The sequence below is a fragment of the Spiroplasma endosymbiont of Seladonia tumulorum genome, assembly GCF_964020235.1.
Lineage (GTDB): Bacteria > Bacillota_I > Bacilli_A > Mycoplasmatales > Mycoplasmataceae > Spiroplasma.
Map to the genome: position 1 here is coordinate 1 of NZ_OZ026545.1, position 57,671 is coordinate 57,671.

81 protein-coding genes and 2 pseudogenes are annotated in these 57,671 nt (G+C 24.7%); 31 read left to right on the plus strand and 52 right to left on the minus strand.

Going from position 1 to position 57,671, the window contains the following annotated elements; genetic code table 4:
• The 16 genes from AACL22_RS00005 to AACL22_RS00070 all read left to right on the plus strand — a co-directional run.
• Positions 1-211, plus strand: a 211-nt coding sequence (locus AACL22_RS00005; RefSeq protein WP_338988600.1) for a hypothetical protein, incomplete at its 5' end; no start/stop codon positions are given.
• The gene (locus tag AACL22_RS00010; RefSeq protein WP_338988601.1) at positions 178-1,035 is read left to right on the plus strand and encodes a hypothetical protein; all 858 of its coding nucleotides are present in this window, start codon (positions 178-180) and stop codon (positions 1,033-1,035) included. The genes AACL22_RS00005 and AACL22_RS00010, both read left to right, overlap by 34 nt.
• A gap of 59 nt (positions 1,036-1,094) precedes the next feature.
• Entirely contained in the window at positions 1,095-1,958 is an 864-nt protein-coding gene (locus AACL22_RS00015) for a DEAD/DEAH box helicase family protein (RefSeq protein ID WP_338988603.1), read from the plus strand.
• 56 nt (positions 1,959-2,014) lie between these two features.
• Positions 2,015-3,829, plus strand: a complete 1,815-nt coding sequence (locus tag AACL22_RS00020) for a DEAD/DEAH box helicase (RefSeq protein ID WP_338988604.1) — start codon at positions 2,015-2,017, stop codon at positions 3,827-3,829.
• A 118-nt stretch (positions 3,830-3,947) separates the two neighbouring features.
• Positions 3,948-4,277: an SWIM zinc finger family protein gene (locus AACL22_RS00025; protein WP_338988605.1), complete on the plus strand. Its 330-nt coding sequence runs from the start codon at positions 3,948-3,950 to the stop codon at positions 4,275-4,277.
• Between the two features lie 133 nt (positions 4,278-4,410).
• Positions 4,411-5,949, plus strand: a complete 1,539-nt coding sequence (locus tag AACL22_RS00030) for an SNF2 helicase associated domain-containing protein (protein ID WP_338988606.1) — start codon at positions 4,411-4,413, stop codon at positions 5,947-5,949.
• A complete protein-coding gene (locus tag AACL22_RS13700) occupies positions 5,918-6,031 on the plus strand; it encodes an SNF2-related protein (protein ID WP_422397467.1) in 114 nt (37 codons plus the stop codon). The genes AACL22_RS00030 and AACL22_RS13700 overlap by 32 nt, the downstream gene beginning before the upstream one ends.
• 27 nt (positions 6,032-6,058) lie before the next feature.
• Complete coding sequence (locus AACL22_RS00035) at positions 6,059-6,229, plus strand: hypothetical protein (RefSeq protein ID WP_338988607.1); 171 nt, start codon at positions 6,059-6,061, stop codon at positions 6,227-6,229.
• A gap of 28 nt (positions 6,230-6,257) precedes the next feature.
• Complete coding sequence (locus AACL22_RS00040) at positions 6,258-6,551, plus strand: SNF2-related protein (RefSeq protein ID WP_338988608.1); 294 nt, start codon at positions 6,258-6,260, stop codon at positions 6,549-6,551.
• Positions 6,552-6,690: 139 nt separating this feature from the next.
• Positions 6,691-6,942, plus strand: a complete 252-nt coding sequence (locus AACL22_RS00045) for a C-terminal helicase domain-containing protein (protein ID WP_338988609.1) — start codon at positions 6,691-6,693, stop codon at positions 6,940-6,942.
• A 32-nt stretch (positions 6,943-6,974) separates the two neighbouring features.
• Complete coding sequence (locus AACL22_RS13705; RefSeq protein WP_422397495.1) at positions 6,975-7,241, plus strand: helicase-related protein; 267 nt, start codon at positions 6,975-6,977, stop codon at positions 7,239-7,241.
• Between the two features lie 138 nt (positions 7,242-7,379).
• Positions 7,380-7,943: a hypothetical protein gene (locus AACL22_RS00050; protein ID WP_338988611.1), complete on the plus strand. Its 564-nt coding sequence runs from the start codon at positions 7,380-7,382 to the stop codon at positions 7,941-7,943.
• A gap of 194 nt (positions 7,944-8,137) precedes the next feature.
• Positions 8,138-8,362: a hypothetical protein gene (locus AACL22_RS00055; RefSeq protein WP_338988613.1), complete on the plus strand. Its 225-nt coding sequence runs from the start codon at positions 8,138-8,140 to the stop codon at positions 8,360-8,362.
• Between the two features lie 100 nt (positions 8,363-8,462).
• The gene (locus AACL22_RS00060; RefSeq protein WP_338988615.1) at positions 8,463-8,663 is read left to right on the plus strand and encodes a hypothetical protein; all 201 of its coding nucleotides are present in this window, start codon (positions 8,463-8,465) and stop codon (positions 8,661-8,663) included.
• Between the two features lie 73 nt (positions 8,664-8,736).
• Positions 8,737-9,054, plus strand: coding sequence for a hypothetical protein (locus AACL22_RS00065; RefSeq protein WP_338988616.1), 318 nt, complete (start codon positions 8,737-8,739; stop codon positions 9,052-9,054).
• Positions 9,055-9,107: 53 nt separating this feature from the next.
• Positions 9,108-9,434: a hypothetical protein gene (locus tag AACL22_RS00070; RefSeq protein WP_338988617.1), complete on the plus strand. Its 327-nt coding sequence runs from the start codon at positions 9,108-9,110 to the stop codon at positions 9,432-9,434.
• A 4-nt stretch (positions 9,435-9,438) separates the two neighbouring features.
• Here AACL22_RS00070 and AACL22_RS00075 read toward each other — a convergent pair whose 3' ends face one another.
• The 7 genes from AACL22_RS00075 to AACL22_RS00105 all read right to left on the minus strand — a co-directional run bounded on the left by AACL22_RS00075 (position 9,439) and on the right by AACL22_RS00105 (position 14,705).
• Entirely contained in the window at positions 9,439-10,230 is a 792-nt protein-coding gene (locus AACL22_RS00075; protein ID WP_338988618.1) for a hypothetical protein, read from the minus strand.
• 138 nt (positions 10,231-10,368) lie between these two features.
• Complete coding sequence (locus AACL22_RS00080; protein ID WP_338988620.1) at positions 10,369-11,118, minus strand: hypothetical protein; 750 nt, start codon at positions 11,116-11,118, stop codon at positions 10,369-10,371.
• Positions 11,119-11,329: 211 nt separating this feature from the next.
• Positions 11,330-11,848, minus strand: coding sequence for a hypothetical protein (locus AACL22_RS00085; protein WP_338988622.1), 519 nt, complete (start codon positions 11,846-11,848; stop codon positions 11,330-11,332).
• A complete protein-coding gene (locus AACL22_RS00090; RefSeq protein ID WP_338988624.1) occupies positions 11,829-12,581 on the minus strand; it encodes a hypothetical protein in 753 nt (250 codons plus the stop codon). The genes AACL22_RS00085 and AACL22_RS00090 overlap by 20 nt, the downstream gene beginning before the upstream one ends.
• A 229-nt stretch (positions 12,582-12,810) precedes the next feature.
• Positions 12,811-13,167: a hypothetical protein gene (locus tag AACL22_RS00095; protein WP_338988625.1), complete on the minus strand. Its 357-nt coding sequence runs from the start codon at positions 13,165-13,167 to the stop codon at positions 12,811-12,813.
• Positions 13,168-13,345: 178 nt separating this feature from the next.
• Positions 13,346-13,657: a hypothetical protein gene (locus AACL22_RS00100; RefSeq protein ID WP_338988626.1), complete on the minus strand. Its 312-nt coding sequence runs from the start codon at positions 13,655-13,657 to the stop codon at positions 13,346-13,348.
• Between the two features lie 97 nt (positions 13,658-13,754).
• Entirely contained in the window at positions 13,755-14,705 is a 951-nt protein-coding gene (locus AACL22_RS00105; protein ID WP_338988627.1) for a PBSX family phage terminase large subunit, read from the minus strand.
• A gap of 312 nt (positions 14,706-15,017) precedes the next feature.
• On the opposite strand from AACL22_RS00105, the pseudogene AACL22_RS13710 reads away from it, so the two are divergent.
• Positions 15,018-15,943: pseudogene (locus tag AACL22_RS13710) on the plus strand (IS30 family transposase).
• A 334-nt stretch (positions 15,944-16,277) separates the two neighbouring features.
• Here AACL22_RS13710 and AACL22_RS00120 read toward each other — a convergent pair.
• The 9 genes from AACL22_RS00120 to AACL22_RS00160 all read right to left on the minus strand — a co-directional run bounded on the left by AACL22_RS00120 (position 16,278) and on the right by AACL22_RS00160 (position 24,368).
• Positions 16,278-17,255: an ABC transporter ATP-binding protein gene (locus AACL22_RS00120; RefSeq protein ID WP_338988629.1), complete on the minus strand. Its 978-nt coding sequence runs from the start codon at positions 17,253-17,255 to the stop codon at positions 16,278-16,280.
• 25 nt (positions 17,256-17,280) lie between these two features.
• Complete coding sequence (locus tag AACL22_RS00125) at positions 17,281-19,134, minus strand: ABC transporter permease (RefSeq protein ID WP_338988630.1); 1,854 nt, start codon at positions 19,132-19,134, stop codon at positions 17,281-17,283.
• A gap of 89 nt (positions 19,135-19,223) precedes the next feature.
• Complete coding sequence (locus AACL22_RS00130; protein ID WP_338988631.1) at positions 19,224-19,772, minus strand: hypothetical protein; 549 nt, start codon at positions 19,770-19,772, stop codon at positions 19,224-19,226.
• A gap of 128 nt (positions 19,773-19,900) precedes the next feature.
• Entirely contained in the window at positions 19,901-20,866 is a 966-nt protein-coding gene (locus AACL22_RS00135; protein ID WP_338988632.1) for a hypothetical protein, read from the minus strand.
• A gap of 12 nt (positions 20,867-20,878) precedes the next feature.
• Positions 20,879-22,411, minus strand: coding sequence for an ABC transporter permease (locus tag AACL22_RS00140; protein WP_338988633.1), 1,533 nt, complete (start codon positions 22,409-22,411; stop codon positions 20,879-20,881).
• A 328-nt stretch (positions 22,412-22,739) separates the two neighbouring features.
• Positions 22,740-22,949, minus strand: coding sequence for a hypothetical protein (locus AACL22_RS00145; RefSeq protein WP_338988634.1), 210 nt, complete (start codon positions 22,947-22,949; stop codon positions 22,740-22,742).
• A 99-nt stretch (positions 22,950-23,048) separates the two neighbouring features.
• Entirely contained in the window at positions 23,049-23,171 is a 123-nt protein-coding gene (locus AACL22_RS00150; RefSeq protein WP_338988636.1) for a hypothetical protein, read from the minus strand.
• Positions 23,158-24,150: an Mbov_0401 family ICE element transposase-like protein gene (locus tag AACL22_RS00155; RefSeq protein WP_338992925.1), complete on the minus strand. Its 993-nt coding sequence runs from the start codon at positions 24,148-24,150 to the stop codon at positions 23,158-23,160. Before AACL22_RS00155 ends, AACL22_RS00150 begins: the two co-directional genes overlap by 14 nt.
• Positions 24,123-24,368: a hypothetical protein gene (locus AACL22_RS00160; RefSeq protein ID WP_338988638.1), complete on the minus strand. Its 246-nt coding sequence runs from the start codon at positions 24,366-24,368 to the stop codon at positions 24,123-24,125. Before AACL22_RS00160 ends, AACL22_RS00155 begins: the two co-directional genes overlap by 28 nt.
• 91 nt (positions 24,369-24,459) lie before the next feature.
• Here AACL22_RS00160 and AACL22_RS00165 point away from each other — a divergent pair, with 91 nt between their 5' ends.
• Complete coding sequence (locus tag AACL22_RS00165) at positions 24,460-25,884, plus strand: hypothetical protein (protein WP_338988640.1); 1,425 nt, start codon at positions 24,460-24,462, stop codon at positions 25,882-25,884.
• On the opposite strand, the gene AACL22_RS00170 is transcribed toward AACL22_RS00165, so the two are convergent.
• The 13 genes from AACL22_RS00170 to AACL22_RS00230 form a co-directional block, all read right to left on the minus strand.
• On the minus strand, positions 25,780-26,799 hold the full coding sequence (locus AACL22_RS00170; RefSeq protein ID WP_338988642.1) for a hypothetical protein: 1,020 nt from the start codon (positions 26,797-26,799) through the stop codon (positions 25,780-25,782). The genes AACL22_RS00165 and AACL22_RS00170 overlap by 105 nt on opposite strands.
• A gap of 21 nt (positions 26,800-26,820) precedes the next feature.
• Positions 26,821-27,339, minus strand: coding sequence for a hypothetical protein (locus AACL22_RS00175; RefSeq protein WP_338988643.1), 519 nt, complete (start codon positions 27,337-27,339; stop codon positions 26,821-26,823).
• Positions 27,340-27,486: 147 nt separating this feature from the next.
• On the minus strand, positions 27,487-28,059 hold the full coding sequence (locus AACL22_RS00180; protein ID WP_338988645.1) for a hypothetical protein: 573 nt from the start codon (positions 28,057-28,059) through the stop codon (positions 27,487-27,489).
• A 13-nt stretch (positions 28,060-28,072) separates the two neighbouring features.
• On the minus strand, positions 28,073-28,342 hold the full coding sequence (locus tag AACL22_RS00185) for a hypothetical protein (protein ID WP_338988647.1): 270 nt from the start codon (positions 28,340-28,342) through the stop codon (positions 28,073-28,075).
• Positions 28,343-28,362: 20 nt separating this feature from the next.
• Positions 28,363-29,451 carry a hypothetical protein gene (locus AACL22_RS00190; RefSeq protein WP_338988648.1) on the minus strand — a complete coding sequence of 363 codons (1,089 nt, stop codon included), beginning with the start codon at positions 29,449-29,451 and terminating at the stop codon, positions 28,363-28,365.
• Between the two features lie 170 nt (positions 29,452-29,621).
• Positions 29,622-30,038, minus strand: coding sequence for a hypothetical protein (locus AACL22_RS00195; protein WP_338988650.1), 417 nt, complete (start codon positions 30,036-30,038; stop codon positions 29,622-29,624).
• Positions 30,039-30,124: 86 nt separating this feature from the next.
• Positions 30,125-31,111, minus strand: coding sequence for a hypothetical protein (locus AACL22_RS00200; protein ID WP_338988652.1), 987 nt, complete (start codon positions 31,109-31,111; stop codon positions 30,125-30,127).
• Between the two features lie 95 nt (positions 31,112-31,206).
• The gene (locus AACL22_RS00205; RefSeq protein WP_338988653.1) at positions 31,207-31,893 is read right to left on the minus strand and encodes a hypothetical protein; all 687 of its coding nucleotides are present in this window, start codon (positions 31,891-31,893) and stop codon (positions 31,207-31,209) included.
• A 90-nt stretch (positions 31,894-31,983) separates the two neighbouring features.
• Positions 31,984-32,433 carry a hypothetical protein gene (locus AACL22_RS00210; protein WP_338988655.1) on the minus strand — a complete coding sequence of 150 codons (450 nt, stop codon included), beginning with the start codon at positions 32,431-32,433 and terminating at the stop codon, positions 31,984-31,986.
• Positions 32,434-32,713: 280 nt separating this feature from the next.
• Positions 32,714-32,908: a hypothetical protein gene (locus AACL22_RS00215; RefSeq protein WP_338988658.1), complete on the minus strand. Its 195-nt coding sequence runs from the start codon at positions 32,906-32,908 to the stop codon at positions 32,714-32,716.
• Positions 32,899-33,318 (minus strand): hypothetical protein, encoded by a 420-nt coding sequence (locus AACL22_RS00220; RefSeq protein WP_338988661.1) that lies wholly within the window; start codon positions 33,316-33,318, stop codon positions 32,899-32,901. Before AACL22_RS00220 ends, AACL22_RS00215 begins: the two co-directional genes overlap by 10 nt.
• A 156-nt stretch (positions 33,319-33,474) precedes the next feature.
• Positions 33,475-33,768, minus strand: a complete 294-nt coding sequence (locus AACL22_RS00225) for a hypothetical protein (RefSeq protein ID WP_338988663.1) — start codon at positions 33,766-33,768, stop codon at positions 33,475-33,477.
• The gene (locus tag AACL22_RS00230) at positions 33,723-34,007 is read right to left on the minus strand and encodes a hypothetical protein (protein ID WP_338988664.1); all 285 of its coding nucleotides are present in this window, start codon (positions 34,005-34,007) and stop codon (positions 33,723-33,725) included. The genes AACL22_RS00225 and AACL22_RS00230 overlap by 46 nt, the downstream gene beginning before the upstream one ends.
• Positions 34,008-34,895: 888 nt before the next feature.
• Between AACL22_RS00230 and AACL22_RS00235 the strand changes: the two are divergent.
• A pseudogene (locus AACL22_RS00235) lies at positions 34,896-35,957 on the plus strand (spiroplasma phage ORF1-like family protein); the annotation flags it as partial.
• 20 nt (positions 35,958-35,977) lie between these two features.
• Here the strand turns inward: AACL22_RS00235 and AACL22_RS00240 are convergent.
• From AACL22_RS00240 to AACL22_RS00255, 4 genes are read right to left on the minus strand one after another with little or no spacing between them, the layout of a single operon-like run.
• Positions 35,978-36,172 carry a hypothetical protein gene (locus AACL22_RS00240; protein ID WP_338988665.1) on the minus strand — a complete coding sequence of 65 codons (195 nt, stop codon included), beginning with the start codon at positions 36,170-36,172 and terminating at the stop codon, positions 35,978-35,980.
• The gene (locus AACL22_RS00245) at positions 36,153-36,368 is read right to left on the minus strand and encodes a lipoprotein (protein ID WP_338988667.1); all 216 of its coding nucleotides are present in this window, start codon (positions 36,366-36,368) and stop codon (positions 36,153-36,155) included. Before AACL22_RS00245 ends, AACL22_RS00240 begins: the two co-directional genes overlap by 20 nt.
• Before the next feature lie 5 nt (positions 36,369-36,373).
• Positions 36,374-37,435, minus strand: a complete 1,062-nt coding sequence (locus AACL22_RS00250; RefSeq protein ID WP_338988668.1) for a hypothetical protein — start codon at positions 37,433-37,435, stop codon at positions 36,374-36,376.
• A 46-nt stretch (positions 37,436-37,481) separates the two neighbouring features.
• Positions 37,482-38,555, minus strand: a complete 1,074-nt coding sequence (locus AACL22_RS00255) for a hypothetical protein (protein WP_338988669.1) — start codon at positions 38,553-38,555, stop codon at positions 37,482-37,484.
• A 242-nt stretch (positions 38,556-38,797) separates the two neighbouring features.
• On the opposite strand from AACL22_RS00255, the gene AACL22_RS00260 reads away from it, so the two are divergent.
• Positions 38,798-38,938: a hypothetical protein gene (locus tag AACL22_RS00260; protein WP_338988670.1), complete on the plus strand. Its 141-nt coding sequence runs from the start codon at positions 38,798-38,800 to the stop codon at positions 38,936-38,938.
• A 10-nt stretch (positions 38,939-38,948) separates the two neighbouring features.
• Here the strand turns inward: AACL22_RS00260 and AACL22_RS00265 are convergent, their stop codons facing one another.
• Together AACL22_RS00265 and AACL22_RS00270 are read right to left on the minus strand one after the other, a co-directional pair.
• Positions 38,949-39,836, minus strand: coding sequence for an IS3 family transposase (locus AACL22_RS00265; protein ID WP_338992927.1), 888 nt, complete (start codon positions 39,834-39,836; stop codon positions 38,949-38,951).
• On the minus strand, positions 39,803-40,066 hold the full coding sequence (locus tag AACL22_RS00270; RefSeq protein WP_338988671.1) for a hypothetical protein: 264 nt from the start codon (positions 40,064-40,066) through the stop codon (positions 39,803-39,805). Before AACL22_RS00270 ends, AACL22_RS00265 begins: the two co-directional genes overlap by 34 nt.
• 223 nt (positions 40,067-40,289) lie before the next feature.
• Here AACL22_RS00270 and AACL22_RS00275 point away from each other — a divergent pair, with 223 nt between their 5' ends.
• Positions 40,290-40,889, plus strand: coding sequence for a DDE-type integrase/transposase/recombinase (locus AACL22_RS00275; RefSeq protein ID WP_338988673.1), 600 nt, complete (start codon positions 40,290-40,292; stop codon positions 40,887-40,889).
• Between the two features lie 128 nt (positions 40,890-41,017).
• On the opposite strand, the gene AACL22_RS00280 is transcribed toward AACL22_RS00275, so the two are convergent.
• The 3 genes from AACL22_RS00280 to AACL22_RS00290 all read right to left on the minus strand — a co-directional run bounded on the left by AACL22_RS00280 (position 41,018) and on the right by AACL22_RS00290 (position 42,523).
• On the minus strand, positions 41,018-41,506 hold the full coding sequence (locus AACL22_RS00280) for a hypothetical protein (RefSeq protein WP_338988674.1): 489 nt from the start codon (positions 41,504-41,506) through the stop codon (positions 41,018-41,020).
• A 113-nt stretch (positions 41,507-41,619) separates the two neighbouring features.
• Positions 41,620-42,207 carry a hypothetical protein gene (locus AACL22_RS00285; RefSeq protein WP_338988675.1) on the minus strand — a complete coding sequence of 196 codons (588 nt, stop codon included), beginning with the start codon at positions 42,205-42,207 and terminating at the stop codon, positions 41,620-41,622.
• A gap of 73 nt (positions 42,208-42,280) precedes the next feature.
• Complete coding sequence (locus AACL22_RS00290) at positions 42,281-42,523, minus strand: hypothetical protein (protein ID WP_338988676.1); 243 nt, start codon at positions 42,521-42,523, stop codon at positions 42,281-42,283.
• A gap of 175 nt (positions 42,524-42,698) precedes the next feature.
• Between AACL22_RS00290 and AACL22_RS00295 the strand changes: the two genes are divergently transcribed.
• Complete coding sequence (locus tag AACL22_RS00295; RefSeq protein ID WP_338988678.1) at positions 42,699-42,890, plus strand: hypothetical protein; 192 nt, start codon at positions 42,699-42,701, stop codon at positions 42,888-42,890.
• Between the two features lie 36 nt (positions 42,891-42,926).
• Here AACL22_RS00295 and AACL22_RS00300 read toward each other — a convergent pair whose 3' ends face one another.
• From AACL22_RS00300 to AACL22_RS00335, 8 genes are all read right to left on the minus strand, one after another.
• The gene (locus AACL22_RS00300; RefSeq protein WP_338988679.1) at positions 42,927-43,601 is read right to left on the minus strand and encodes a hypothetical protein; all 675 of its coding nucleotides are present in this window, start codon (positions 43,599-43,601) and stop codon (positions 42,927-42,929) included.
• Positions 43,602-43,607: 6 nt separating this feature from the next.
• Entirely contained in the window at positions 43,608-43,829 is a 222-nt protein-coding gene (xseB, locus tag AACL22_RS00305) for an exodeoxyribonuclease VII small subunit (protein ID WP_338988680.1), read from the minus strand.
• The gene (xseA, locus tag AACL22_RS00310) at positions 43,819-45,111 is read right to left on the minus strand and encodes an exodeoxyribonuclease VII large subunit (RefSeq protein WP_338988681.1); all 1,293 of its coding nucleotides are present in this window, start codon (positions 45,109-45,111) and stop codon (positions 43,819-43,821) included. The genes xseB and xseA overlap by 11 nt, the downstream gene beginning before the upstream one ends.
• A gap of 102 nt (positions 45,112-45,213) precedes the next feature.
• Entirely contained in the window at positions 45,214-46,128 is a 915-nt protein-coding gene (locus AACL22_RS00315; protein WP_338992929.1) for an IS3 family transposase, read from the minus strand.
• Complete coding sequence (locus AACL22_RS00320) at positions 46,095-46,358, minus strand: hypothetical protein (protein WP_338988683.1); 264 nt, start codon at positions 46,356-46,358, stop codon at positions 46,095-46,097. The genes AACL22_RS00315 and AACL22_RS00320 overlap by 34 nt, the downstream gene beginning before the upstream one ends.
• 96 nt (positions 46,359-46,454) lie before the next feature.
• Entirely contained in the window at positions 46,455-47,318 is an 864-nt protein-coding gene (locus AACL22_RS00325; RefSeq protein WP_338988684.1) for a formate/nitrite transporter family protein, read from the minus strand.
• Between the two features lie 300 nt (positions 47,319-47,618).
• A complete protein-coding gene (locus AACL22_RS00330) occupies positions 47,619-47,777 on the minus strand; it encodes a hypothetical protein (RefSeq protein WP_338988687.1) in 159 nt (52 codons plus the stop codon).
• Positions 47,778-47,974: 197 nt separating this feature from the next.
• Positions 47,975-48,100: a hypothetical protein gene (locus AACL22_RS00335; RefSeq protein WP_338988689.1), complete on the minus strand. Its 126-nt coding sequence runs from the start codon at positions 48,098-48,100 to the stop codon at positions 47,975-47,977.
• Between the two features lie 290 nt (positions 48,101-48,390).
• Here AACL22_RS00335 and AACL22_RS00340 point away from each other — a divergent pair, with 290 nt between their 5' ends.
• The 9 genes from AACL22_RS00340 (at position 48,391) to AACL22_RS00380 (ending at position 52,328) form a co-directional block, all read left to right on the plus strand.
• Positions 48,391-48,609, plus strand: a complete 219-nt coding sequence (locus tag AACL22_RS00340) for a hypothetical protein (protein ID WP_338988692.1) — start codon at positions 48,391-48,393, stop codon at positions 48,607-48,609.
• 560 nt (positions 48,610-49,169) lie between these two features.
• Complete coding sequence (locus AACL22_RS00345; RefSeq protein WP_338988694.1) at positions 49,170-49,454, plus strand: hypothetical protein; 285 nt, start codon at positions 49,170-49,172, stop codon at positions 49,452-49,454.
• Between the two features lie 190 nt (positions 49,455-49,644).
• The gene (locus AACL22_RS00350) at positions 49,645-49,818 is read left to right on the plus strand and encodes a hypothetical protein (protein WP_338988696.1); all 174 of its coding nucleotides are present in this window, start codon (positions 49,645-49,647) and stop codon (positions 49,816-49,818) included.
• A 1-nt stretch (position 49,819) separates the two neighbouring features.
• Positions 49,820-49,957, plus strand: coding sequence for a hypothetical protein (locus AACL22_RS00355; protein ID WP_338988699.1), 138 nt, complete (start codon positions 49,820-49,822; stop codon positions 49,955-49,957).
• 2 nt (positions 49,958-49,959) lie between these two features.
• Positions 49,960-50,376, plus strand: a complete 417-nt coding sequence (locus AACL22_RS00360) for a single-stranded DNA-binding protein (RefSeq protein ID WP_338988701.1) — start codon at positions 49,960-49,962, stop codon at positions 50,374-50,376.
• Positions 50,367-51,020 (plus strand): hypothetical protein, encoded by a 654-nt coding sequence (locus AACL22_RS00365; RefSeq protein ID WP_338988702.1) that lies wholly within the window; start codon positions 50,367-50,369, stop codon positions 51,018-51,020. Before AACL22_RS00360 ends, AACL22_RS00365 begins: the two co-directional genes overlap by 10 nt.
• A gap of 76 nt (positions 51,021-51,096) precedes the next feature.
• Positions 51,097-51,672: an ERF family protein gene (locus tag AACL22_RS00370; RefSeq protein WP_338988703.1), complete on the plus strand. Its 576-nt coding sequence runs from the start codon at positions 51,097-51,099 to the stop codon at positions 51,670-51,672.
• Positions 51,672-52,145, plus strand: coding sequence for a hypothetical protein (locus AACL22_RS00375; RefSeq protein ID WP_338988706.1), 474 nt, complete (start codon positions 51,672-51,674; stop codon positions 52,143-52,145). Before AACL22_RS00370 ends, AACL22_RS00375 begins: the two co-directional genes overlap by 1 nt.
• A 6-nt stretch (positions 52,146-52,151) precedes the next feature.
• On the plus strand, positions 52,152-52,328 hold the full coding sequence (locus tag AACL22_RS00380; RefSeq protein ID WP_338988709.1) for a hypothetical protein: 177 nt from the start codon (positions 52,152-52,154) through the stop codon (positions 52,326-52,328).
• A gap of 25 nt (positions 52,329-52,353) precedes the next feature.
• Here AACL22_RS00380 and AACL22_RS00385 read toward each other — a convergent pair whose 3' ends face one another.
• From AACL22_RS00385 to AACL22_RS00410, 6 genes are all read right to left on the minus strand, one after another.
• Positions 52,354-52,644 (minus strand): hypothetical protein, encoded by a 291-nt coding sequence (locus tag AACL22_RS00385; protein WP_338988712.1) that lies wholly within the window; start codon positions 52,642-52,644, stop codon positions 52,354-52,356.
• A gap of 139 nt (positions 52,645-52,783) precedes the next feature.
• Entirely contained in the window at positions 52,784-53,419 is a 636-nt protein-coding gene (locus AACL22_RS00390) for a hypothetical protein (RefSeq protein ID WP_338988713.1), read from the minus strand.
• Positions 53,420-53,442: 23 nt separating this feature from the next.
• Positions 53,443-54,903, minus strand: a complete 1,461-nt coding sequence (locus tag AACL22_RS00395; protein ID WP_338988714.1) for a hypothetical protein — start codon at positions 54,901-54,903, stop codon at positions 53,443-53,445.
• Positions 54,893-55,831, minus strand: a complete 939-nt coding sequence (locus AACL22_RS00400) for a hypothetical protein (protein WP_338988716.1) — start codon at positions 55,829-55,831, stop codon at positions 54,893-54,895. Before AACL22_RS00400 ends, AACL22_RS00395 begins: the two co-directional genes overlap by 11 nt.
• Before the next feature lie 6 nt (positions 55,832-55,837).
• Positions 55,838-56,938, minus strand: a complete 1,101-nt coding sequence (locus AACL22_RS00405) for a hypothetical protein (protein WP_338988719.1) — start codon at positions 56,936-56,938, stop codon at positions 55,838-55,840.
• A gap of 17 nt (positions 56,939-56,955) precedes the next feature.
• On the minus strand, positions 56,956-57,417 hold the full coding sequence (locus tag AACL22_RS00410) for a hypothetical protein (RefSeq protein ID WP_338988721.1): 462 nt from the start codon (positions 57,415-57,417) through the stop codon (positions 56,956-56,958).
• Positions 57,418-57,671 lie beyond the last annotated feature (254 nt).

A 57,671-nucleotide genomic window follows, 5' to 3' on the forward strand; every position in this document is an offset into this window, starting at 1 on the left:
AGAGGAAACTAAAATGATTGAAAAGTTAAGAAATAATGATTGAAAAATAGTAAGTCGAAAAATTATTAATGATCAATTGCAAGAATATTACCATAATAATATTTCCTTTCAACCATCAAAGAAACGATTCCAATTAATTATTCGTTGAATGATGTTTTTAGGACCCTTTTTAGTATTATGGGAATTTTTATTATTATTTTATTTGTCGTAAAAAATATTAAAATAACTTTAATATGAATTCCTATTTTAATGTTTTTAATTGGCCTTGCGCTGATTATCACAGTTTGCTATTATATTGTTAAATGGACACGATTATTAAAATTATCAGATCAGATTATGGATAAAATTGATTTAGTGACAATTTATAATTTAGCATTAGGAGAATATTTTACTTCTGAATTAACATTATTAGGAATTACTAAAATATTTAAACCATTACCAACGCGTTTAATTAATTTTAATAATAACACTAAAATTGATTTTGTGTTTAATTTAACTCATGCTAGTGGAAATATTTCCTTTGGAACAATTACACATAAAGTTTCAACTAAAATTAACAATAAGGTTGATAAAGAAGAATTTTATCGTATCCCAATTTTCACAATTCAACCGTATCATAAATTAACAGGACAATTTATAATGCAACCACGCGGGATAACAACTAAATTTTTTAATCCATTAAATTATATTAATTTACAAGATAATTTATTTGAAGAAAAATTTTTAGTTGGTGGTACATCTGAACGAGCAATTAAAACAATTTTAACGCCACAAGTTCGAAAGAATTTATTTATTTTAGCAGGAAAAGTGCCAACCATTCCAGCAGATGATGTTGCTGATGGGGTTTTAACATTCTTATTTCATTTTTATTTAGTTAAAAGTTGAAATGATAAAACAATGGCATTAACAACAGTAGAATTTTCCGGAAAATTTGATAATATTATTCAAGATATTCTTGCAAAAATTGAAATTGATATTATTTGATTAAAAGAATGTTTTACATGGTTAAATCAATTTGACATTATGATTGTCTAGTAAATAATTTTATAATTACTTATTTTATTTAATAATTACCAGAAGAGAGATGATAATAAATGGGAGAAAAGTTTTTTACAAATCAAAATCAGCAAAAATTATTAGTTGAATTAAATAATGAAATGTGTACTGCTGATGAAGTATGCTTTGTTTTTCCTTTTATTTCAAAGGCAATTATTAATAAAATTGAAGCATCAATTAAACATTGCTGAATGCAAAAAATTTCAATTCGAATTATTACAACAACTTTTGATGATTTAGCAGAATACAATAATTTATTAGAATTGACCCGTTTAGTAACAACTTATGATAATATCCAAGTCAAAGTTGAAGATAATTTAGAAAAACGAAGTGAACGAATTCATATTAAAGCTTCCCTTTTTAAACGATTCCATGGTATTTCAACCGTAATTCTTGGTTCTTCAAATTTAACTTATAAAGGAATGGTTACTGGGCGAGAATGAAATATTAAGTTAACAATAAAAAATAATCCTAATTTAGTTACGGAAATAATTGATGAATTTGAGCATTTATGAAATGAAGTTTTAGTTGATTTTAATGATGAAATCGCACGTAATCATTTATTAGAACGTATTAGTCAAAATCAATCAATGCGAATTGCAACAATGTTTAATCATACTGCAACTGAAATTTTAACCATTCGAAAATACTTATATGATTTTCAAAAAGCAATTGTGGCAAAATTACAGTATCGTCGTCTTTGTAGTAAACAAGCACATTTAGTAATTATGGCAACGGGAACGGGGAAAACTGTTGTTGCTGCGTTTGATTATTTACACCAATTACAAGAAAATAATCATCAACCCTTGAAGTTGTTGTTTTTGGCTCATCAGAAAGAAATTTTAGACCAAGCCTTACAAACTTTTCGCAATGTTTTAATGGATCAAACTTTTGAGAAGTAATGTATGAGGGCAAAGTAATACAGAATCAAACGCATATCTTTGCAACTATTCAAACCATGGCAAGTCGGTTACCACAGTTTGCGACAAATCATTTTGATGTGGTTATTTTTGATGAAGCACACCATATTGCTGCTACAACCTTTGACCAAGTTTTTAATTATTTTCAACCACAACAAGTACTTGGATTAACAGCAACACCAGAACGAGAAGATGGTAAGTCCATTAAAAAATATTTTCTTAATGAATATGCCGAAGAATTACGACTATGAGATGCAGTTAATCAACGTTTATTATGTCCATTTGATTATTATTGTATTGATGATAATACGGCTGATTTAACTGGTGTTGATTTAAATGCTGATAATGAACTTTTTAAAAAGTTAAATACGAATGCTCGAAATGAGTTATTATTAAAAATGATTGATAAATATATTGGCTTATATGCAAAACCAATTGCCTTAATTTTTTGTGTTACAACTGAACATGCTAAATTGGTAGCAACATTTTTACGAACAAACCATTTACGAGCAGATTACTTAACATCTGAAAATCGTAACCACCGCGCGCGGATTTTACATGAATTTAAAACAGGGCGAATTAATTATTTATGTGTTGTTAATATGTTTAATGAAGGAATTGATGTACCAGAAATTAATACTATTATTTTATTACGACCAACAAATTCAAAAACAGTTTATTTACAACAGCTTGGGCGAGGGCTTCGTAAAACAGAATTAAAAAGTCGCTTAGAAGTTTATGATTTAATTAGTAATATTGATAGCAAATATGATATTACTGTTGGGATTAAAAACTTATATGATCCGAAATTAACATCAATAATGGGACTGTTAGCTAATGAAGGACTGCCTTATAATTGTACAATTACCTTAGAACAACGCTCACAAAAAATTATTTTAAATAACTTACGAAAATGATATGATAATCGAGCTCGAATTAAAACCCATATTCGTGAATATTATCAAAAATATCAAGAGGCAGGATTAAAACATTTACTATCTGATTATGATTTATCCTTATACCAATTTTATAATTATGTTAATGATTTTTATGTTAAAATTGGCCGAAATATTACGCATTATCATCAAAATGACAATAATACTAATCGTAATAAAAATATTTTAAAACAATTTTTATTTTTAGATAGTTATCCAATTATTAATTATTTTATTTTACGTTTAAGTCAAACTATTACTGCTGATGCAATTAACCTTGAATATGATAATTTATTAATAACATCATTATTATATGAAGTAACAAGTATGAATGTTTTTACGCAATTATTTCCAAATTATTTAACGATTCCTGATTTAGTAACTTATTTTATTGACCAGCATCAAGTGATTGTGGCTGAATTATTGTTACTTTTACAATATAAATTAGAACATGAAACATTAAAAATGTATTCTAGTGCAGCAACACCATTATTACCCGGGACAACTTATACTGTAAAACAAGTCTTATCCGTAATTGGCCGAACTAATTTTTTATTATCACGAGGTGAATTACGAATTATTGCTTTTCAAGCAGGATATCTAACATTTGATCAAACAAAACAAGTTATTTTGGCGGATGAAGATGGTACTGGTTATGGAAAATTAACCAAATATTTACCTGATCAAAAGATATTTTATTGGTCAATTCCAGAAGTGATGACAATGGCTAATAAATTAGTGCGAGATATGCAAAATAGTGCAATAACCAAATACTTATTTTTACAAAATAAAATTAATTTAAAATGACCAAATTTAGGATTAAAATTATATTTTTTTGTTGGCTTTGGCAAGTATGACACAATGTTAACAGACAATTATTTTACTGCAAAATTTTTTGTTCAACTTGAAGAAGAATAGATGATATTAAAATGTATTTATAATTGTAAGTAAAAAAGATTAATCCATTTCACCAGTTAAGCAAAAATGTATTATAATTAAAGAATAGTATTATTTTATTAAAGAAGCCTATAGTAAAATGGAAAGTTTTAATCTTGAATACATTCGGAGTTTAGCGAGATTAGCAATATTTAATAATGCCGAACAGTTATACCAAACAAAAAAAACATTATTAAAAATTGATGAACAGAAAAGTTCAAGCGATGAAAAAGAATTAATGCTTTATTGCCAAGTAGCGTCAAAACATAGTGGGGATTATTATGATGTTAATGTTGTTTTTACTTTAAGCAATAATTTAACTTTTTTAACACGGCAAAATTGTAGTTGTATTGACTATAATTTTCAACATCAAATTTGTCAGCATATTATTGCGGTTTTACTTTTTTGTATTTTATTAATCAAACAATAATTTAGTTACTTGACGGTTATTTTTTACAGCGACTGATCAACTATTAACAACATTTATTAATAAAAATAAACAAAATTATAGTTTAAAAGAACGAATTATTACTTGTCAATGTAATTTAATTATTGATTCTACTTTGCAACAACCACCAGCAGTACAACTAAAGTTAGGATATGAAGGTGAGCAGTTGTTTGATATTAAAAATATTTATCATTTTTTGAGTTTTTTAACCAAACCTGCCCTTGATCCAGATTATTTAAAAGGTTATGAAATTTCACAAAAATTTACTTTTTATCCTAATAAAAGTACTTTTGCACCATTTGCTGAAAAAGTAATTATGTTTTTACAACAAGAATTTATTAATGTTAATAGTTTTTTACAAACACAAAAAATGGATTTTTATGGGGTATCAATTACGAAAAGTTTTAGGTTTTCAGCATTTCAAACAGAACGATTTTTAAAACACATTAAAGGGGAAACAATTAAACTAATAATTGATGGCGAAGAATATTCTGATGTTAAAATTAGTGTTGATCAATATCAACCAGCCTTATCTATTCAACAAGAAGATAATGTTATTCAAATTATTAATAAAAAAGAAAATCCAATTATTTTAACAGCAACGCAACAAAGTCTCTTTGATACTAAACAAATTTTTTTATTAAACGATAAAGATACTTTTTTATTAGGACCAATTTATCAAACAATGGCATTAACAAAACACAACAAAATTTTCTTTAATCCACAGCAAACTAATGATGTTATTAAAGAAATTGTTTCCTTATTAGATTATCCAGATAATGCAGTTCAAATTGACCCTATAATTTTAAATTCATTAGAAAAAACACCATTAGTTATTGAAAGTTATTTTGATTTTAAAAACAAAGAAATTATGTTACGACCTCTTTTTCGCTATGGAAAAATAACATTTGATTTACTAAATAAATCCAATAATGACAATAAAATTGTTTTACGAAATGTTTATCATGAGCAAGAATATTTAACATTTTGTAAACAAATTGGTTTTGTTCAAAAAGGGAATTATTTTGTCTTAAATGAATTGGAACATGTTTTAAAATTATTATCAAAAGATATTTTAACATTAGAAACGCTTTCACAAATTTTTTATACTGATAATTTTAAAAATGTACGTTTAATTGATTTTAAAGTAACAAGTACTACAATTAATGTTAATCAAAAAAATGACTGGTTAGAATTTGATTTTAAACTTTCAAAACTTAATTATTCAGATTTAGGGGAAATTTTAAATGCAATTAATCGTAACCAGAAATATTATCAGGTAACAAATGGTAGCATTATTGATTTGCAAGAACAAACATTACAAAAATTTGCAACTTTAATTAATCAGTTTAATTTTAAACAAGAACAATTTATGCAAGGAAAATTACAAGTTCCAAAATATCATGCTTTAACAGTGTATAATAACTTAACTTTATGAGCTGAGTTTAATTGCTGTTTTAATGTTGATTTTGTGAATTTAATTACAAAAATTAAGCATTTAGAAGAAAATGAATTTAGTGTTCCAGCATCATTAGCATCTATGATGTGTGATTTTCAAAAAAGGTTATTTTTGATAAAAAACCTTAGCTTCGTTAGGGTTTGGCGGCATTTTAGCAGATGAAATGGGATTAGGAAAAACATTACAAACAATTAGCTTTATTTTAAAGGAATATGAATTAAATCGAGAAATGGCACCGGTTTTAATTATTGTTCCAGCAGCATTAATCTATAATTAAAAAAAGGAAATTGATCGGTTTGCACCAATGTTACAAACATTAGTTATTGCTGGTGAACGAAAAACACGGGAAATGTTATTTACCAAAATTAAGCATGGGCAAGTGGTTATTACCTCTTATCCATTATTACGCCGTGATATTCATTATTATCAACAAATTTTTTTAATATTGTTTTTTAGATGAAGCACAACATATTAAAAACCCACAATCAATTAATGCAAAAGTGGTGAATACTTTAAAAACAGGGATTCGGTTTGCCTTAACAGGAACGCCAATTGAAAATAATTTAACTGAATTATGGTCAATTTTTAATTTTATTTTACCTGGCTTTTTATTACAACATCAACAATTTCAAAAGCGATATGAAATTCCAATTGTTCGTGAACAAAACGAAGCAGTTAAAAAAGAATTATTACAAAAAATTGCACCATTTATTTTGCGACGTTTAAAACAAGGGGTAATGAGTGAATTACCACCAAAAATTGAAAATAAAATTTTAGTGGAAATGACAACACGATAAAAAAATTTATGCTGCATATGCTAATGCTGCTCGAGAAGAAATTAATAAAATTTTAACAGCTGGACAATATCAGCAAAATCGTTTAAAAATTTTTACTACCTTAACTAAGTTACGGCAAATTTGTTGTGACCCAAGTATTTTGGATAAAAAATATCAAAATGAAAGTGTTAAATTAGATGCATTACGTGATATTTTTGGTGATCTTGCTGGTAGTAGTCATAAAATATTAATTTTTTCACAATTTACTACTGTTTTAAAACGAATTAAAGCAATTGTTGAAGAAATCGGTTTACAATACTTTTATTTAGATAAGAAAACTCGTTCGGAAAGTCGTGTGCTAATGACACAAAAGTTTAATGAGGATACAACAGAACAGTTAATGTTTTTTTAATTTCTTTAAAAGCTGGTGGGGTTGGTTTAAATTTAACAGCAGCGGATGTTGTTATCCATTTTGATCCATGATGAAATCCTTCCGTAGAAAACCAAGCAACAGATCGTGCTCATCGTTTTGGACAGCAGAATACTGTTCAAGTAATTAAGTTAATTGCAAAAGGAACTATTGAAGAAAAAATTTTAACAATTCAAGATAATAAACAAGCTGTAATTGATGCTGTTTTAAATAATAATTCAGAAAATGCTAATTTTACAAAATTCTCAGAAGCAGAATTACGAAATATTCTTGAGTTATAAAAATAAAGGAAATAACAAAAAAGTATAATAATTTTTAAAAATATTTTTACATAGCAAAAAAGTTGTTAAAAGCACGAAGGTGCTTTTTTTTTATTCAATATAATGATAAGTATTTTATTGAAGGAAGGTGACATATTAATGAAAAAGTTATTAACGCTTTTTAGTGCTTTTGTGTTAGGTAGTGGTAGTGTGTTTGCGGTGGCTAGTTGTAGAACACGGCCAAAGCACAATATTGATGATGAAGAAGTAAATGATAATAAAGATATTGAAATTTTAAATCAGATCAAAGTCAAAGTACGCCAAACGTTGACAGCATTGTGGGATACAAAGACAACAATTGATATTAATGATTACTCGGATCAAGAAAAACTTAGAAATAGGACACATTGGTGGAATTTTTACTCCCATTTTTTTAATAAGAGAACATCAGATTTACAAGGTACGCTTAAAGGTGCCGACGTTGTGAGCAACAATCTAAAGTATAAAGTTAATTATACTAAGAATGAAAAATCTTTGACTATAAAATTATTACATAAAGGTTGAGTCTACTCATATAATGATATTAGTTTAAGTTACTTCACCTTTATGAATAATGAATTTAACTTTTACTATAGTTTTTTTATCAATGTAATGTGAAAAGATATTAATGTTGATAATAATAAATATTCTTTTTTACAAATAATAGAGTTTCAAGTTATTTAAATATTTAAACTAATTATTTATAGTCTAATCATTACCTTTTTAGAGGTTTTAAAATAATGGCAATTTACAAAAAGGATGTTATCCTATTCTTTGCTTTTTTTAAGATAACAAATAAAGAATATTTGAAAATGTGATATAATAATAAGTGTTTTACAACATAATAGAATATGATTGGACTATAGGAAGTATAAACAATGCAAAATGATATGCGCGCTATATATGATGAAATGTGTGATACTTGTAAAAAAACCTTTAAAAAAATTATTTTAGCAATTCGTAGTGACTGAACAAAAGATGTTAATAATTTACTTCTTTTTGTTTGTAAAATTAATCCAACATTTACTCTTAAAGATGATGCAGGAATAATGCCAATTGCATTAATTGTAAGGATAATAAGTATACCTTTTTTGAAAAACTAATTTTTTAGATGTCTCGGGCAATCCAAAAGTTCCTGTTGTTAACCAAACAATTCAATTATCAAAAGAAACAATTGACAAAATTCTAACTCATCGTCGTTCGTTGCCAATTAAGTCTAAACCACCGATTGAAAAAGTTCCTGTAGTTCAAGAAAAGAAAGTTGAAACATTAAAACCAATTCCTGAAGCAACAACTAAATTAGAATTAGAGGCGGCAAGTAAAATTGAAATGCCAGATATAATGATAAAAAAAAGGATAATAATGATATTAAAGAAAAACCTATTGATTTGCCAACTGAATTAGTGATACCATCACCTTCAATTGACGGTGAAGCAATTGCTTTGGCAAAAAAATGGAACCCGATTCTATGACATCAATGCGTAAAATTTTACATACTATTAACCGAAAAATGCAATTCAAAATTTGAAGTTTAGTTGTTATTTTAGTAATATCACTTGTTGGTTTTGGCATTGGTGGATGACAATTATGACAACACTTTGCAAACACTGCAAATAATGAAAATAGTGGTGGAGGTGTTAGTGAACGAACTAATATTACTTTATTAGGTGGTAATTTAAGTAAACAAGTTATTGAAATTGAAGATTCAAATAATTGGATGGATTTATACGGTGCTTTATTAACCTTAGAAATTGGTTCCAAAAATGATGGGAAATTAGAGCCACAACACTTTTAGTAGTGAACGTTTTCACGAAGATAAAACAGTCTATGCAGCTAAAATTATTATTAATGCAGATAAGGGCAACTAATTTTTATGGTATTACTAATATTGCAATCCAAGCTAAGTCAAAACGAATTAATATTATTAATTTGGGTACAAATTTAGCATATACTCCTGCTGATATTTCAAGTGATATACCTAAAGATATTTTATCAGCTATAATAGCAAATTCAGAAATTTCAAATAAGTTATCACCAGAATCATTAGCGTTGTTACAAACGGCGCAAAAAGATGAAAATTTATTTCTATTAGGAATAAATTTTTCTATTTCTGGTGGTATACATTCAATTTGTAAATTATTAAGATTAAGATTATTAAATTGAATTGATGAATAAGCATTTAAAAATTGCGATAAAGTAGTAATTGTTGAGTCAATTTTTTTAAATCAATTTCAATTTCATAATAGACTTCGTAAAATTTATTGTTAAATAAATTATAAAAATTATTTAATCTAATTATTGAAATAGTATTAGTACATTGCACTGGTGCTGTAATTCTTGTTTTTAATGGTTTAATTGTTTTAGCATCTAATATATTTACAGTATAAGGTAAATAAGTAAATGGGTCTGGTGGTAAAACTGCTTTTGGATAAAAGAAAGTTGTATCTTCTGATAAGTCATAGTCTAAGGCACTTGTTTTAATAATACTATTTCATGCTTGTACATTTCCATTTGGTTTAATAAATTTAGCCATTGTTTGTCATTCACCTTGAAAGTTTTGAAATGCAGTAATATTATCATTTAAAGTAAATGGATTTTCACTATAAGTTGTAATCTTAAAATTAGTTTTACCAATAGTTTGTAAATTAATTAAATCAATAACATAACTTTCTAATGTTCCATCAGCAGTAGGATTAAAATCTAATTTATTATCTAAATTAGTTAATGCGGTATCTTTATCTAATGCTTCAAAATCTTGTGAAAGAATTACAATTTCATCAGTTCCACCATTAACATTAATTCTATTTTGCCCTAAATCAATAGTTGAATAAACTTTGGTACCTAAATTTTGACCAGTTGAAGAATAATAATGGGTTCTAATTTTATCTGTTAGTTTTAACATACAACCAAATGTTAATGAATTACTTCCTAATAAACCACCAACTTGGTCTTCTGTTTCATAACGAAACATATCATATGGAATATTACCTTTTCCTTTTGATGTATTACTTCATAAACTATTTTGAATAATTTCATAACTTAAATAATCAATAAAAGCATTTAGTTGTGCTATTTTGGAATTAATTTAGTATTTTTTTGACTCATTAATTTAACTGGTAAACCTAAATCAAAAAAATGAAATTATTTTACCTACAATAGGCAAGTTATTAATACTAAATTTAGTAAATTCATTAATATCTCATGGTAATAATGAAATTGATGAATGTGTATAACGATTAGCATTTAAAATATCATGAAATGATGATGATTTTAAAGATGAATAATCAAATGAAGCAACACCAAATGGAACCTTTTTATATTCTGGGTCTTGATAAATAAATTTACGAATTTGTCTAGTATCATATACACCTGATGGTTTAAATTGTAATCCACTATCTCAAAAAGGTATTTTATTTGGATTTGTTTTTCTAGTAGCTTCTAAATTACTTCCTAATACTCCCTCAGCATTTTTCTTTGCTAATGGGTCTGCTAAATTATTAAAAACATTAGTTCATTCACCATATGTTGTTTGATTAACTGGTATTAATCCTTGTAGATTATATAAAACATTAGCAGGGTTTGAATTTGTTAATAAAGTATCAGGCATTCCACTTAATTCATCAGAAAATAATAAATCTCGTGGCTGATATACTCTTGTATTAATTTGTCCTGCTTTTACAGGGCGACCAATAATTGTTAAAGATGTAAATGCTGTTAAACCTAATACTTTTAAATCAATTCATTTAACACCAATATCTTTTGCTAATTCAGGATTATAATCAACAACACCATTAATAATTCTTGGGAAAAAATATCCTTCTCCAATTGCTCCATGTTGTATTTTTTGTCATATTGCCATCCCAGATTTAGATAATTGGTCATTAACACTACTAAATGTAATTTCTTGAAATAAAAACTTTTTATTATCAAATGGGTCATAGTAGTCTGTAATATTAGAAATATATAATCATTAAATAGATTGATTATATTCGTAAGTATTAATAGTTTCTCCACCAATATTTTAATTATTACTATTTAAAACAATATATAAATTTAACTCATCATTTTGATTAAATTGTTTTTCAGTAGATAATAAAGTATATTGTCTTTGAGTTGATATGCCTTGAAATACTGGGTCAGGGTGTACCTTGCAATGAAAAATATGCTCCAGTAGTTGAATTTTGTAAATATGCTTCATACATATCACCACGATTAGTAGGATAATTCATTGGATTAATAATTTTAGTATAAAAATTATCAGCATCTTTAAAATTATTTTCTTTTGTTCCTTTATTAACTTGTTTTAATTTAAATGCATTTCTTCATTGAGCAATAATAGTTGCATTACCAGTAATTGCTAATGTAAAATCTGAATAATCTTTGGGAATACTATTAATTGGTTTATATCCACTTGTAGTCATTGGAATAACTCCGTTTGTAATAACAAAAGGAAAGATAAATCATTTATCTAATTCTTGTATTTTTCTTTTAATAACTTTTGAATCAGTAGAGGCCATTCTCATTGCTGTATGTAATACTTGGTTATTAATTTGTATTGCTTCTTTTGAATTATTTTTGTTTAAATTCATCTTTTATGCCTCCTGTATCATTGCTTTCGTTTTGTTCATCTTCATTTTCTAAATCAAATTTAGAATTAGTTTCTAATTGTTCTTTATCGATTTTTTCAACCTCTTTTATAGCAAATGTCATAGGAATACTATCAACAGTATGAATATATTTAGTACGAGACATAGTTGCATTTTCTAATCTTGTGTTATTAATATCTACTAAACGCATTTGGTCAATAATTCCTGCTTGTTTAAATTTTAATGAGTAGGGGCGTTCACTTTTATCTCAATTGTTATTTTCAACTTTTCAATATTTATGAAATATTCATCAACAATCAAATAAACGATATAAATAATCTAATAAGAACTCTTGTCATACTGCTTGCGATTCAATATCTTCTGCTTGCATAATTAATGTTTGATTTTGATTAGTATAAGTTCCTTGTTCATCTGCTTGTCATGATAAACCAATACCACGAAATACAATTTTTAAAATATGGTCAGTATCTAGATTATAATCACTAGAATTATATTGTCCTTGCGTATAATTAACAGTTGCATTACCACTTTTTTCATCATAATTATTATTTACATTTTGAATAACAAAATCACTTTCATAATCATCTCAGGTTTTTTTATCTTTTACATTACTAATTTCAGCAGCAGTTGCTTGAATATATCCTCTTGCTCTTGAAAATCTTCTTGTTTTCTTTCTAATAAATAAATTATCTTGTAAATCTTTAATTAATCACATAGTAGGATAAATATCTGGATAAGAATTTAACATAGTTGAAGATGCTTGACCTTGTTGATCAACACGAATAAAGTTAGGAATTTGTATTAATGGAAAACGACCTAATTTATTAATATATGTTCTTTTTTCAATTTACTGCTCCTGCTTGGGTATTTTCATCATTAGGATATGAATCAATTTGAATATATTTATCATTAATAATTACATGAAATATATAACCAGTATCATCTTAATTAGGTAATATTCAAATATCTGCTGCTTGTTCTTCTTTATTAATTTTAGATACAAAATTAGTAAATAAAGCAGTACCTAACATAATATCTAAATCACCATCGCGTGTTTCATATATAAACATAACAGCAACACCTAATAATGATTTAGATCATGACATTTTAATTAATTTTTCATAAACTTTTCTTTTATGATATCAATTTTGTCAATGTATTAATGCTTGTTCATTTTCACTATCACATAATAATCCACGACCAATTTCCATTCTTACTTTTCTTTGAGCAACAATTAATGGAACATTTAATTTTCAATTACGATTATTAAATTCTAATCATCTATTAATATTTTTATTCATTTTCATTTACTCCTAATCTAGCAAGATGACAAATTAATAACTTACTTTCTTTTTCTACTTTATCCATTTTTAAGACTCTATATTCATTTTTATACTTATAAACAAAAATATTATTTTTAGGAACATTTTTTTATATTTTCCAATAATCTTATCTAAATCAATTAAATATATATACATTTTAAATATACTCCCTTATTAATTTGTTATTTGATGATTGAACAATATCTCTAATATATTCAATAGCACCAATAAATGCATTAACATGGTCAGCAACTAATCACACACTTTTATCAACTTCTTCAAATCTTAATAATTTACCATACCGATATTTTTTTTCACTATTAAGAACATCAATAAATGCTCTACCACCAGCACCATAATCAACATTAATAGTTAAACCACATTCAATAAAGATAGTACTATTTTTTAAACTAGATAAATAAAATTGAATAATATCATTTGCCTGTTCAAAAGCATCTTTATATTCCATTGTTGCATTTGAATGAGTATATTTACCTATTTTATGTACTTTTTAAAAAGTTGAATTATATACCCATAAACTAGCACTTGTTTTATGACCATTAGGACTATCTGCTTGTGCATAATCAACACCAGCCAGTAAATTTGTCAAAACTTCATGTTAATTTAGTAAATTTAAGATATCTAGCAAATACAGCACCTTTTAATTGTCCAGGCAATCCTCAACTTCATACTCTTGATCTAATTGGGTCTAATTTTTCTAACTCTAATTGATTACGAATTACATCATCATCTAAATAAGTATTAAGTCTTCAACTAGAATAATGAATAATAACTGTTTTAGTAAATTTCTTATTCTTTTCATAATAATTAATTTTAAACTTTCCAACTTGATCATATTTTAATCGCATTAATTGTTCATCAAATGGCATTATTTCATTACAATATTTAATAATATATCTTCCTAATGATTCAGGGTTAGATGATTTAATAACAAACTTTCTTTTAGCACCACGAACAGCAAAGGTTAATTCACTAATATCTTCTTTTGTTAACTGGTCTGCTTCTTCTCTTCATTCAATAGCAAATTCATATTTACCTAAATCAGCAAAGGCTTTTAACTTTTCTCTTTTAGTAGCAGAATGTAGTCCTTTACAAATAATATAAGTACCATTATCTAATGTAAAAGAATGTTCTGATAAATTAATTTTATAATTAATATTCATAGCTTTTATCACCTCTTTTATTTTTGGTAAATCAACATTATCAAAATTAACAACAATATTTGCATTATTTATATTTGTATCCTTAACATATTTTTCAACATATATTTTCTTACCCCCGCCATATTGGTCATTTAATAAAATTAATTCCAATTCTATTTCTAATTTATTTATCATATCCTTAATAAAATCAGCACTTTTTGTATCAACTTTATCTTCTCAATCATTAAATGGTAGTCTTAAATAGTATAAATATGCTCTTTTATTACTCAATTTGTCCGCTTTTTGCCGCAAAAACTCCTTAGTTTTACCCGAAATAGTCTTAAAAGTTGCCATTTTTTACTCCTTTTTGCATATTAAAATTGCTATTATTTAATGAATATGATTAAATAAATGAGGAATAAAACATGAAAATATAACAAAAGAACCAACTCGGTTCTTTTTTTACTATTTATATTTTACATCAAAATTAAAAAAAGTAAATTACTTTACTTTTTATTTTTAATATAAACAGTTTTTAAGAGACAGAATTTAACTACTGTTTATTGTGTACATTATATTCCTATAAAAATATTTGTCAATATAATAATTTGAATTTTTTAATTTAATGTTATAAATTAAATTAAAAGATTGGAGACAGAAAAGGCAATGCAAGATTATATACATGTAAAATTTGATGAACGAAATTTATTCAAGGATTTATTTTTATCTGATAGTTGTAAAAAGAAAAATGGCACACTTAATTTATCTGAAATATCAAGGCAAACGGGTCGTGCAGTTAATACTATTAAAAGAGAAATTAATAGATTTACAAATATAAAAGATTATACACCAGTTGAAGCACAAAAAGATTATAAGAAAAAACGAAAAAAATCTATTAAAAAACTGTCTGAATTTACAAAAGAACAAAAAGAATGATTAAATATAAGATTTAATAAATATCATGATACACCATCACAAATTATTAGAAAGTTTAAAAAAAGTTTGGTGTTAAATTTCCAGCATGTAAAAAAACTTTATATAAATGAATTTATTTAAATTTATTAGGATTAAATAAACAAAATTTACGCCATCATGGTAAAAAATACAAAAGAAAAGGAAGATCTGATAATCGTGGAAAATTAGATGAAAGATTTAAATCAATATGAGATATTGAAAATAAAGAATCTGATGTTGGTTGATTTGAAATGGATACGGTAGTTGGTAAAGACCGTCAATCTTCTGTTTTAGTTTTGGCAGAGAAATCAAGTAAAAAATACTTTGCTATGAAATTAGAAAAAAATAATTCAAGTGAAGTTTTAGAAAAACTTGAACATATAGTTAGAATTAATGGTTTAGTTGGAAAAATTAAAGGAATAATAACTGATCAAGGTAAAGAATTTAGTAAGTTTGAGGAAATGGAAAAGATTACTGGTTCTAATATTTATTTTTGTGACCCTGGTAAACCACAACAAAAACCATTAATTGAGTATATGAATGGTGAGTTTAGACATTGATTTAAAAAGGGAACAGATTTTAATCCTATTAGTCAACAAAAAATAGATTGAGTAGTTGATGTTATGAATGAAAAATAAAGGCCTTGTTTAAATTGAAGAACATCTAGGGAAGTATTTTTAGATAATTTTAGCTAGGTTTATTTACAAAATTTAATAAATTATTTTTCAGTGTGCCTAAATATGCTTAAAATAGACTAAAATTACAAATATTTTATTTTTTTTTTTGAAAAAATAGTTGCATTTCTTTAAAAGAGTGTTATTTTCAAAACAACAAGAGGCAGAATTTGCTGCTTGAATTTACACAGTGCAAAAAAAATACTTTAATGCCCATTAAAATATTTTTAAAGATTACTTTCTTTATTTTTGTTACATAATTACACTTAAAACTTATGCTGGTTAATTAACCTTGTTGCTATTTCTTCAATTGTTTTTTTCGTAATTTACGATTAGTAGTCATATTAGGAGGTAGCGTAATATTTAATTTTTGTAATAGAAAATCAAATGAAAATTCAACTTCACTAATTTTAGCAATTTTAATTTGTTTTTTTAATGCATATTGAGTGACATAATATAAATGTAATGGTGAATTTAAAACAAAATTTAACGAATTATTTGCTCGATCATATCAGTTTGGTACTCGGTTTGAATTAAAATAACGAATCATTGCTTGGGGATTATTAGTCACTAGATAATAACTATTTTTAATATTAAAGGCAGCTAATTGCCCCGTATAAATTTGTGTTCCATCCATTACCATTGTAAATTCATCAATATAGTCTTTAATTTCATCTAGTAAATGGGATGAAAAAAAGACAGTTTTACCGCGAAGTGTTAATTGTTTTAAGTAAAAAATAATTTTTTTTCGATTATTAATATCTAATCCCGCTTCTGGTTCATCTAAAATTAAAATTTCAGGATCATGAATAATACCTTGAATAATCATTACTCTTTTTTTCATTCCTGATGAAAATGAATTAACATCTTTATCACGGTGTTCTCAAATTTCTAATGATTTCATTAAATATTCAATGCGGTCACGAAGATATTTCCCTCGTAAACCATTTGTTTTTCCTAAATATTTTAAAAAATTATAAGAACTAATATTTTCAGGAAAAGTAACAAACTCAGGAACATAACCAATCATTTTTTTCATACTAATTTTTGTTGCTTTTTTACCAAAAATTGTAATATCACCATGAAAGCCCTTTAAACCACCAATTAAAGATTTAATGAAAACTGTTTTTCCACTTCCAGAAGCACCTAAAATGGCATGTAATTTTCCACGACTAACATTAAAATTAAATGGACCAACAATACTATTTTTAAACTTTTTGCTAAAATTACGCGAAGCAATTGCCACATCGCCAAGTACTAATGCATTATTGTTCATGTTTTAACATCTCCTTTCCCCTGCCTTAAGTAATATTTTTGCGACGTAAAATTAAATAAGCATTAATTAAAAATAAACCAGATATTCCTAAATAAACATATAACAATAAATTAATATTTAAAAATGGTGGTACATCAAGGTCAACTTTTTTATTTTGTTGTAATGCTATTGGGAAATCTTGATAACTCATTAAATAATTGTTTTGAACACTAAAATCAATATTACTTCGTTGCAATGGTTCAAATCAAAATGGAACATATGATAAAGAACTTGTTCAAATTTGATTTCAATGTTCAATAATATTAATTTTAGAAATTAATTCATAAGTTTGCATTAAATCATCATATTTTTGTCATTCGGTATTTATTTTAATTGGTACACCTTCAAATAATTTATAATCCATTATTTTTTTTAAAATATTAATTTCAATTTCTCTTAAAACATAAAGTGTTTTAATTTCAAAACCATCTTCAATTATATCTTCAGCTCCAAAATAATTAAGAATTCAATCTTGAAACTCAGTACCATTATCATATTCTGAATCAACTGGTAATATCCCAGTTCGAGCAAATTCAGAACGAAAAACATTTACTGGATTAAATCCATTTGGCTCAGATAACTTTCGTTTTTCTGTTCCTACTTTACTATCAGATGATGATAAACTATAATAGGATTTATCTAAATCAAAGTAAAATAATGAATTTCCATTTAAATCATTTGTTCTAAGATACAAGTCTCACGATTTTGCACTTCTTCCAATAAAGTTAATAGCGTCAAGTAATTCTTGATGAATTTCATTATTTGAATCTAATTCTCCTGGTGATTTGAAAAAGAAATTTGTCGCAAAGTTTACTTTTATTTGAAGATTACTTCCGCCAACTTTATTAAAAATTTCAAAAATGGTTTCATCCTTATTATCATATTTATATTTTGTTATTTTATCTCACTTATTAAGTTGGCTAATTGTATAACTATCTTCTTTTGGTTTTGTTAAACCTAATGATTGATAAAATTCTAATCGTTTAATTCGCAAATTAGGATTACTTGTAATATTTTCATAGTCTCGCGTTTTAAAAACTTTATCTAAATCATCATAATCTCACGAATTATAAAAATTTCAAATTTTGCTAGTTAAATTATCATATTTAATTAATTTTTTTTCTAAATTTCTTTTAAAATTAATTGTACTTTTAATAATATGCACAGGATAAGGCTGCTTAGTCATATTAGTGTCAACAAATGATAAATCAATTGTATTAGCTAAACTCATAATTAACGAATATGGCATCCCACCAACTAAAAATAAACTACAGAAAATAACAACAATTAATAAAACTACTTGTGAATTTAAAAAAGTTACCGCAAATAAAATACCACTTGATGCAAAAAAAGATAATGATAAAGAATATAAAAATAATTTCAATAATAAATTTTGATAAACTTGTAAATACTCTGGATCATTATTAATTAAATAACCAATATAACCAATTCCTAAAGCAAATAAAATAATTGTTCCTAAGAAAAAGATAATCAAAATTCAAAGTGAAATTAATTTTAAGAAAAATAAAGTAAATCGAGAATATGGTTTGGAAATTAAAAGTAAATATGTCCCATCTTCAAATTCTCGACCAAAAATTTTAATAATAACTAACAACACAAACAATAATAATAAAATATTATTAAAAATAAACACTCCGTATTGAAAATTTTTTAAAAAATCATAAATATTTGTTGAAGATAAAAAAAGAGTAATCGCAATTGCACCAAATAAAACAAGTGACAACAACACTAAAACTCAAACTGCCATTGAACGGCGGATTTTAAAAATTGAAAATGATATTATTGAATATCATGAATTTGATTTACCTTTTTTAAGCATTTTATTCTCCATCTATTTTCTTAAATTACTCAATTTATGTCTTTTAATTTTATAGCAAGGTATTTATACAATATGTATTTTATCATTTTTTAATTTGTTTTACTAGTATAACTAATTTTTAAATTATATTTAAAATTACCTTGTAAGTGAAATTGATCAAACACTTGTTCATGAACATATGGCATAATATTAATAATTTTTTCATTATTTTTTAAATCAACAAATTTTCAACTAATTTTTAAGTGTTTGACATCACCGTTTTGATAAATATTTGTAACTTCAAGTTTTGGTAGATATTGTTTATTTAGTACCGATGCTAAATTATTTTTTTGGGCTTGAGAAATTTCAATTCTTGTCCCTAATGCTGGTAAATAAGCTTGTCATGCATCAATAGTAAAGACCATTGAGTTATCATATAATTTTAAAAGAGAATTAAAATGTTTTGTAAAATCTGTTCTCTCATATTTCCCCACTATACCACCGTTTAAATCAACAACACCATTGATATTAATAACACCAGAAGCAACTACTGGTTTGACCTTAACACCAAGATGTAAAACTGCTTGCCCAGTATATCCTTTAATATTTACTGCATCTAATTGCAGCAGAATAATATATTTAACATTATCATTTATCATTTCTGGTTCTTGCAGTAATGTAATTTTTAGTTTGTTATTTTCTAATAATGTTTGTAATGGGTCGGAAACCTCTGATAATTTTAATAATTCTGGTTTAATTAAAGCAATATCTAATGCCTGTACTTCAATTAAATTCAGTGGATTTTTAGTAAAATCATAACTATATAGTATTCTGATTTATGACAAGCAGTAATTGTTCCACCTTTGTTATCAGGGTTAATTTCTAAATATAAATCATTTAATAAAGCACTTAGTCGATTTAACTGGCTAACAAAATTAACACTAATAAACATCATCATTACTTGCAAAATAGTTACTTTTGGTAATTTACCTAAATTTGTTGTTAACTTCATTTGTCCTAAATCCTCTTTTACTATTGGAGGTTCAGGCGGGGCAACAGAAAAAGACACTTTAACTGAACCATAATAATCTGTTCTTGGGTTATTATCTTCTGACCAATGGTCTTTTCCTGAAATTAAAGTTGCTTCAGTTTGATTAGGTTCAATCATAATTTTATCAACTTTATCAATTTGTCGGTTTCATATTTCTGATGTTTGTGGTCCAATAAAATACTCACCAAACTTATCTAATTCTGAAATAAGTTGCATATTGTTAAAAATAGTGGCAATTAAAATTGTTTTTGGTCGTGCATCAGTAATTTGTCCTAAATCAATACTTTTTACTTTATCAGCTAAATGGTTTGAAGTTGTTACTGTTTTATTAATTTTTATTGTATTTAAATTTGTTCCATCACTAAAGTTCAATTCATATTGACCATTACGATACAAATCAATTTTATCAATTGGTTTTGATTGATTATTAAATTTATAATTTTTTATTAACTGATCAAAGTTTCATTTTGTTCCTTGAAACAATTGCGCTAATTGCTGAAATAATTCAGGAATAGTTTGTTTATTATTTTGTGGATCAATTGTTTTTAAATCAACTCCAACAAAACCAGTTACTTCAACTGGCAAAACTGGTGGATCAACTGGAATATTATTTCAATTATCATTTTTAGTACAACTAACTACAGACATTACTGGTCCTGAAACTAGAATTCCAACAGCAATAGTTGCTAATAATTTTTTCATTTTAATTCCTCCTTAATCCGCATTCATAATTGCAATCAATGGAATCATGACATTCATAAACAGTGGTAAAACTATTCCAATTCGAATTAATATCATATTAGAAATAATTAAGAATAATCATCCAAAGCCAAAACCGGCAATTGTCATTATTACAATAATAGGAATATACATTCCAATAACTAATTTTGTGATATAACGATTTCGATATCCTAATACTTTCATTGTTGCAATAATTGTTTGGTTTTCTGCAATAACAATATTACTTGTTAAAATAATAATCATAAAACTTAATACAAACGAAATTCCAATAATAAAGAAGATAATCCCATTAACTGCTTTTGAAATATTTCCTAAAATTGATTGTGCTTCAGCAATTGGCATTAAACTATCAAAAGTACTATTTGCATATGGTGGATAAGAAATTTCACTTCTAATACCACCATTTAAACCATAAAAACTATAGTCACCAAATAATTGACTTGTTCCTAGTCCTGTTTCAATATCATCAATTTTAGCACTATTAGAAATTTTATAATTAAAAATCGGATATTCATTTTCAAAGACAGCAATTCAATTAACTGCACTTTGATGTACGCTTCAATATTCAACAAACTTATTTCATAAGTTATTAACAGGCGTACTTGAATGATCTTTAATAAATTTTTCTAACAAGTTTAAATTCTCTTTTCTTGATGGTGTTAATTCAGGATTCTTCCTGATAAATGAATTCATTCATTCATTTAAAAACAATTGTAATAAATAATTCCGTGTTTTATCATATCCTAGTAATTGTTGTGCCCTATCTTCATTAATTCAAGCTCGTGGTGAACCATATTGATTAGTAATACCAACAACTGTAAAAGTTTGATTGTTCATTTGATTACTTACTCGATAACTTCCATCAACAATTTTATCGTTTAAAATTGATGGTTTTGTAAAATTTGGGTCAAGTGCATCAATTTTACTTTCTAAAACATATTCATTATTTTCATCTATAACCTTATTTTTATATTTATTATCACCATTAAACATTAATTTACCAACTTGCCCTTGTGCTTGAGCATCATCACCTGTTACATCACTTCCATCTCAACCTTGTAAAATTTGATTAGAAGTAACACCTTGATTACCATCAACTAATGCTTTGCTAATCAAATACGGACTAATTTGATTTTCAACTGTAACATTTAAGCGTTTAGCTAATGATTCATTTAAAACAATATTATTACTTGCTGTAAATAATTTTTCATTTAAATTCGCACCATTTTTATTAGTTAATGCTTGGTTTTTAAATGTACGATTAATTCCGTAAATCTTAAACTCAATACTATTTAATTCAGCATTAATCATTGTTCCCCGATCATCTGTTAATGGAATAAACGGAATTACTCCGAAGGTTAAATTAAAATTACCATTGTTTTGATTAAATGCTTCTTGCATTTTTAACCGAACAGTTTGCGGAGAACGTGAATATACTCCTTGAAAAAAACATTGATTAACATTTTCTACAAAGTAAGCATAAATTCAATTATATAAATCATACATTGGTTTTTAAAAACGTGTATTAAACTCATTTCCTGTTGCTGAATTTAAAACATCATAAAACGATACAGACAATGGTTGTTTTAATGCTGAACGAAAATGATTATTAGCTAATGTAATCGTTGGATTTCCTTCTCCAAAATCTCGTTTATAATCACTTTGGGTAAAAATATTGTTTCTTAAATTATCATTTAAATTTAAATTCCCTCGTGAATCAAAATAATCTGTACGTTTAATGTTTAAACCAACAGTTTCCCGATATTTTCAATAAAATAATCGAGATTTTTCTAAAATATCAATATGTTCGCGAGCTGTTTCTGTTTAAAAAGATTTAGAGCAAAATCATTGTAATCACCTCATAAATTGCTTTGGATAAACCCGGATCACTTGAAGTTAATTTATTACTTTGCAAAAATTCTTTTGAAATATTACGATATAACAATGACCGCATATCATCTGCTTGATAAGTTGGAGCAAAATTTTCAGAATTAATTTGCCTTGTTTCAAAATCAGTAAGATATTGATTAACATCTCTTGTCATATTTGTCTTAGTTAAAAGACTGTTTATAAAATTATGAATTTTGACATACTAAAAAATACTTTTTAAAGTTATTGCTAATTTTAAAAGGTTTTTTATTTTTTATAAAGATAAAAATTGATTTTGAAATTGATTTAAATTAAATATATTAAATTCAATCTTTTCTTTATTTTTATTAGTTTTATCAACTTTCTCATCATTAATTTGATTATTAAGTCTTAACATAGAAGCAATTAACATATTGATAAATGTTTTCTTTACAATATATTTTTGCGCCACGCCCTTTAACAGCCTTAATATAATGCGATACATCACCCTCAACATGACAACCAATATTATATTCTAATGATTGATTTACAATACCTTCTTCATTACTTTTAATTAATTCAATGGTTTCTAATAAAAATATTTTTTTATTACCATTAACATATGGTAAATGACATATTAAAAAATCTAATAATAATTTATAATTTCCAGTAAAGAAATATATTTTTGCTAATTTATATTTTATTCTATGAATTTTGATTCTATTTCGATTTGGGAATAATTGTTTAAATCTATTTGATAAATAAAATTTATCTAAACCATATGATACAGTGTTATTTTTATATTTTGCTTTTACTGCTCTATAAATTTTTTTAATTTGTTTTTCACCATCACTTAATATTAATATTTTAGTATTTTGATTAATATCATAAGTATCCATTGATTTAAAAATTTTATCAATAAAATTATCAATATTAGATTTATTATTTTTATTCTTATGATTTTTATTCATCATTTGAAAAACGCCTTTTTTCTTTTTCATTTTTATTCTGGTTTTTGTTGACTTTTCTTGATCAACACCAACATGCATAGTCGCAAGAAATATTTTATTTTCAATTTTTTTATTTTCTCGCATTGGTTCAAAAGCTCCGTCAATTTGAATATATAAAACATTATTTGGAATTTTAATTTTATTGTTATTTTTATTACTAATGTAATCGGTTTCTTCTAAATCGGCATTTTTAAAAATATTAGATATTGTTCTTTCACTAATATTTGCATTCTCTGTTGTATGTAAAATATCTTTATATCTTTTTCCATCACCTATAAAAGACATATATTTATTTTTTAAATTTATTTCAATTCTTTCGTATTTTTTTAAACCTAATTCTTCATCTAAAGGATAACAATTTATATTTTCTTTTTTTCTTCATCATATTTAACATATAATCTTCTTTTAATAGGAATATCTCCATATTCTGTTTTAATTGTTTTTGGCAATTTTGATATCACCTTATATCCTTGTAATATTTGTCCTTGTTGATATAATTTAAATATCTCATTATCTCTTTCAATCAAAAAATTTTTAGTTTCATTGTTTGTTTCTATTATTTTATCTTTTTTATAATCTTCTAATAAATTTTGTTTTAATTCCATTTTATAATTTCCTTTCATATAAACAAATTATTTTAAAATATGATACTCAATACTTCACATAATCTTTTCAAAAAAAGGAAGCTATTTAAAAATGCAGGATTTTACCAAAATTAATAACAAAAAACGGATTACTAGTTATAAATATTTAAATAAAAAATATGATTTGAATTTTAGTGACTATAATTTTGGTTTTGATTGAGAAGTATTTAAAGACTTTGTTGGTGATAGTTATGCCCGATATTTTATTTCACCAACTTTTTTTAAGTTTGTTTTAGCGGGGCGTGGTACTAATAAGACATGAAATCACATAGCAGAAAAATTATTTTTTGCTTGTAATTTTACTGATGCTTCATCTAACATTTTACGAAGATATGCCAATACCCATGAAGATACTACATTTGGCGATACAATTAATGTATGTAATTATTTATACAATAAATATGGGATTGATATAGGACCCGACAATGAAAATGGCATTGTTTGACCTAAAAATGTTAAAGAAGGTGGCGAAATTGTTTTTCCTAGTGGTGTGAGAATTGCTTTTGCGGGTTATGCTAATGGTAATAAAATTATGGGAAAAGTTGATAAAGGTAGTGGTATTATATCAGCGTGAACAGATGAAATGATACATGCTGAAGAAAAAGAAATTTTAACTGATAAAGAATTAGATAAACGTTATAATAATTTGCGAATTTCCATGTTTAGATCAAAAAGCTTAAAAGTATCTTATGAAAAATATACTGATGAAAATGATAATGAACAATATAATTTAGATAATCCTATTCCAGTAAAAGAATTATCTTGGACATTTCAAGAATGAGACAACATAGCAAAACAATACATAACAGTAATAACATATTTTCATAAAACATATTCTAATCAATTTACTTTTAATCCTTTTGATAAATACCATGTCTTTTATGAAAAATTTGTAACCCCATATTTACCCTTAAATGAAAGAATTAAAAATATTTTAAAAGAACACAATCAAGTATATTCAGAAAACAAACAAGCATTTAATGGTTTGGGTATTTTTAATTTACGATTAACAATGGGTGCTGTTTGAAATAAAATACCTGATATTACTAAAAAACTTGTTTTAACAAACAAACAAGAGCGACCTGATTTATTTGAACTTGAATACTACGGATTTGAATATAACGATAATGACCCCAGTATTTATGTTTTACGAAATTATCGTAAATATATTAAAGAGTATAATTTACAAGATTTTTATAATTCCAATACAAAACAGTATCAATTTGATAGTTATTCAATTGGTGTGGATTATGCTAATGGTAGTAAAGACCACACGGTGTTTTTATTTAGTGGTTATAAAATTAATGAAAATAATGAATATGATAAATATTTAATTGAAGAAAATGTTGTTACACCAAAAAACGCAATGAATTTAAATGAAATAGTTGAACATTACGGACAATGAATAATTAATACATTTGATTTCGTCGTATTTTGCTCCTTGAAATTTACGGTCATAATTATAACGATATGTTAAATAATTCAATAAAACTTTATCTAAACCATTTTTATTTATTAAATCTAAAATATCTTTACCTTGAATATAGTTTTTTGCAATACTTCATGGTAAAAAACTTTCGGTAAATCAATATTGAAATACTCTTAAATTAGGGTTTGTTTCAATTGGCATTGATAATAATGGTACTAAACTAGCATTTTCAATATTTGATGATGAATAAGAATAAACACCATTGATATTGCCTCAACACTTAATATTTCCAAATAACATTGATTTAGGGTATTTAATTTCAATGCCAGTAAATACTGTATCTTCTGGCAATGATTTTTGTAAAGCTAAATGAATACTATTCTGATTTTTTCACTTAAAATCAGTTATTTTAACTAAGTGGGTAGATTTAATAATATCAATGCCATCAGGTGAATAAGGACGCTTATATTCTTCAATAATATAACATTCATTTTTATTGTTTTCAGTAATTGGTTCATTAATAGAAACTATTTTTAAGTCATAGGATTCTAAAAATTCTTTATCTTGTTTTGAAATATTATTGATTAAAATATCTTTTTCATCAATCATTACATAACTTGTGCTATTATCTTGGACTGTGGTGTTTTGTTGAATTTGTAATTTAAAATTAAAATCACTAATTTCATAACCAGTTATTTTAATATATTCATCTTTGTCAATAAAACCTATTTTAACGCTATTTTGAGAATAGTTTAAGGTTGGTTTTTGTTTTGTCTTAACAAAATTATTAATTTTATAAATATATAAGGTTCTTGCACGGGCTTCTGTAAATAATTGTTCTAAATCAGGGTCGCTGTACTGCGATTGACTAGCAAAATCTAACGGAATACTATCAATTGAATAGTCAATTGGTTCATCATTTTCTGCTAATTGTGCTAACATTTTTTCAGATGGTTTTAACATTATTCTTGTTCTCCTTCTTCATTAGGCATATTGATAATAGTTTCGTTTTTTTAATTGTCTGTTTAAAGTAGCATTTACTGGTAAGCGAACATCAACAATTAACTCGTCAATATTTTTAATATTGAATGTTCTACTGTTTAAAATAGCATTATCATATTTAATTAACTTAATAATAAATTCAGTTAATTTAATTTCTCTAATATATATCATTTGTTCGTATAATGCGTTTGTTTGAATATTTACACCAGCAACTTCTGTCTGAGTTTGTTGTGCTCCCTTAGCAATGGTGGGAACATGATGTCGATTTATTTTATAGTAATTAGTTAATAATCAATCATATATTTTAGTTAATTGCTCACCTTTAAAATTACCAGCAATATAGTCTACTGGTTGAAAATTACTATCAGGGTCTCCTTCAACTAATAACAAGTCATTTTTAATAAATGATGCCAGCATTTTACTAATTTCTTGGTCAACCACACCAGTAACTCCATTAGTATTAATAGTAAATTTACCACTATTTAACAATGGATCTAACATTATCTTTTCAGCAATAATATCTAAAATACTAGCAAATTGTTTACCATAACGAGCAAAAGGCTCAAAATTAGGGTTATTAGGAATAATTTGAATTGGAATAAAATTAAGTGGTGATATTTCTTCTCTTTGTAAAGTTGTATAGTTATTTTATTTAGCATCATCAATATATAAGTCGGTAATAGTACTATATAATCGTGTTTTTAACTTTCTAATAACTTTAACTTGTTTAGTTACAGCATCAATATCTAATTTTTCAGTAATAAAAATACTCTGGTCATTTTTAATATAAGGGTCATAATCAAAAGTGCAAGATACTAAATTACCTAATTCATCATACTGGTCATTGTAAAAATCAATAGTAATAAAATTAAGTTTTGAATTATTAGCAAAAATAAAATATGCACCTTTACCATTCTTATTAATTTTATATTCGTTATATCAATTCTTATTGGTAAAGTCCTGCATTTTTAAAAAGCTATTAATTAATTTAGTATCTATTTTTTGATTAGTAAGTGGATTATAAATGCTAATTTTTAAATCTCGCGGATTTAAAAAATTAGCATTATCTTCACAAATTCTTTTTTCTAAAATCTCATTATGTTTTTGAACAGTAACATTTTTACGATTAGTAATCGTTGATGCTAAATTAAGATAATAACTATCAATATCATATTCTTTTTTTAATTTCTTTTTTTTTTTTTTTGCTGGTAACAATCCCATTTATATCACCTCTTTATTTCGTATCTTCTTTTTTAATAACATCTTCAATACTATCTTCTTTTTGTTTTTTGTTATGTGTTTTGATAAATCTAATAGTTTCAATAATTAAAACTATAATTCCTGCTCCAATAAGCATTGCTGAAACAATAACATATGTTGGTCAAGAAATACCCAATGTTTTTTCTCCGATAAAACAAATAATAATTCCGGCAATAAAAAACAATGATGAAACTCCAAAGATTTTCAAAAACATAATCATATCTTTAATAGTTACTTTTGGCATAATACCATCTCCTTCCTAACTTACTTTTTTCTTTCAATATACAATCCTTTAATTTCAACACTATTTGATATTGATGATAATTTAAACTCACCGCCGGAAAATAATTGAATGGTAATTCAACGACTTGGATTATTTCCATATGATATTTCACTTACTAATTGACCTTTAAAGTTTATATGCGTAATTATATATAGTTCTATCTCAAGCGTTGTATAACACCATAAACGATAATAATATTCTGACTTATTAAAATTTTTAATTTTATATCCTTTAGAATCTTGAATAAAATCACTAGTATCAACAACTTTTCAATCATTTGATATTTTAGGTAAATCTTTTTTCTGTAAATAAAATTTATCTAAATATTTAGTAGTACCAAATGTATCATCAGTACTTTCAATTCCCGCAACTGTACTATCAATAATCATATAATCAGCAGTATTTTTACCACCTTCAAAACTAGGGTCTCAAATTCTTAATTCCCCGTTTTCAGCATTAAAATCAGCATTAACACGACCACTACTATTAGGTAATAAAGTTATTTTATTTTGTTTTAAATCTGAAACCATTAATTCATCAGCAGTATTTTTTATAATTGTTTTATTATCAATTTTAATATCACTACCGCCACTTTGTTTTGTTTTTCAGACACCATTTTTTTCATAAATAGTATCATTATCAAAGGGAACATTTATTTCATTATTGTTATTTTTAACAATAGTTTTATTGTCAATCTTAGTTTTTTCTTTTTCTATTAAAGCATCAACTTCTAATTGAGTATAATATGCTTCTAAATCAATCATTGTTAAATCAATACCTTCTTCTTGAAAAGTACGAAACATTTTCTTTAAAGTTGTTAAATTAGCCAATGATTTTGCATAGGTAGGCAATAGACCTTGTCAAGTAATCATAGGGTCATTTTGCGATGAATAATTAATATCACCAACACTCATATTTGCCGAAGTAAAAAACTCAATTGGAATACGGTTAAATGTTCAATGTTCAATCGTAATAAACACCATATTAATACAAATTTTCTTTAATAATGGATCTTTAAATGTTTCAAACTTTAGTTTTGAAAATGGATAGTTTAAGTAAGAATTAATCATATTTTGGGCTCTTAAAGCAAATGTTTTAAATCATAATTCTATACATCACCTTTAAAGAACTTATTATAACGAACTGGAACTTGTGTAATTTTACCTGTCATTGGAATAAAATTATTATAATTTTCCAAAGTAACATTTTGTCATAATTCATTTAACATTTAATCATCTCCTTATCATTTACTTTTTTTAGAATATATTTTCTTTAATATAAATTTTTTACTATTTAGTAATGTTTTTGTTTTAATTGTTTTGTTTAAATCTTGTTTTGTTTTGAGTTGTTTATATGCTTGAAATACTAGTCCATTACCTAACAAACTAGTAACCGCACTATCTTCTAGCGTATTTAACAATTTATCTTTATTAAAGTTATTTTTAAATTGTTCTTGCATTTTTAATATCTTAGCAATTATCCGATATATTTTAAAACTATCTTTTACTACTTGCTGATAAGCAAGTGGGGCAAAAGAAACTAAATTAAACAAACTTGTTTTTTTAAATCCCCAACCAATAAACCACTCACTGTTCATATAGAATTTAAACGGTTCAGGAGCCAAAACAAACTGTTCTGCTTTGATTAAAGTTGTCATAACGACAATAGGGACATATTTAGGATTTTTATAATATATTGTTAAAGCAACTTCACCCGCAACTGATAAAGGAACAATTTTAACTGCTAAAAAACATCAGAACCATAAGCAAAAGGTAATAATTGACCTTTTTTAATAGCCTTAGTTTCAAATTTAGATAATATTTTTTTAGTTTTATCAGTAATTTTACTAATTACTTTTTGTTTAATAGTAATTATTTGTTTTTCAATTTGGGCTAATAATTTTTTAGTTACTTTTTGAATATAAAAATTTGGGTTTAAATGATTTAAAATTTTATTTAATTTAATTGGTGTTTGATGAAAAATATTTAATAATTTATTATTATATATTTTACTGCTTTTTTGAAGATTAGTCATAATGTTATATCACTCATTAGTATTAATTTTACTTATTTTATCAATATTTAATCCATATTCAAACAATCATTTATTAGCATTTTTTTCATTCACGCGTGGTATTTTTTGAACTAATTTAGGACTTATTTTTTGAATATTTTTCTCAATTTTTAATAAATTATTAATTGTTTCTAAATTAGAAACTTTAAAACCTTTATAAAAATCATTTCGGGCTAATTTTCCAATTGTATATAATAAAGTTTCATTATTAGCCTGCTTTGTAAAATCAAATATTAATTTAGAAGATAAAATCTTTTTACCTGTAACTTGCCTTACAACATCTTCTAAATTATTAGCAGTTATTACACCTAATTTTTCAAGTAGTTTAGTTTCTTTTGCTAATTTTAAAATTCTAGTTGTTCGAACAGCACGCGTTAATTTACCAATTCCACCAATTGCTGGTAACAAATTTAAGGCGGTACTTTTTGCTGTTACTTCTGATGTTAATTTATCATATATTTGATTTACGGCAAAATCGGTTGCTGTTTCTACTCCAAACGAGATAAATGCTGCGGCAAAATTAGATAATCCCGCACCAAGACCAACAGCCGAAGCAATACCACCAGTTAAAACTGATAAACCAAGAGCTAAAACTTGAATTCCTAAAAATTCTAATAACTGTAAACCAAAATTTTTTTCTTGTTGTTGGATTGACAATCTAGTTGGATTTTTTTAACAGCATAAATAAGGGCTGTTTTAGATGTTCCAATTGGCATATATATCAAACGAAAAAGTACTATTTTTTAGTACTATTAAGAATTTTTAATTTTAACATCAATCGGATTTGTTTGACCAGTAGCGTTGTTTTTACCTTCAATTTGAACTTCAACAGTTTTATCATTTGTAATATTAATTGGTCAGTCTTCACCTTTACTTTCAATAAAGTAATCAAAATCACTTTCAGTTAAAGAACTATTTACTGCTTTTACTGCTTTTAAAACAACATCTTTAAATTGTGATTTTAACTGTTCGGCTGTTGCTTTTGTTGGGTCTGTAACATGAATATTTGGTTTATCTATTTTATTAATTTTACTAATATCAATTTTTGAAACAATATGTTTAATAATTCCCTTCGGCTCAACTACTGCCCCACCTAAATATAAAACTCTTTCCATAATCAAAGTATTACCCATTCCAGTACCCAATGCAGCTGCACCAACTCTTAATGGAGTATGGTCTTTTTTGCGTAAGATAAGAGGGTCATATTTTTTACTAAATTTAAAGGCAATTGCATTAACACCATCTGGTAATAGAGTAATTGTTCCTTCTGAACCATCTTTATTAATAATTGGTAATTTTTTAGGAACCATATAATATGTTGTTCCTTCAACAGTTTTCATTGCTCCGCTTGTTTCAATTACATTGTTTATTTGGTCATTTGCTCCAAGTTGTAACTGTAATTTATTACGAATTCCACGAATAAAATCAGCCGAACCCAAGACAACTGTTTCTGATGGGGTAAATCCATTTTCATATATTTTATCTATAATTTCATCGTGAATTTGTAAAGCATTAGTATCATCTGCTTTTTAGCCTTGAATGGTTGTAACTACTCCTTTATTAATAATTTCTAAAATTTCATTACGTTTATAAGCAACCTCAGTATCCATTGCTTGTTCAATATCAGCAGCCCAAAGATTAGGGTTAAAATCACTTTCTACAGGGTCTAATTTACGAGCAAAAGTTAAAATTGTATCTAATTCAACAATTTCATCATCAAATTCTACTTCTGAATAATTTAATAATTTATCATCAGTATTAAATACTTTCCCATCTTTACCAGAACCTTCATTATATTTAATATTTTTCTTTCTTTTATATGTTAAACCAAACTTATTTGCTTCTTTTCACGCAAATAATGCTTCTCAACTAAATTTTTGTTGATAAGTTTGTAAATATCATTGTTCAAATGTTTCTCGATCTCGTTTTGTTGCTTGATTAGCAATATCTCCGAAAATTCTTTGTGGGTTTTGTGCCATAATTTACTTCCTTCTTTCTATTTATTAAATACATTGTCTGTATCTAAAATATTGTTTTCTTTGTTTACTACTTTTGGTACGCCCCCAGTATTAACTGTTTGTACCTTAATTAATTCATCATAAACACTTTGCAATTGTGTTTTAATGATTTCAATATCATCAGTAATATCATAAGATTTTAATAAAACATTTTTAAATTCTTCATTATCAGTTAAAGAATTAATAAAGTCAATTACTTCAATTTGCTTTAATTGAATTGTTTGTTGTTCAATTTGTGAAGTTAATTCAGTTTTTTTGTTTGTAGTTCGTTGATTTGCTGATTACTATTTTCTAAATTAATTGCATTAAATTCTTCAACTTTAACAGTATTTTCTAAAATAATTTCAGCAGTTTTAATATCTAAACTACCATCTTTATTTTTAATAGGTTCACTATTTTCATTAATAAGAACATATTTTACATTTTTTAATGCCATTGTTTTTCCTCCTTTTTTTTAATATTTGTATTTGTTCTTTTTCTAATCGCTTTTTGTATAATTTCAAAACTGTCTACTCTAAAAGACAAAAAATAGCGTTTAGTTTTTATATTTAACTGATTAAATACTGAGCCTTTAATTTTTATCTCATCATCTTTTTTTAATTTCAAAAACTCAGTTAAAATAGATGGGTTATATATTGATAATGTTGAGTAATTTAATCCTTCTCACTGACATTTAGCCGAACAAGCATCAACTTCAACACCACCAGCAACCAGTGCCTTAATCTTAGTTTTAATCGGATTTTCATGTAATCTAACAGTTAATTCTAACTTATTAACTTTTTTATTTTTTATTTTAGGTTTATTAGTTATTGTTTTTTTAGGTAAATTACTTTTTGTTTGTGCCATTTTTATCAACTCCTTTTGCTAAAAAATACTGTAAATGTTTTCAAGCATCGTGTTCGTGCTCTGACATTTTAATATTTCCTTTATAAATATAATTTTTCTTAATGACTGGTGATTGTAAAATATATTTTAAATTAAATAGATATTTGCATAAAACTTTTAAACCACCAATAAATTTAGGAGTAGATAATGGATTTGTTGATAATCTTCAATTATTACAATAACTTTATTTAAATAAGAACAAATTTTATTTTTAAACTCATTTAATATTAAATACATATTATTTATTGCTTCTTCTTCATTTTTGGAATTAAAAGTAATATTATTAATTATTTTCTTTTGCAAAACATTATAAATAATAATACCAGTTTGTCCAATTCCAGCAGGGTCAATTGCAATAATATATTTTAATTTATTTGTTTTATTTTTTTGTCAATTTGTAATATTTTTCATCCATCGGATGCTAAATCTAAAATATCGTTAATTTTATAATATTGCATATATGAAACAATAACATCTCACTTGTCTTTAAATAAATTTAAGTACATTTTGGCTCATTCTAAACATTGCAAATCATAATGCTTTTTATGATGTGAAATACGACAATTAATAGGTTGACAATTAACTCAATCAAATGATGTTGTTATTTCATTTCAAGTTTTATTAATATATTTACTTTTATATTCTGTCATTTATCTATACTCCTTAATTCTTTTTATTTGTTGCTCAAATTTCATCATTAATATCATTTACTGTTACCAGATAAGCTTGTATCATTAATTCTTGTAATTTATTTTTAATTTTTTTATTTCATTTTTTCATTAAATATTTTCCTTTCTGTAAAAAAACATAATATTCCTTTATTGGTTAATATTTTGATATTTAGTAAATAATTTATTTTAATATTTAATTACTTCGCCGCTTGCTCCACTTTGAAGGTGAGCGAGGGCGAATAGGATATTTTGATAGAGTTTACCCCCATACGGAAATAAACAAAAAACAGTTTACCCAGTTATTAATTACGCTTCATTCATCCCTACACAACTTTATATAAAGAAAATAACCTTTTGGAGTTCCAACCCTCTTGTTTTTTTTAGTGTCCGATATTGTTTTTTTCGGTTTAACAACACTCTTTTTATGAAAACAAGCCAAAAAACACATGCTCTGACATTTCGCAAGTGATTAATCTTGCCGAGAATTAAAGAAATAAATAGGAGTAGTAAATCCAATCGCTTTCACACTTTCTTTAAGGCTTCGTGCCATAGATGAGTTATCCATCTTTAAGCATCAAAAAATAAAGATTGAATTTTGGATTAATCGTTAGATAGTATCTTTTTTTATCTCATTATCTTTTTTAATTCTTTGTTTATTAAATATATTTTTTAGTAATTATATTTAACAATTAACTAACAACTAAATAAAACAATTATTCAAAATTTTTTAAGAAAAGAAAGGATGGATTTTTCTGAAAAAACATATTTTATTAAGTGTAAAAGATACTATCTAACGATTAATCCAATAAATATAAGTATTTTTTACAAAATAAAAAGCACTTTATTCTTTTTCAATAAAGTGCTACATTTGCATTTACAATTTACAAAGATAAAGAAAATATCTTTAATTTTGTTGGAAATACTAATTCATATTTGGAAAACGGAGATATTAAATATTATGAAAAAAAAAGGACAAATTGATATTAATAAATTTTTAAAAGCCTTTTTTGCATATGCTTTGGTGCCTGTGTTTCAAAATCGTAGTAATTTTATTGAAAGTGGTTATATTAATAATTTACAATATGATACAGTTTTAATTAACTTTTTTGGTTTAAAATTAGTTAATTTTAGAAATGTTTTAATTGATAAAAATAATATTAATAAAGGTCAATTTGAAAAAATATTAAATATTATGTTTACGGTTTCCCAAAATTTTTATAAATATTATTTACGAACAATTTTTGATTTAGAAAATAATACTTATACACAAGGATATAATAAAAAATATGGTTTATTAACAAATAATGGTTTTAAAATTTATCCACGATATTTTTATTTTTCTGATAAATATAAATCATTAGATTTTAAGATGTATTCTGTTTATAAAAATCGGTTTTATAACACACAAATTATAAAGATGTATTTAACTATGATTTTTCAGTCTCAAATGATTATAATATTAATCAAAATGAGGGTTATGTTTTTGAAGGTGCTTTAAAAAATAAATATGGTTTAAAATATAAGAAAATGGAAGAACAAAAAATTGGTTATAATGTTTTTGAATTACAAGCGCAAAAAGAAAATGATATGTATCATTATTATGACTTTAATTTTGGAATTTATAATTGACAAAAAATTAATAACGGTGGATTATTTTTAGATAGTCAATGATGACAAGCACAATATGAAAGCTGTAGTTGATATAATTTAGCGTGTCATATTCGCAATGCTGCAATTTGGATAGTTAATAATATCCCTGGTATAAAACAAGTAAACGAGTTAGCGAGTGGCGTTGGAAAAATATTTCAAATAATATATAGTTTTTTCAGTCAAACATTTGAAGTATGAAAATTTAGTCCTGCATTGTATAATACAATAACTAATTTATTCTTATTAATTATTTTTATGAAATTTGTACGATTACTATAAAAAAGGACTTGTTAGTCCTTTTATTCTTTTCAATCTGTAATTTCACCAGTATTTTTATCAATATCTGGGGTTAATGGAATACTTTCACCGTCTCAACGATAAATATTTTTATATTGATATTTATAATCTATTCATTTCCCAATTCATTTTATAATTTTTCAACCGTTTTCAATTTTTATAACACCAATATAATTTTTATTTTCATTTTTTTTCATTAACAAAACCATTAACTAATTTTCAATTACTTTCAACTGGAGGTTCTTGTGATTTTTCTGGTTTTGGTGTAGGTTCAGGTTTATTTCCCCCGTTTTCGCTATTATTATCTGGTTTAGGTTTATTACAAGCAATTAAAGTTGTTGTACTTATTTCCGTTAATGTAATAGTACCTAAAATGCTTAATATTTTTTTCATTTTTTCTATTTCTCCTCAATTATAAAATAACTGCCCACAGTATTTGAAATAATTTTTCAACCATGGTTAGAGTTAGATAAAAAATGATTATTTATTTCTTCAAAATGATTGTAAATAATATTAATTAAAGTATTAATATCTTCAACATTAATTGATCCTCCCACACCAGAATGATCTTCTTTGTTAAAATTACTAATTTCTAATTTAATTTTATTTTTGAATGCTTCAAAATTATCTTTATTTTCTTCATAAATTTGCTTAATTTTATTTCACTCATTACTACTAATATCTAATTTTATTTGATCATGTGCTAAAAGTTTATAATATTTTTCAATTTCATTATATTGATTATGTGATTCGTGTTTTGTTGCTGTTGTATGGTCACTATTAAGCCATCAAATAATAGAAGTCCCTGCAATTAACATCCCACCAATTACTAATGATAAACCTAGTGTTTCGGGAGCTAAAGCCGCAAAAGTACCAGCTTCTGTTCCAATAACTGCGGTTCCTTCTGCCACTGATAGAGTTTCTGCAGCTGTTAAACCTTCTGCTACAGTACTTTCTGATAAAAGTGGGGTCATTTCTACTGCTTCCCCTGTTTCTGATGAAACAACAGTACGAGTGGTTGATAAATTATTTTTGATATAATTAGCAGTAGTTGATAAGCCTTTTATTGGTGATATTCCGGTCATTTTTGAAATCCCTAAAATTCCAGTACCAGAAATTCCAGTAAAAGTAAGTCCCAAACCAACATCTCTTAATTTATATTTAAATACTTTTTGTTTATTTTCGGGTAATGATTGATAATGTTGATTGATTTCATTTAATTTTTGTTGTTTTTCTTCTTTTGAAAGAGCGTTATATTTATTTATTGCATTATATTGACTATAATTATTTTTATTTAATATAAAATTAATCATAACAGCACCTTCATATTTTGAATTTGAAGTTGGAATTATTGAAGCTCAATTATCAATAACAGTTCCTATTTCTATACTATTTTTTTCAACATTATTATTTAATTTTAATATTTTATTTAAAATAGTTTCTGTTTGATTATTCTGCAATTCTCCTAAATATGTACTTATTAAAATATTAGATAAATTTGTTTTTTTATTTATTGGTTCATAACCCCTGAACTTGGTTTTTTTGTAGTTGTTGATTGTTTATTAATATCATTTTGTTGATTATAATTATATTTTCTTTTTTTAAATTATCTTTATCATTTTTATCATAAAAATTTTGCGACCTTTTATAATAATTAAAATTTCTATCAACAGTAAAATTAACTATTACACTACCAATAAAATTTTCACTAATACTTGTAATTGTTGCCGAATTTGATGTAATGTTTATAGCTCTTAAACTATCAACTCTTAATGAATTATTTCTTGGGTTTGTTAATATAACTTCTCTTAAAATTGTTTCAGGTCTATTATCTAATATTGTCCCTAAATCTGTATTAGTAATAACAGATGATAATGATAAAATAATTTTTTTATTTTTTTGTATATTATTTCTTTCTTCTGGTGAGCTACTTCATGGTTCTCTTTGAAAACTAACAGTTCTTCTTTTTTCTGGTGAATAAAAGTAAATAATATTTAAAGGAACAAACATTACTCTTAATGAAATTATATAATTAACATTTAAACTTTCTATTAATGCTGAAGAATTTGTTATATTTGTAATTCTTAAATCATTAATTGTTAATAAATTATTTAAATTATTTTTTAATATAAATTGTTCTGTAATTAGTCCTAATATTTCATTAAAATTAACAATATTAGAATCAAAATTAATAATAAATCTTATTAAACTTGGTATTGAATAACAATGATTAAAAGGATATAAAATATTTTGTCTAGCACGAATTATTGCTGAATTAGCGGTTATATTTTCAAATTCAATATTTTTTAAAAAATCAGTTCTTGATACAATTGGATGATTAATTTCACTTAATCTTTTTAAAATATTTTTTTGATTTACTTTTTTTATTTTACCAATATTAATTGTTGTAATCAAATCTTGTAAAGATGGAACATCATTTCTTTTAACTCGTTTTAATTTTTTAATGTTACTATTTAATAATTTTTTATTTTCTTTTTGATAAGAACTAGTGGCAATTGTTGTTGGTACAGCCATTACACTAATTGTTAATACATTTAATAAACTTAAAAGTTTTTTCATTTAATATAATTTCCTTTTCTCTCATCTTAAAACTTTTTTCAAGATACATAGAAATTATATATATATAATACAAGTATTTTTGAATATTAATAGTAAAAAAGTGGTAATTTTACAAAAGTTGAGGTTTTATAAAAAATATAAATCACAAATTATGAATAAAAAATGATAAAAAGTTAATTAAATTTTCAAATGTTATAATTAACATAGTTATGTTATATTTTTTAAAAAATGGGGGTAAATTAATGAAATATATTATTAATGATTTTAATTTAAGTGATTTACAAGCTAAATTGCAATATTTTTTAAGTAAAAACTATCAAAATAAATATTATAAAAAAATAAAAAAGAAAATATTAGAGTGCACCCATTTTAGTAAGTACTAATAAAAAGTATTTACTTTTTTTTAATTATATCTTTTTCTTTACGATTTGAATATCATGTATTTCATTTTATAACATCTTGTATATATTCTTCATGTGAATTATATATTTTATTATGGATTGTAGCTTTCTTAAGTAATGAATGAAAACTTTCTATAACAATATTATCTGCACAGTGGTAATTTTTTCCCATTGAAATTGTAATACCGTTAGATAAACATTTATCGTGATAAATAGTGGATGTATATTGATATCCGTGATCTGAGTGAATTATTATTCCATTCAGATCTTTTTTTATTAATTTTATTTTATTAATTGCATCATTTAAATTATCCATTACTAATTTATTGTCATTATATTTAGATCACTTTACATCAACTATTTCTTTAGTATATCCATCAATAATTGTTGATTGATAATATCTTTCTCCTTTTCAAATTAAATATGTTACATCAGTATATAGTACTGAAAACCTTGTTTTTATATCATTGAATTTACGATTAATTAAATCAGGATATTGCAATAAGCTTTTTTCTTTATTCTGTTTATATTTCATTTTTCTTCTCATTTTTCTTACATATTCAGATTGTATTTGATTATCACGCATAATTCTTAAAACTTTTTTTGAATTATATTTTATACCATAATCTTCCTTTAAATATTTAGTAATTCTTCGATAACCAAATTGTTTTAAATTTTCTTCATAGACTTTTACAATATCATTTATTGCTTTTTTATCTTTTTTGCTACTGTCATAATTTTTATATTTATCTCAATAACTACGTTTTAACCCTGTTACTTCTAGTAATAATTTTATTGAATATTCACAAAAATTTTGTTTAATAAAAGAGACAATTCTTAGTTTGCTTAATTGTAAAAGTCATGGAGCTTTTTTAATAATTCATACCTTGTTTTATAATATTCTAAATTTCTTTTGCCAAAAGAAATTTTAGGTCCTTTAGGATTGTTTAATTTTCCTTTTTTATGATTTGCTCATCAAGATTCTACTGTATTTGCATTTATATTATATTGTTTTGCTACTATTCAACAACTTTTTTGTTTAATTTCCTCAATGATTTTTGTTCTAAATTCTGATGTATATTTGTTATATTTTTGTCCTTTTTTTGCCATATAAAAATGCACCCCCTATAAAAATTTAGCAAAATCTTTTTTTATTTTACTTACTTTTTTGGGTGCACTCTATATTTTGCATATATTATAATTTATGTAAGGATTTTTTTCTTGAAACTAAGTTGTTATTAAAAGACTTGATTAAAAAATATTTTAAAAATAAATTTTCAACTTTTTATTAAAATTTAAAAACATTTTTCCGTTGACTTAAAAAAGAAAAGCGTTGATTAAAAATAAAAATAAAATTAAAGAAATTAAAAGACAACATTCAAGATATGAAGTTAAAGAATTATGATTATTACAAATGGATGCAAAATATTTTATGCCAAGTAAATTTCCAGTTGATAAAAAATATTATGTTTATGATTTTATTGATGAAAGAATCAGAGGAGTATTCGGTTATATTTATGATAAATTATGCACTGAGAATTCTATTGATGCCGTTAAAAGAGCAATCAGTGATTTTAAAAAAATATTTGGTATTAAAATAACACGAATTAGAACTGATAACGGTTCTGAATTTATTAATAGTCATCGGAATAATCAAAAAAGTACTGTTAAAGAAACTAATTTTACTCAATTTTTAACAGATAAAAATATTTTACATCAAACAACACCTGTTCGTTCTCCTCAGTCAAATGGTAAAATTGAAAGATTTCATCAAAATTATACTAAGTTATTTGTATTTGATGAAAAAATATTGGATGCAGTTGGTTTACAAAATAAATTAAATGATTACTATTATTTTTATAATTTTGAAAGAGTACATAAATCTTTAAACTTTCAGACACCATTTGAATTTTTAACTAATTTAACTAAATAATTTTAAATTTATAAAGTTTTATTTAAACTATTTTTTAGTGTGTCAATTTTAGAATTTTTATTTATATATGTATCATTTTTAATTATTTTATTATTTTTTCTTGCAATCTCCAAAATGTGTGTGGTATACTACACGGGAACAAAGGAATATCCAAAATTATTATAACCAAAATTTATTTTAATTTGTAAATTCTCAACGTTTTCAACCTTTTTTCTAAATCATTCGATAATAATTGAATTTGATTTTTTAACTAAATTAAATGTATGGAGTTCTGGTAATCATATTGAAAAATGAGTATCAGCAATTATAGTTGCAGTTCTTCTCTTATTGAAATAGTCAAAAATAGAACTAAAAATTAACTCAATATTTGAAAATTCTAATCTTTCTGAAGCAAAAGAATCAATTGTTTGTTTTAACGCATTGAAATTTACTTGTGACATATGAAAAACAAGCTTATCATTGAATGTTTCTAATTTATAATAATGTCAAAAATCCATTATTAATTCAGAAAATTGTGTTAATTTTCGATCAACTGGTTCTTTTTCCATTAAAATCTTAAATGGTTTTTTTAAAACTATTTCAGATTTGTCATTTTGTAAAGGTAAATTTTCAATCATAAAATCGCATGAATTTAAAGATGCTATATTTGCTTTAACATAATATTTTCCTTCAGAAATAAGTCCATTAGGAAATTGTACTCTTTGAAAAAAATACAAGATATTTTGCCATGTTAATTTATCTGGCTATAGCCTTCACCTGCTCATAATAAAACAGATGCATACTGTTTTGAAATATTATCAGTTAACTTATATAAAGACGGTAAATTACCATATGGAACAACTTTAGAAAAAAATGTAATATTAAGGCGATTTAATTCGGTACGAATAATATTTCAAACAGCATCAGGCACATTTGCTACATCATTAAAATCACTATTGTGTCTATCAACCATACTATAATTTTGCTTAGCAAAAAGAATATCAATAAAAGTAATAAAATAATCTTTAAGATCTGCTTGCATATGATTTACAGCTACTAAGTCATTACTTACAACAATTAAACCACTAATTGAATCACGAACTTGCAACTCCTTAAATTTAACTTCATACATAATATTAAATTTAACTGTTAGTGCTAATACATTTTTAGAAGAAAGTGGTATGAATTTTGCTATGTTATCAAAATTAATATTTGTTAAGTTAAAAGAACTATCATTTTCAGATAATACCAATGGTTTTGTGGTATGATAATAATTTGAATATTTGATTCCTAATGAACGATTAAAATTATTAAATTCATTAATAAACTCAGTAAACAATCGTGCCAGAAAACGCCACTCTTGAATTTCTTTGTCAAGTAAAGTTAATTCTTTTTTTCTTTTAATATTGAAACTAATGCATTAAATGATGTTTCTTGTCCACGAACAGCATTAATATCAATCGTTGTATGTTCTTCTCATCAACTATTAAATGTTGTTTTGCTTCCCTTTTTATATCATTCATATGGTCAAGGTCTCTATTAGTATCTAGTTTATTTTTATTATCTTCTTTTATTCGTGGCCTACAACTAGCCATCCCAAACACACTACCACTACCTAACACAAAAGCACTAAAAAGGGTTAATAACTTCTTCATCAATATGCCGCCTTCCTTCAACAAGATACCTATTATTATATTTAAAAAAAGAAAAAGAAAAACAAGCACAGGAGTACTTTTAACAACTTAATTGCTGAGTAAAATATTTAACGATGTGTATTCCTAAATGAGAACAGAAAAAAAGATAAAATACTATTTAGGAGGAATTTACACAATGGCACAAAAAGGACAAAAATTTAATAAATATGATCAAGACTTAAAAAAACAAATTATACAAGATTTCTATCTTAGTCATTATTCATACAAACTAATATCAATAAAATATTCGATTCCAATTGGAACATTAGCAACATGAATTAGTCATTCAAAACGAACAGATGTTTTTAAATTTTTTAAATCAGTATAATGCTGATAATCTTGTAATTTCATCTTTTAACCCCACTTAATACTTTTGTAAAAAATAATTAATTTGTTGAACAAAATTATTGAAATATAATGGTGTAATTTTTCCAATCAAATAATGACAGTAAGCTGTTACATCTAATTTTATTTTATAAATTTCAACATTACTACTATCCTTTAATAACTTTCTCATTACTGTTAAATTAATTAAAAAAACAAGATAATAACCATAATTAAAATATAATTCATGATTTGGAAGGTTAACAAAAGGTTGATAAAAAACATTAGCAATAAAATTATAAAGTAAATTAAAATTATAATACATCTTAATTTTTGAATTTGTAATGTCATTATTTGCAAAAATTGTTTCCTCATAATTATCATCGAGGTAATTAACAAAAATTTTGCTTTTTAATTTCTTAATTACTTTTAAAATTTGTTCTTGTTCACGTTTTACATCGGTATGACGAATATATTGCATATGATAATAAATTAAAACTAATTTAATTAAAATAATACTATCAAAATATTCTTGCTCATCTAAATTATTTAATCGTAATAAATAAACAAAATTTTTAATTAAAATATCTTTTTCATCAAAAGTTTTAAAATCTTTTAAAATCACCCGACTTAATTTTAACTCATGCAATTTTTTCCAAATTTTAATATTATTTTTTTTAACTCAGCCACTACGTTCAAAAATTTGCCCTGCCATAATAAATTATTTTTCATCAACTTTAAAATCAGTTGGGTTATTATCCTTAACAATTTTAGTGACTTTATCTTTAATATCTTGTAATTTAGTTTCCGCTAATTTTGTTAATTTAATGCCCGTTTCAAAAGCATCAATTGCTTGATTTAATGGCAATTGATTATTTTCTAAATCATTAACAATTTGCTTTAATTGTTCTAAAATTTGTTCAAATGATTTATTATTTGTCATTTTTTTCACCATCCTTATTAATTGCTTGTACAATTGATTGAATAATTCCATCTTGCACACGTGTCATTATTATATCATTATTCTGAACATCATTGGTTGCTGATATCACATTTTTATTTTCATTGTAAGTAATACTATAACCACGAATTAATGTTTTTAAAGGACTTAATAAGTCTAATTTACTTATTAAATTATTTTTATTATGTTCAATTGTTAAAATTTGTTGTTGAATTGTTCTTACTAATTTTTGATAATAATTTTGAATCATATTTTTATTTGCTATAAAGAATGTTTCTTGTAAAACATTAAACTGCTTTAATAATAATTGATAAGAATGTTCAGATTGTGTATATAATGCTTGGGGTTTTGTTAAAACATAACTATTTTTTAATTCGTTTAGTTTATCTTGCATCTTATCAACTTTGCCTTTAATAAGATTAATTAAATGACGGCGTTGTTGTTGCAAATAATTAACTAATTCTTTCTGATCAGGTGTTGCTAATTCAGCCGCCGCCGTTGGTGTCGGTGCTCGTAAATCACTAACAAAATCAGCTAAAGTAAAATCAATTTCATGACCAACAGCTGAAATAACTGGGATAGTTGCTTGATAAATTGCTTCAACAACTTCAAGTTCATTAAAAGCTCATAAATCTTCAATACTGCCCCCACCACGACCAACAATTAATGTATCAAGCTGCGGAGTAAATGCCTGTGCTGCCTTAATTTTTGCTCGAATATCATGTTTTGCGTCACTTCCTTGCACTAAACTTGGAAATAAATAAATGTTTGCTTGAGGAAAACGGCGATGAATTGTAGTAATAATATCACGAATGGCAGCACCAGTTGGAGCTGTTATTACACCAATATTATTTGGAAACCGTGGAATTGGTTTTTTAAAAGATTGATCAAACCAACCTTTTTTACTTAATTTTTGTTTTAAGGCTTCATATTTTAAAAACAAAGTACCAACACCTTGTAAAGATAAAGTAACTACTTGTAAACTATATATTCCTTGCGGCTCATATACCTTAATAGAACCTGTTGCAATAATTTTTAAACCTTCTTTTAATTTAAATTGTAAGTTTTTTGCATTAAACGCAAACATAATTGCCCGAATTTGGGCTTTTTCATCTTTGATTGTAAAATAAACATGTCCTGAAGAGTGATTTGTAATATTAGAAATTTCTCCTTGTAGAGAAATATTAATTAAATTTGGTTCTTGTTCAATTATTGTTTTTAAATAATAATTAATTTCACTAACTGTATAAATATTTTTACTCATTTTCCCCTCCATTATTAATATCTTCCAATTAATAATATCATTGAAACAATAAAATAATTAAAAAAGAAATGTTATTAAAGTAACAACTAGAGTGCACCCATTTTAGTAAGTACTAATAAAAAAGTATTTACTATTTTTTTTAATTATATCTTTTTCTTTACGATTTGAATATCATGTATTTCATTTTATAACATCTTGTATATATTCTTCATGTGAATTATATATTTTATTATGGATTGTAGCTTTCTTAAGTAATGAATGAAAACTTTCTATAACAATATTATCTGCACAGTGGTAATTTTTTCCCATTGAAATTGTAATACCGTTAAATAAACATTTATCGTGATAAATAGTGGATGTATATTGATATCCGTGATCTGAGTGAATTATTATTCCATTCAGATCTTTTTTTATTAATTTTATTTTATTAATTGCATCATTTAAATTATCCATTACTAATTTATTGTCATTATATTTAGATCACTTTACATCAACTATTTCTTTAGTATATCCATCAATAATTGTTGATTGATAATATCTTTCTCCTTTTCAAATTAAATATGTTACATCAGTATATAGTACTGAAAACCTTGTTTTTATATCATTGAATTTACGATTAATTAAATCAGGATATTGCAATAAGCTTTTTTCTTTATTCTGTTTATATTTCATTTTTCTTCTCATTTTTCTTACATATTCAGATTGTATTTGATTATCACGCATAATTCTTAAAACTTTTTTTGAATTATATTTTATACCATAATCTTCCTTTAAATATTTAGTAATTCTTCGATAACCAAATTGTTTTAAATTTTCTTCATAGACTTTTACAATATCATTTATTGCTTTTTTATCTTTTTTGCTACTGTCATAATTTTTATATTTATCTCAATAACTACGTTTTAACCCTGTTACTTCTAGTAATAATTTTATTGAATATTCATAAAAATTTTGTTTAATAAAAGAGACAATTCTTAGTTTGCTTAATTGTAAAAGTCATAGAGCTTTTTTAATAATTCATACCTTGTTTTATAATATTCTAAATTTCTTTTGGCAAAAGAAATTTTAGGTCCTTTAGGATTGTTTAATTTTCCTTTTTTATGATTTGCTCATCAAGATTCTACTGTATTTGCATTTATATTATATTGTTTTGCTACTATTCAACAACTTTTTTGTTTAATTTCCTCAATGATTTTTGTTCTAAATTCTGATGTATATTTGTTATATTTTTGTCCTTTTTTTGCCATATAAAAATGCACCCCCTATAAAAATTTAGCAAAATCTTTTTTTATTTTACTTACTTTTTGGGGTGCACTCTAAACTTTTCTTTTTTTCAAAAGCAATTAAAGTGTTAATTTTTCTTTTACATCTTTTCGATAAATAAAATAATATAAAAATGGTAAGAAAATTCCTCCACTTAAGAAATTTCCAATTAAAGTTGGTAATTGAACATTGTAAGCAAATTTTCCAAAATCTGCTCAACCACCACTTGTTCCAAAAATTTTTAAAAATGGTTGTAAAAATCATAAATATGAATTAGCAACTACATGCGAAAATCCAGAAATTGCAAAAGCCATAATAATTAAATTTACAACAAAGAATTTAGCAACGGCTGATTTAGTTGTATGTGCAGCATAAATCGAACCAGCAACTAAAAAGTTACATAAAATGGCACTCCCAAAGTTTTCTCATCATTTGTGTTCTAATTTTCCATTAATTAAGATTACCGCATTATTATAAAAATCAGTTTCAGAACCAGGCGTATGATTTAAAAAACCACCTCACGCTGTTAAACCAGCCATCACTAAACAACCTAGGAAATTACCACTTAAAACAATAAATAAATTACTAACAAATCTTCCAACATTTAATTGTTTTTTAAAAACAACAATCAATGCTTTAGAATTTGATGTAAACATTTCTCCCCCAAGAAAAACAATCATTGTAATTGCAACAGTAAAGACAAGACCAAATACTAAACTTTTTAAACCAATTGGGATATTATCTCAATTTCCCTTTGTTGCCGTAATTGCAGCAATATAACCAAATCCAATAAATAAACCAGCGGCTAAACCCATTAAAAAGGTTTTATAAAATGAACTATTTCCTTTTTTTAACGCATACTTATAAATATTTACAAAACTATCCTCATTGCTATAACTATCGGAATTATCTACTTTTTCTTCTTTTTTAATTTCGTCCCTCATTTTTTCTCCTCTTTTTCACATTTTATTTCTCTAAATTCTTAGGTTTTTAATAAAATTAAGTAATTAAAAACAAATTAAGTTTCGTTTATGACTAAATGATAACAAAATTTATAAAAAATTCAACTTTTTTTAAATTGTATAGTGTAAATGCAATTAGTTATTTCCTACTCTTATTAATTAAAATAATAGCACTTAAAAATAAGTTTGCAAGTATTTTTAAATTATTTTTTTAATTTATTTAAAATTAGTATATTTGGGCACACTAAAAAATAATTTATTAAGTTTTTTTATTTAATAAATTTATTTAATATATTTATTAAATAACTGTGTTGGTGTTTCTCAATTTAAACAAGGTCTTATCTTATCATTAATTGTATTAATTATTCAATCTATTTTATCTTGTTTAATAATTCTAAAATCAGTACTTTTTGGTAATTCTCGCCTTATATCTCTATTCATTCTTTCTACAATTGGTTTTTGTGTAGGACTACCTTTATCACAAAAATATACATTTGTTTTAAGATGTTTTTCAATATCTTTTCAATTTCAAAATTCTTTTCCTTGATCAGTTATAATTCCCTTTAAATGTTTTTTTAAAAGTTTATTTTTAAAAATTTGTTTTAAAGTTTCTAATACTTCTGTTGAATTTTTTTCTTTTAATTTTTTAAAAAGGTAAATTTAGTTAATTCTTCTGTTAATGTTAAACATGCTGATTTCTTATCTTTACCAACAATAGTATCTTTATGGTCGCATGGAAAAAAGAAGGGTTTTAACAAATACATAGAAATTGAATAGAAATAATAAATTAAACCATTTACTAAAATGGTTTTTTTATTTGTTAAACCAAAATTATTAATTGATTCAGAGAAAGGACAGCATCTTAAATTCTTAAAATAGAAACTTTTATTACAACTTTTTGATACCCTCTTTAAGTTGTTTACACATTTATTAAATATCTTAGAAATTTTTACAAAGTGTACCTGTTTTTTCTTCAATTTTAAGGTGTTGTCCTTTCTCTGTTTCAGTTAATTAATTTGCTAATAAAAAAACTTAATAAAGGAAGGAGTAAGTAATGGAAATTAATAATCAACAAACAATATGTGATGTTAGTGATTGCTATAAAGAAATATCATTCATTACCGAAGAATTTGTATCAAATAAAGTTTTATGAACTTGTAAAAAACATAAAGAGTTATTAAATCATACAAAAGATAAAAAAAAGCGGTTTTATCAGAAACTGGAAAATTCAAAAATTATCTTTGATTATGAAACTGGTTTTTTAAAACTTTAATTTAATAAAACAACTTAATGCAGTGTGGGACAGTTATTTTTAACTAAGTGCTTCCATAAGAACATGAGTTTACACTCATTCCCACAGCCAGCCGAGGCAAGTACTGAAATAGTGTATGAGGAAAAAAGTAAATCGGCGCTGGTTTTATAACTAAGCGATAGTCGTGATAAGTGCAAGGTCAACATCAAACGACAATAAACAAAGAGATGGTCACTTTATAAATAAATTTGCGATAGATTTATCCCATAGAGGATGGCAGCGGTTTTAATAACCACAAAGCTAGCATTAGGCTCTTCAAGGTGCGAGTAGATTTATTTTAAAAACTGAACGCTTTGACCTGAAATGGTGCGGATGAAGAGAGAGAAAACTCTCTGGCTTCAAAAAGAAAAAACAACTGTGTATTATTAAACATTCAAACAATTAACATACCGCCACCGCTCACCCCCAGTGAAGCGGATGGCGTAGTAAATAAATAGATAAATACTTATATAACTAATTCTCGCTTGGCACTTTCACTTGGGAGTGAGTGCCAGCGAGTTAAAACTAGGAGGAAAAAATAAATGACAGAATATAAAAGTAAATATATTAATAAAACTTGAAATGAAATAACAACATCATTTTATTGAGTTAATTGTCAACCTATTAATTGTCGTATTTCACATCATAAAAAACATTATGATTTGCAATGTTTAGAATGAGCCAAAATGTACTTAAATTTATTTAAAGATAAATGAGATGTTATTGCTTCTTATATGCAATATTACAAAATTAACGATATTTTAGATTTAGCTTCTGATGGTTGAAAAATATTGCAATTTGAGAAAAAAAACAAAGGAATAATTTAGGAGGTATATATGAAAAAGTTAAATAAAACTTGTATTAAAAAAAGATATTGAGGTTATTGTTTTCATAAAGAATGCAATTAAGAAAATAAATTAAGTGAATTAATGCTTAAAAGTTATTCAGTATCATTTGAAGATATTACAGATGAACATTGAGCATTAAATACTAAAAAGAATTAGGAGGAATTAAATTATGAATAAAAGATACTTACTGGTAATGAAAAGTAAATATAGTGATTTTAAAACGAGCTGTTTTTATACATTAGAAGAAGCAAAAACTACTGTTAATGTTGAAAATCAACAAGAATGATTAACAACTATTATTGATTTAGAAAATGAAAATATTAAATGACAAGGATGTGAATAATATGTGAAAAGATGAAAATGGCAAAGTTTATACCGAAGAAGATTTATTTAATGAAGCATTAGAAGAATGTCATTCAGAAGAAAGTGCTTATGAATATATTGATACTTTAATTATGGAAAAGAATTTGGAGGAAATTTAATAATGAATAAATTTATTGGAATTGGTATAACAACAAAAGATATTGAAATTAAGAAAACAAGTAATGGAAAAGAATATACTATTTTTAATTTAGCAATTACTCGCCCATATTCAAAACAAAAAGAAACTGATTTTATTCCTTGTCAAGTTTGAAATAAACAAGCAATTACTTTACAAAAATATTGTCAAAAAGGTAGTCAAATAGCAATTACTGGTGTTTTAAAATCTTTTAAAAATAAAGATAATAAAACTGAATGAATAGTTCAAGTATCTAATTATGAATTTTTACATACAAATAATGATTTAAAAAAATCTGATAAACCACAAGAAAAAATAGAATTTAATTCATCTGAGACAAAAGAATTATTTAATAATGATAATCAAAATATTGGTAATGATGAAACAATTTTATGAGATTAGATTTAAAACCTTTATATATTTTTAATGATGAATTACATAAGTATAGTATTTTAATACCTAGTGTAAGTAAAATTGTTAATATTTTAGTGCCAAAAGATTTTTCACAAATTGATGAGAATATTTTAAAATTAGCACAAAATCGTGGAATATGTTTACATAATATGATTGATGTTTGAATAAAAAATAATTTTGATGATGAATTAATTGAATTTATTGATTGTGAAATAAAATCACATCGTGAATTATTTAAAAATTTTACAAAACTATATCAAGAAACTTTTAAAGATATTAAATTTAAATATTATGAAACTGAAAAAACACTTTATAGTCCTTTAATGTGTGGGACAACTGATTTTATTGGAATAACAACTGATAATGAATATATAATATGTGATTGAAAAATTACTAGTTCTAATGAGAAAACAGATATTGAACGCTATATTTGGCAATTAAAACTTTATTATTTATTAGAAAAAGACTTTTGTATAGATAATAAAAAAATATTAATGATAATTATAAATCCAAAATTAAAAATAGTAATTAAAGAAAAAGTTGATATTACTAAACAAAATTTAGAACAAATTAAAGAAGCAATTTTAATATGACAAGAAAGAGAGGAATGAGAAAATGCCACAAGAAACTAAAAAAACATTAATAGTAAGTATTGGTGAAATACAACACGATTTATCATTATATTTATAAAAAAACCAAACAATGCAAATGAATGGTAGAACAATTTATAACTATTTTGGTGAAGCACAAGTATTAGAATTAGTTAAAAAAGAATTTAAAAAGCATCATATTACATATATTTGGAGTTATGTGAAAGATACTTTAAAAGTAATTAATGATATACCATATTTTGAAATGGAATTAACTTTATGTAAAGAAACAGAAGAAATTAAAACTTATTGACCTTTTACAGGGAAAAATACTGACCCCGCTAAAAGTATTGGGTCAGCATTAACTTATGGAGTTAAATATGTTTTAAGCAAACTATTAGGTTTACCAACCGAAGAATTAGACCCCGATAATAGTGAAATAAGTAAAATTAATTCTACACAAGAAAAAGAACAAACAGAAATTATTAACAACTCAAATCCAAATTGAATGAGTGAACAGCATTTCAATAATATTAAAAATTTTATTACAAATACAAAAATAGAACAAGATATTATTTCAAAAGGTAAAAATTGATTAAAAGAAGAATTAAATGTTGAAAAATTATCACCAGTTCTGATTAGAAAACAAAGCGAAGATTTTTATTATCAATTTAAAGAAAGATTTTTAAGATAATGATAAAAATAGGTATTGACCCATCAGGAACTGGTACTACCGCTATTGTTGTTTATGAAGATAATAAATTAAAGGAAAAATTAGAATTTACTAATTATTTATGAATAAAACAAGTTGATTTTATTAAAGATATATTATTTAAACACTGCAATAGTGTTTGTCTTGTAAACATTGAAAATTGCTTATATACAAATGCTAATGGTTCAAAAGACCGTGATGATTTATTAAAAATAATTGGAGTAATTAAATATGATACACACGAATTAAATAATGTTAATTGAATATCACCCCGTTATACTAAATCAGTGGTTAAAAATATGGAAAATTTAAGTAAATATAATGATAGTTATTTATGAAAATTTGATAAAGATACTAATTTAACTTATCAATATGGTAAGGGTTGATTTTATAATAATGATAAAATAAGTAATCATTTACGCGATGCAATTATTATTGCTCATTATGAGAGGTAATATATTATGAAACAATCATACAATCAAAAAACAAGAAAATATTATTCTTGTAAAATTCGTAATATAAATGTTTACTTAAATGAAAATGAAGAAAAAGTTTGAAATAAATTAAATTTTGATACTTATTCACAACGAATAGAACATCTTATTAATTTTTATATAAAACACAATAAAGAAAAATAAAAAATAACCAATTAAGGTTATTTTTTTAAATACTATTTGTTAGTTGTCTAATAGCATCTTTTTGTTCTTGTTTTTTGTTGTTTACTTTAACTTGTTTTTTAACATTTTTAATTTGACCTGTTTTAAGTGCTAATTCTGTTGCATATTCAGGTCCTCGTAAATGTTTTTCGTGTGCAATAACAGCTGTTCTTAATTCTCTAATTTCTGCTTTATATTTTTTAATTTTCTTAGCAGATAATCCAAGAATACCAAGACTACCCATTCCACCAGCACCCGCTAATACAAGTAAAGCAATCATTAATGTATCATTTAACATTTTTTTACTTCCTTTCTCTTCCTTACTCAAACAGTGGCCATCCATCCTTTCAGAACAAAATAATTTATAAATTAAACTATATAACCACCCAAAAATATCAACCACCCCTATAAATATAGTCTATTTTAATAAAATTTAATTATTTGTTTATATTTAATTCTTGTTTATTTTCTTCTTGTTTTTGTTTTTTAATATTTTCATTTTGTATATTTTTTAATTTTTCTTCTGTTATGCCATCTAAATTATTTCATTGTTTAGCTATTCGTGGTTGAACGACACGCGGATTAATACGGCAGTCAAAACAATGTCTTAAATGGTCTTTTTTTCATTTTGATTTATCAATTCAAATAATAATTAAAGAAATTATTAAAGTAATTAAAGGTAATATTGTAAATACTAATCCCATTTTAGATATTTTTAATCTTGGTATATCAATTTTCATATCTACTTTTGGTTTACTACTAGCAACAAATATACCTTGAATTCCGTGTGTAAATAAAGGTGTTATCAAAATAGCAATTCCATTACCTCAATATTGTCCATAATTATACCAATTAATTTGGTCTTTAATGCCATTAATCATCCCATACTCTAATCAACAATTTAATGCTAAAAATATCAATGTATAAAAACTAACTACTCAACTACGAATTTTATATTTTCTTTCTCATTCTCTAATATCTTTATGAGTTCAATTATAAGTCGGAATAGGGTCTTTTTTAAATCAATTTCAAGGTAAGGCACCCTTTAATCAAGTTGTTTTATCTTGTTTCATAATTATTTACCTCATTTAATTTTTTATTCATTTTTATTTAATTCTAATCATTTTTTATTGAATAATTCTTTAATATCATTTCTATTATTTGAAATAATTCTTCATATTGGATGTTTTTCAAATAAATTTAATTCATTAATAGTTGTTGCACTATTTATTTTTCTTATCACTATATCATAAGAGTCCGATGTTTCTTCTTGATACTTGGGTAAATCAATATCCATATCACGATTATAAATAGAATGTGGTTCATTTGACATTAATTCGCTATTATTTATTAATTTTCTTTTAATTGTTAAATCTTTAATAACAATATTATTTGTTTCATTTTTAATTGATCCATCTTGCTTAATTATTATGCTTTCATAAGAATTAGCTGCTAAAAATGAAAAAATTGATTTTTGTGATATTGTTTCAAAATAATGTGTTACAAATTTATTAGCAGATGCATAATCTGTTATTGAAATTGATATTTTATAGTAATATTTTGTTAAATCATAATCTGGAATTTTAAATGTTAATTTTTCGTTTGCTTCTGGATAATTAATTAATTCTCAATCATTGCCACCACTAATAGATATATCACCACTGCCTAATAATGAAGAACCATTAATAGTTTTAATATTTGTACCGCTTACTAATTTATCTTGTTTAGTATTAATATCTTGTGATGTTTTTACAATATATTTATCATCAACTTTTTCAATATAATTTTTATTTAAATAACTATCTTTAATAACATCCGATGGAATTTCATTACTTTGTTTTGCTTTTCAAACACCATTTTCTTCATAAATAGTATCATTATCAAACGGAACGACTAATTTAATATATTCATTATAATCAATTTTACTAAAATCATTTTTTGTAGGATAACTAATATTAATACTATTATCTTTAACAATTCTATCTTTTAATCAAAATAATAATGTTGGATAAAAAGTTTTTTTACTAATATGTTTATATTCTTCTTCTCATGGATGAGCATAATTATCTAAACTATAATTATAAGGTCTAGATACTGTTTTACTAGATATAATATCAATTATTTCACCGGCTAATTTTAAAGCATTTTTAACATCACGAGTAATATTTTCATTTGCCTCAGGATCATTAGTTTGTGAATAAGCAACACCACCTTGTGAAAATGAAGCACTACCAGTTAAATCATTAACTCCTTTTGGTAAATATCAATTTATAACTGCTAATAAACAAGCAGATTGAATATAACTTAATCATTTATCATTTTCAATTAAACCAGTATTATCTTTTTTTACTCATGGAAATAAATCTTTTTTATTTATTTTATTGGAAATTGTCCCACCTGATAATCTATCCATTCATAAACTAGTTTTTAAAATAGCATTATAAATTAAATTATCATTATAAGCAGATTGTTTTCTATCATTAATAGGCTGTCAAAGTTTACTTTCTTTAACATCTTCAACTGTTATAAATAACAAATTACTTAAATTATTTTCCATATAAAACACCTCTTAATTGATTACGATATTTTTTTTTAAAATTACTTGGCTTATAACTATTAACTCTTGTTTTTGTTTTCTTAATTGTTTTAATAGTTTGATTAGTTTTGTAAAACATATTTTTAACTGGTGTTTTATATAAATTCTTAATATTTTTAACATCACTTCGGCGTTCACAATATCATTTTTTATTATTAATTTCACCAGCAAAATTAAAATTAAAATGTCCAATTTTTAAATTATTAATAAACTTTTTAATTTGTTGTAATTTTTGAACTGTTGGTAATGTTAATTTAGTAGTTCCTTTGGGATATTTTTCTTTTAATGCTTGTGGTAATCGTTTTTTAATATAATTTCTTAAATGACTAGGTAATCATTTTCTTAATCAATAACGCCAAAATAAAGTTCCTGCATTAGATACAGCATTACTTAATAATTTTCAAATTTCAACTGGAACACTAGGATAAACATATGGACCATAAAATTTCGGATGTTTTGCTGTTTTTGTATATATTAAAATAGTTAAATTACCTGTTAAAGTTAACTTATTTGTAATATTAAACATACCACTATCAAGCCAACTACTATTTAAAGGTTGTCAATTAGTATTTAAATAATTTTCATTTTTAAATTGTTCTCTATTTTTAATATTATTATCTTTTTCTAATTGACTTAATATTTGTTGTATTTCTTTTTTATGACCTTTTTTAATTAAATCTAAATAAGTAAATGGATTTAATCACTGATAAATATCTTCAACTTTATTTGTAATTTTATTATATTTATCACTAATATAATTAATTGGCTTTAATATTTTATTTTTAACTTGATTAACTCTATTAATTAAATTTACAAATTTACTTATTAAAGGTTTATTTTCTAAATTAGATACTAATAAAGTTAAAACGCGTAATATTAATAAATTCATTTTATATTAACCTTGATTATTTGGTTTTGATTCTGGTTTTGTTGCTGAAATTAGATAATCAACTGGAACTCTAAAAGTTTTATTTAGATTACTTTTAGCGGCAGTAATTTCATCTTGGCTTGGTTGTTTTTCCAAAATAATTTTACATGTTTTTGGATATAAAATAGTTGGTGTTGCATATTGAACTTTACCAATTCATTTAGGGTTAGCAGTATCATTATCTAAAACTTGTTGAATAGTATCCATATTAATTGGATATGCTCATACTTGTTTATTTAAAAATAAACCATTTACATTAGTAAAATTATAACCTTTATCACGGTTAACTTGTCCTTTTGTATATGTTTTTTCTAAATGAAAACTTTTTGATACAGGAATACCCATTGCAGTATTTTCATATAATTCACCATTAACCATTGCTTTTAATTGAGCTTGTGAACCAATTACTTTTAAATAAGCAGGTGTTAATCCTAAATACGCCCTACGACCTAAAACCATAAACATTTTATCAGTTGGCAAACCAAAATATAAATTACTAATTTGATTTGTTAATTCAATCAAAGTTTCATTTAATGTAAAGAATGCTCTATTTGCATCATCAGCATTTTCAGCTGTATAACTACGAAATGGAATTACTTCATATTGACCATCTGCTAAACAATAATCATAAATAGCCTGAATTAATTCACATTCTAAATTAACAAATTTATTCTGTACAACACTAGAAATAGCATCAGCAATAACGCCATTTTTAATATTTTGTTCTATTAATGCTAAGTCAAAAGCTTCATTCATTAATTTTAAATTAAATCTTTTATCAATAGGAACTGGAATTCTTGTTAATCCCATTGTTTGAGTTGTCCCACCATTTGGTAATGAATAATCATCTTGTCATACCACACGATGAGTTAAATTATATAGTGCTTGACCAGCATTTGGTAATCAAGCAACTTGTTCTGCGGTTGCAGTAGCATACTGCATAATACTTGCATATTCATTATATAAAGGTCCACGCAATAAAGCATTAACCATATCAACATACGCTTTTTGGTCTGTTGTATTACCTTGTAATATAAAAGGTACTTGTGGCAAATTAATTGTTGCCATAATATTTCACTCCCTTATTATCTAAGGTTTTTAAGTGTATAATCAGTTATTTTTTTAATTTCATCAGGAGTATATGCTCCTTTTTCTTTAATAGTTTCAATTTCATCATTCTTATTTTCAGTAGACTTTTCAATCATTTCTTTAATAATATTAGTTGGTGAAACTGCTGGTTGTTTTTGTACAAACAAATCAGGTTTTAATTCTTTTAAAGTTTGCATTTTTTCAGATAAAGAACTACCACTAACTTTTTCTAAATTAGTTTTAATATCTTCAATTTTAGTAGATGGAACATCTTTAAATGCTTTTAATTCATCTAATTCATTAGCAACTTTTAAATAATCTTCTTTTGAAATAGTATCTTTTCGTTTTTGTATACCTTCAATAATTTGTTTTGTTTCATTATGAAATTCATTTAAAATATTATCTACAATTTCTTCACTTAAACCTTGTTCGATTAATTGTTCTTTTGTAAGTGCCATTTTATAAACCTCTCTTTTTTTATTCTTGTTCGAATAACAAGTCAGCATAAGTCTTTTTAAGGCGGAAAGCATAAACCGTAAATTACTTTTTTGTTAAAAGGATAAACCGTTAACATTATTTTACACTATTATTTTAATAAATACAACTATTAATATAGAGAAGAAGAAAATATAACTTAATATATTTTACTGCTAATTTAGCCCTTAAAACGCGTAATTAAGAGTATTTTAAAAGATAAATTTATTAAAATAAT